This is a genomic window from Acidobacteriota bacterium, from assembly GCA_016184105.1.
Classification (GTDB): domain Bacteria; phylum Acidobacteriota; class Vicinamibacteria; order Vicinamibacterales; family 2-12-FULL-66-21; genus JACPDI01.
Genome location: JACPDI010000010.1, coordinates 56,341 through 114,011, shown reverse-complemented (window position 1 = coordinate 114,011; position 57,671 = coordinate 56,341). Strand labels below are relative to the sequence as shown.

At 68.7% G+C, this 57,671-nt stretch carries 44 protein-coding genes (2 of these 44 only partly in view); 17 read left to right on the top strand and 27 right to left on the bottom strand.

Annotation, left to right across the window (positions count from 1 at the left end; translation table 11 throughout):
• On the top strand, positions 1-295 hold the 3' end of the coding sequence (gene xth / locus HYU53_03410; GenBank protein ID MBI2220236.1) for an exodeoxyribonuclease III. Its footprint begins 467 nt before the window's first position; only the last 295 of its 762 coding nucleotides appear in the window; its start codon lies beyond the left edge, outside the window; it ends in the stop codon at positions 293-295.
• Here the strand turns inward: xth and pbpC are convergent.
• The 5 genes from pbpC to HYU53_03385 form a co-directional block, all read right to left on the bottom strand.
• Complete coding sequence (pbpC, locus tag HYU53_03405) at positions 282-2,591, bottom strand: penicillin-binding protein 1C (protein MBI2220235.1); 2,310 nt, start codon at positions 2,589-2,591, stop codon at positions 282-284. The genes xth and pbpC overlap by 14 nt on opposite strands.
• Positions 2,588-8,410 (bottom strand): Ig-like domain-containing protein, encoded by a 5,823-nt coding sequence (locus HYU53_03400; GenBank protein ID MBI2220234.1) that lies wholly within the window; start codon positions 8,408-8,410, stop codon positions 2,588-2,590. The genes pbpC and HYU53_03400 overlap by 4 nt, the downstream gene beginning before the upstream one ends.
• Positions 8,411-8,542: 132 nt before the next feature.
• Positions 8,543-9,454 carry a hypothetical protein gene (locus HYU53_03395; protein MBI2220233.1) on the bottom strand — a complete coding sequence of 304 codons (912 nt, stop codon included), beginning with the start codon at positions 9,452-9,454 and terminating at the stop codon, positions 8,543-8,545.
• Positions 9,455-9,457: 3 nt separating this feature from the next.
• Positions 9,458-10,606, bottom strand: coding sequence for a M20/M25/M40 family metallo-hydrolase (locus HYU53_03390; protein MBI2220232.1), 1,149 nt, complete (start codon positions 10,604-10,606; stop codon positions 9,458-9,460).
• A gap of 35 nt (positions 10,607-10,641) precedes the next feature.
• Entirely contained in the window at positions 10,642-11,415 is a 774-nt protein-coding gene (locus HYU53_03385) for a YwiC-like family protein (protein ID MBI2220231.1), read from the bottom strand.
• 46 nt (positions 11,416-11,461) lie between these two features.
• On the opposite strand from HYU53_03385, the gene HYU53_03380 reads away from it, so the two are divergent.
• Positions 11,462-13,015: an ATP-dependent DNA ligase gene (locus tag HYU53_03380; protein MBI2220230.1), complete on the top strand. Its 1,554-nt coding sequence runs from the start codon at positions 11,462-11,464 to the stop codon at positions 13,013-13,015.
• 3 nt (positions 13,016-13,018) lie between these two features.
• On the opposite strand, the gene HYU53_03375 is transcribed toward HYU53_03380, so the two are convergent.
• The 10 genes from HYU53_03375 to efp all read right to left on the bottom strand — a co-directional run bounded on the left by HYU53_03375 (position 13,019) and on the right by efp (position 23,239).
• Positions 13,019-13,483 (bottom strand): cytochrome c-type biogenesis protein CcmH, encoded by a 465-nt coding sequence (locus tag HYU53_03375; protein ID MBI2220229.1) that lies wholly within the window; start codon positions 13,481-13,483, stop codon positions 13,019-13,021.
• An 80-nt stretch (positions 13,484-13,563) separates the two neighbouring features.
• Entirely contained in the window at positions 13,564-15,255 is a 1,692-nt protein-coding gene (locus HYU53_03370) for a glutamine--tRNA ligase/YqeY domain fusion protein (protein MBI2220228.1), read from the bottom strand.
• A gap of 34 nt (positions 15,256-15,289) precedes the next feature.
• On the bottom strand, positions 15,290-16,327 hold the full coding sequence (locus tag HYU53_03365; GenBank protein MBI2220227.1) for an electron transfer flavoprotein subunit alpha: 1,038 nt from the start codon (positions 16,325-16,327) through the stop codon (positions 15,290-15,292).
• Entirely contained in the window at positions 16,324-17,124 is an 801-nt protein-coding gene (locus HYU53_03360) for an electron transfer flavoprotein subunit beta (GenBank protein ID MBI2220226.1), read from the bottom strand. Before HYU53_03360 ends, HYU53_03365 begins: the two co-directional genes overlap by 4 nt.
• 2 nt (positions 17,125-17,126) lie before the next feature.
• Complete coding sequence (locus HYU53_03355; GenBank protein ID MBI2220225.1) at positions 17,127-18,848, bottom strand: 4Fe-4S ferredoxin; 1,722 nt, start codon at positions 18,846-18,848, stop codon at positions 17,127-17,129.
• A 17-nt stretch (positions 18,849-18,865) separates the two neighbouring features.
• Complete coding sequence (locus HYU53_03350) at positions 18,866-21,061, bottom strand: acyl-CoA/acyl-ACP dehydrogenase (protein MBI2220224.1); 2,196 nt, start codon at positions 21,059-21,061, stop codon at positions 18,866-18,868.
• Positions 21,062-21,151: 90 nt separating this feature from the next.
• Positions 21,152-21,811 carry a hemerythrin domain-containing protein gene (locus HYU53_03345; protein MBI2220223.1) on the bottom strand — a complete coding sequence of 220 codons (660 nt, stop codon included), beginning with the start codon at positions 21,809-21,811 and terminating at the stop codon, positions 21,152-21,154.
• A complete protein-coding gene (locus HYU53_03340; protein MBI2220222.1) occupies positions 21,808-22,107 on the bottom strand; it encodes an MTH1187 family thiamine-binding protein in 300 nt (99 codons plus the stop codon). Before HYU53_03340 ends, HYU53_03345 begins: the two co-directional genes overlap by 4 nt.
• Before the next feature lie 109 nt (positions 22,108-22,216).
• Positions 22,217-22,471 carry a DUF2934 domain-containing protein gene (locus tag HYU53_03335; GenBank protein ID MBI2220221.1) on the bottom strand — a complete coding sequence of 85 codons (255 nt, stop codon included), beginning with the start codon at positions 22,469-22,471 and terminating at the stop codon, positions 22,217-22,219.
• A 192-nt stretch (positions 22,472-22,663) separates the two neighbouring features.
• Complete coding sequence (gene efp / locus HYU53_03330) at positions 22,664-23,239, bottom strand: elongation factor P (protein ID MBI2220220.1); 576 nt, start codon at positions 23,237-23,239, stop codon at positions 22,664-22,666.
• 71 nt (positions 23,240-23,310) lie between these two features.
• On the opposite strand from efp, the gene HYU53_03325 reads away from it, so the two are divergent.
• Both HYU53_03325 and HYU53_03320 read left to right on the top strand, forming a co-directional pair.
• Positions 23,311-25,560 (top strand): CocE/NonD family hydrolase, encoded by a 2,250-nt coding sequence (locus HYU53_03325; protein ID MBI2220219.1) that lies wholly within the window; start codon positions 23,311-23,313, stop codon positions 25,558-25,560.
• A 740-nt stretch (positions 25,561-26,300) separates the two neighbouring features.
• Entirely contained in the window at positions 26,301-27,047 is a 747-nt protein-coding gene (locus HYU53_03320; GenBank protein ID MBI2220218.1) for an HAD family hydrolase, read from the top strand.
• Between the two features lie 15 nt (positions 27,048-27,062).
• Here HYU53_03320 and HYU53_03315 read toward each other — a convergent pair whose 3' ends face one another.
• From HYU53_03315 to HYU53_03295, 5 genes are all read right to left on the bottom strand, one after another.
• Positions 27,063-30,098 (bottom strand): TonB-dependent receptor, encoded by a 3,036-nt coding sequence (locus HYU53_03315; protein MBI2220217.1) that lies wholly within the window; start codon positions 30,096-30,098, stop codon positions 27,063-27,065.
• A 29-nt stretch (positions 30,099-30,127) separates the two neighbouring features.
• On the bottom strand, positions 30,128-31,645 hold the full coding sequence (locus HYU53_03310; protein MBI2220216.1) for a CoA-acylating methylmalonate-semialdehyde dehydrogenase: 1,518 nt from the start codon (positions 31,643-31,645) through the stop codon (positions 30,128-30,130).
• Between the two features lie 66 nt (positions 31,646-31,711).
• A complete protein-coding gene (locus HYU53_03305; protein ID MBI2220215.1) occupies positions 31,712-33,040 on the bottom strand; it encodes an aminotransferase class III-fold pyridoxal phosphate-dependent enzyme in 1,329 nt (442 codons plus the stop codon).
• A gap of 15 nt (positions 33,041-33,055) precedes the next feature.
• Entirely contained in the window at positions 33,056-34,516 is a 1,461-nt protein-coding gene (locus HYU53_03300) for an NCS1 family nucleobase:cation symporter-1 (GenBank protein ID MBI2220214.1), read from the bottom strand.
• Between the two features lie 32 nt (positions 34,517-34,548).
• Positions 34,549-35,691: an NAD-dependent dihydropyrimidine dehydrogenase subunit PreA gene (locus HYU53_03295; GenBank protein ID MBI2220213.1), complete on the bottom strand. Its 1,143-nt coding sequence runs from the start codon at positions 35,689-35,691 to the stop codon at positions 34,549-34,551.
• Between the two features lie 66 nt (positions 35,692-35,757).
• On the opposite strand from HYU53_03295, the gene HYU53_03290 reads away from it, so the two are divergent.
• The 6 genes from HYU53_03290 to HYU53_03265 all read left to right on the top strand — a co-directional run bounded on the left by HYU53_03290 (position 35,758) and on the right by HYU53_03265 (position 40,285).
• Positions 35,758-36,627, top strand: coding sequence for an acyltransferase (locus HYU53_03290; protein MBI2220212.1), 870 nt, complete (start codon positions 35,758-35,760; stop codon positions 36,625-36,627).
• Positions 36,624-38,000: a dihydropyrimidinase gene (gene hydA / locus HYU53_03285; GenBank protein ID MBI2220211.1), complete on the top strand. Its 1,377-nt coding sequence runs from the start codon at positions 36,624-36,626 to the stop codon at positions 37,998-38,000. The genes HYU53_03290 and hydA overlap by 4 nt, the downstream gene beginning before the upstream one ends.
• Before the next feature lie 118 nt (positions 38,001-38,118).
• Positions 38,119-38,334 (top strand): hypothetical protein, encoded by a 216-nt coding sequence (locus tag HYU53_03280; GenBank protein ID MBI2220210.1) that lies wholly within the window; start codon positions 38,119-38,121, stop codon positions 38,332-38,334.
• Complete coding sequence (locus HYU53_03275) at positions 38,325-38,765, top strand: PIN domain-containing protein (GenBank protein MBI2220209.1); 441 nt, start codon at positions 38,325-38,327, stop codon at positions 38,763-38,765. Before HYU53_03280 ends, HYU53_03275 begins: the two co-directional genes overlap by 10 nt.
• Before the next feature lie 100 nt (positions 38,766-38,865).
• Entirely contained in the window at positions 38,866-39,270 is a 405-nt protein-coding gene (locus tag HYU53_03270) for a DUF1579 family protein (GenBank protein ID MBI2220208.1), read from the top strand.
• 13 nt (positions 39,271-39,283) lie between these two features.
• Positions 39,284-40,285 carry a PHP domain-containing protein gene (locus tag HYU53_03265; protein MBI2220207.1) on the top strand — a complete coding sequence of 334 codons (1,002 nt, stop codon included), beginning with the start codon at positions 39,284-39,286 and terminating at the stop codon, positions 40,283-40,285.
• Here the strand turns inward: HYU53_03265 and HYU53_03260 are convergent.
• Positions 40,275-41,444 carry an MFS transporter gene (locus HYU53_03260; protein MBI2220206.1) on the bottom strand — a complete coding sequence of 390 codons (1,170 nt, stop codon included), beginning with the start codon at positions 41,442-41,444 and terminating at the stop codon, positions 40,275-40,277. The genes HYU53_03265 and HYU53_03260 overlap by 11 nt on opposite strands.
• A 74-nt stretch (positions 41,445-41,518) precedes the next feature.
• Between HYU53_03260 and HYU53_03255 the strand changes: the two genes are divergently transcribed.
• From HYU53_03255 to mscL, 5 genes are all read left to right on the top strand, one after another.
• Positions 41,519-42,595 carry a LacI family DNA-binding transcriptional regulator gene (locus HYU53_03255; protein ID MBI2220205.1) on the top strand — a complete coding sequence of 359 codons (1,077 nt, stop codon included), beginning with the start codon at positions 41,519-41,521 and terminating at the stop codon, positions 42,593-42,595.
• 114 nt (positions 42,596-42,709) lie between these two features.
• The gene (locus HYU53_03250; protein MBI2220204.1) at positions 42,710-45,604 is read left to right on the top strand and encodes a TonB-dependent receptor; all 2,895 of its coding nucleotides are present in this window, start codon (positions 42,710-42,712) and stop codon (positions 45,602-45,604) included.
• Positions 45,605-45,625: 21 nt separating this feature from the next.
• Positions 45,626-47,872, top strand: a complete 2,247-nt coding sequence (gene bglX / locus HYU53_03245; GenBank protein MBI2220203.1) for a beta-glucosidase BglX — start codon at positions 45,626-45,628, stop codon at positions 47,870-47,872.
• A gap of 3 nt (positions 47,873-47,875) precedes the next feature.
• Positions 47,876-49,270 carry a hypothetical protein gene (locus HYU53_03240; protein MBI2220202.1) on the top strand — a complete coding sequence of 465 codons (1,395 nt, stop codon included), beginning with the start codon at positions 47,876-47,878 and terminating at the stop codon, positions 49,268-49,270.
• Between the two features lie 53 nt (positions 49,271-49,323).
• Positions 49,324-49,749, top strand: coding sequence for a large conductance mechanosensitive channel protein MscL (gene mscL, locus HYU53_03235; GenBank protein ID MBI2220201.1), 426 nt, complete (start codon positions 49,324-49,326; stop codon positions 49,747-49,749).
• Positions 49,750-49,752: 3 nt separating this feature from the next.
• Here mscL and HYU53_03230 read toward each other — a convergent pair whose 3' ends face one another.
• The 3 genes from HYU53_03230 to HYU53_03220 are packed head-to-tail and all read right to left on the bottom strand — an operon-like array spanning position 49,753 to position 53,846.
• The gene (locus tag HYU53_03230) at positions 49,753-50,421 is read right to left on the bottom strand and encodes a methyltransferase domain-containing protein (protein MBI2220200.1); all 669 of its coding nucleotides are present in this window, start codon (positions 50,419-50,421) and stop codon (positions 49,753-49,755) included.
• Positions 50,422-50,447: 26 nt separating this feature from the next.
• Positions 50,448-51,065, bottom strand: coding sequence for a hypothetical protein (locus tag HYU53_03225; GenBank protein MBI2220199.1), 618 nt, complete (start codon positions 51,063-51,065; stop codon positions 50,448-50,450).
• Positions 51,066-51,074: 9 nt separating this feature from the next.
• Complete coding sequence (locus HYU53_03220; GenBank protein ID MBI2220198.1) at positions 51,075-53,846, bottom strand: insulinase family protein; 2,772 nt, start codon at positions 53,844-53,846, stop codon at positions 51,075-51,077.
• Between the two features lie 226 nt (positions 53,847-54,072).
• Between HYU53_03220 and HYU53_03215 the strand changes: the two genes are divergently transcribed.
• Positions 54,073-54,531, top strand: coding sequence for an SRPBCC family protein (locus tag HYU53_03215; GenBank protein ID MBI2220197.1), 459 nt, complete (start codon positions 54,073-54,075; stop codon positions 54,529-54,531).
• A complete protein-coding gene (locus HYU53_03210; GenBank protein ID MBI2220196.1) occupies positions 54,515-54,862 on the top strand; it encodes a helix-turn-helix transcriptional regulator in 348 nt (115 codons plus the stop codon). Before HYU53_03215 ends, HYU53_03210 begins: the two co-directional genes overlap by 17 nt.
• A gap of 19 nt (positions 54,863-54,881) precedes the next feature.
• Here HYU53_03210 and HYU53_03205 read toward each other — a convergent pair whose 3' ends face one another.
• From HYU53_03205 to HYU53_03195, 3 genes are all read right to left on the bottom strand, one after another.
• A complete protein-coding gene (locus HYU53_03205; GenBank protein MBI2220195.1) occupies positions 54,882-56,054 on the bottom strand; it encodes an FAD-binding oxidoreductase in 1,173 nt (390 codons plus the stop codon).
• 50 nt (positions 56,055-56,104) lie between these two features.
• Positions 56,105-57,490, bottom strand: a complete 1,386-nt coding sequence (locus HYU53_03200) for an MFS transporter (GenBank protein MBI2220194.1) — start codon at positions 57,488-57,490, stop codon at positions 56,105-56,107.
• A 64-nt stretch (positions 57,491-57,554) separates the two neighbouring features.
• On the bottom strand, positions 57,555-57,671 hold the end of the coding sequence (locus HYU53_03195) for a helix-turn-helix domain-containing protein (GenBank protein ID MBI2220193.1). 924 nt of this gene lie beyond the right edge of the window; 117 of the gene's 1,041 nt are visible here — the last part of the coding sequence; its start codon lies off the right edge, out of view — the gene reads right to left on this strand; the stop codon is at positions 57,555-57,557.

Sequence of the window (57,671 nt, the reverse complement as noted above, 5' to 3'; positions counted from 1 at the left end):
GCGCAAGCCGCGCGCGATCGGGCAGCTTCCCGAGGAGCGCGCGCTCTTCGCGCGCCTGCTCGACCAGGGGCTCGTGGACGTGGCGCGCCATCTCCACCCGGACGATGCGGCGTTGTTCACGTGGTGGGCGCCGTGGCGCAACCTCCGGCAGCGGAATATCGGCTGGCGGATCGATTACATCCTCGCCAGCCAGGCGCTCGGCGAGCGCGCGCGCACGTTCGAGTCGCAGCGCGAGTTCGGCACGAGCGATCACGCCCCGCTCGTCGCGGTCTTTGACGGTGCTACCGCACGATAATCCTGGTCTCGGCACGCCGGCCGCGCGCGTCGGTCACCTCGATCCGATGAGCGCCGGCGGCGAGCGGCCACTGCACGGCCTCCTCCGGCGGCGCACTCCCGACGTGCCGGCCGTCCACCATCCACCTCAGCGCTCCTGGAGTGCCGGACGCGCGGAGCGGCAGCGTCTGGTAGCCGCGCCGCAGCGTGGGATCGATGAGGTAAATGGCCCCTTGCGGCGGGTTCAGGATCTCGAGCGCGGCGGATCGCGGGCGGATCGCGATCGTGCGCAGGCGCGGCGGCGCCGGTTCGATCAACCCCCGGTCGTGCGCCCACCGGCGGTATTCATCCGGCCAGACGGTGGCCACGCCGTCCGCGCTCTTCTGGTGCCACGAGCAGGGGGACAGCACGACCTCGCGCGCCACGGATTCCAGCGCCTGCCGCGGGCACGAGTCGGTTGCCGCCAGCCCTGACACGAGGCAGATCGTCCGGCGCTCCGCGTCGGAAGGCGCCGCGACGATCTCGAAGGTGTCGCCGCCGGCAGCAGCGCCGGACGCGGGCGCGACCCGCTCCATCGCCGCAAGCATCACCGCGTGGAAGATCGGCCCCGCTCCGGTCACGCCCGAGGAGTTTCTCAGCGGCGTCCGATCGAAGTTGCCGACCCACACGCCCACTGTCACCTCGCGCGTGTAGCCGATCGCCCAGTTGTCGTGATACGCCTGCGACGTGCCTGTCTTGGCGGCCACCGGGAACGGAAACTCGAGGCTGCCGCCGCGGCCGAACACGTATTCGCGCGCGTCCGCGTCGGCGAGGATGTCCGTCACCCAGTAGGCCGATCGGTTCGAGACGAGGCGCTCCTCTGTCCTCCCCTCGCGCGGGGCGCCCTTCACCGACACAGGCGATACACCAACGCCGCCGCGCGCCAGCGCGGCGTATGCCGTGACGAGCTCGTCGAGCCGCACCTCCGCATTTCCGAGCGTCAGCCCGAGCCCGTAATACACGCCGGCCTTCTCCAGCGTTGTCACGCCCGCGCGCCGGAGCAGGCGCAGCAGCGACGGGACGCCGAGGCGCGAGAGCAACGCGACGGCCGGCACGTTCTCCGAGCCGGCAAGCGCCGCGCGCGCGAGCAGCGGGCCGCGGTACTCGCCGTCGTAGTTGCGCGGGCTGTAGAACACGCCGGGCTCGGCCGTCGGGAAGTGGGACGGAACGTCGGGCAGGACCGACGCGGGGCTGTATCCTTCTTCGAAGGCGAGCGCGTAGGTGAACGGCTTCAGGGCCGAGCCGGGTTGACGCGGCACGCGCGCGCCGTCAATCGTTCCGCCGTTCGGATCGAAGTAGTCGCCGGACCCTTCCCACGCCAGCCACTCGCCGCTCCGGTTGTCGAGCACGACGACGGCCACGTGATGCGCGCCGTGGGCGCGAAGGTCGTCGCGCCGCGTTTCGATGATTCCTCGAACCGCGCGCTGCAGCTCGATGTCCAGCGTCGTCTGAATGCGCGCCGGGCGCCGGCCGCGTCCGAACGACGCGAGCACGTTCTCGACGAAGTGCGGCGCAGGCGATTCGTCGCCGGGGCGCAGCGGTGTGACGCGCTCGGCGAGCGCGTGCGATGCGTCAGCCGCGGAGAGCAGGCCGAGCGCCTGCATGCGGCGCAGGATCGCGCGCTGGCGCGGCTGCGCTTTGCCCGCGTCTCGCCACGGGTTGAACGAAGACGGGCGCTGCGGCAGCGCGGCCAGGAACGCGGCCTGCGCCGGCGTGAGCTGGGCGGGATCGCGCGCGAAATACGCGCGGCTGGCGCGCTCGGCTCCGCCGATCTGGTTCCCGTACGGCGCCAGCGTCAGGTAAAGCGCGAGAATGTCGCGTTTGGCGAGGCGGTGCTCCAGCCTGAGCGCCACGATGGCTTCCTGCACCTTGGCGCGCCAGCCGTGCCTGGATCCGGCGCGGCGCGCGAGCAGCAGCTTCGCCACCTGCTGCGTGATCGTGGATCCGCCCTCCACGACACGCCCGGCGCGCGCGTTGCGCATGAACGCGCGCGCGATGGCGAGCGGATCGAGGCCCGGATGACGGTAGAAGCGGTGATCCTCGGCCCCCAGCGTCGCCGCGGCGAGCACGGGCGGGATCGCGTCGGCGCGCATGCGGATCGCGCGCGCCCCTTCAGCGGATCGCGCCTCGTACAGCACGGCGCCGGAGCGGTCGATCACGAGCGTGGACGGCTCCGCGCGGTCGTCCACCAGCCCGTCAGGCAACGTGCCGAGCCGCAGCCACGCCACGAGCGCCAGCGCCGCCACGACCGCCGGAAGAACCGCGCGCCGCCTGATCATCTCTTAATCGTTACCGTGGCCGTCGTGGTCCGCCCGAACACCTCCGGCTCGTACATCTCTTCCGCGTGGGTGGGCGCCGTCACGAACGTGCCCGCGGTGGTCGCGCGCGTGATGTACGAGAACTCGTGGTGCCCTTCCGCCAGCCGCGTGGCGAAGAGCTGGACGCGATCGTCGTGGCGCTCGACGTGGTCGAATCCGCCGCGCTCCCACCAGGAGAACCACGAGCCGCGGGTGTCTTCCCGCTGCTGCACCTCGGCGAGCGCCGTCGCCGTGGTCGCGAACCAGGACTCGATCGGCTCGAGACCCGCCGGCAGCGGATCGAGCACGGCGAGATACCGGCGCTCTTTCGTCAGATCCAGCGCAATCGTCACGCGGACCAGATCCCCCGCAGCGAAATCGATGCCCGCCGCCACCGCCTTGCCGTCCACGTACTTCTCGTACGTGCGCCGCACGCGGATGCCGTTGTCCATGTCCTGCAGGGCCGGCGCGGCGCTCGCATACTGAAGGCGCGCGGAATAAAAGAGCGTCCCGGTGCCGTCCCGCGAGAAGTCGAGCTGCCGCGGTTCACCGGGACGTGCCGACGCCAGGAGCTTCGACATCGGCACCGAAGCAGACGCCGCGCCGGTGGATCGCCCCTGGAACGTCGCGTTTGCCAGCTCGTCGCGCCCCAGGCGCACCATCGCGCGGAAGTCCGGCGTCTCGCGCTCGTAGCGCTTGTAGTACGAGACGAGCGACGACAATGCCCACGCGTTCTCCTGCGTGTCGTCCCATCGGCCCTTCCTGCGCGCTCCCAGCAGCCAGCGCACCATCGAGCGCACGACCGGCTCGTCGAAGCCGTGCCGCACCATCGTGTCCAGCACGATGGACGTCGTCCGGACGCTCGAATTCCAGAACCAGAGCAGGTACGGATCCGACAGCTCCTCGACGTGCGACAGGCCTCCTTCCGTGAGGATCGCGTTCGCGATTCGCGTCCGCAGGTCCGCGAGCCGTGCGTCGCTGGCGTTCCGGATCGCGATCGCATCGTAGAGGTGCGCGAGGGCGAAAATCGGCATCCGGTCGCGGTGGCCGAAGAGCCGCGTCACGTTCGAGTCCTGGTTGCGCCCGGCCCGGACGAGCACGTTCACCGCGAACGCCTGCCACGCGGTGTAGGCGGGCCACCAGCCGCCGTTGTCCGGGGGCGGCGCGCCCAGCTCCCCCTCCAGGTACGCCGCGGCGTTCTGGAGCACAGCGGGATCGACTCGATACCTCATCGCCTCGGCGGACTGGAGCACGTGCAGCACGTAAGCCGTGAGATACGCGGATCCGGGGCATCCGCCCTTCCAGAACGAGAACGCGCCGCTGGCGCACTGGAACTCGCGCAGCTCGTCCACCGTGTCCTGGACCGTCGCGCGCAATTCGCCTGGCTTGATGCCGGGCAGCGGGAACGTCTGGCCGAGATCCGCGGCGTAGGTCAGGACCAGCGCGCGCGACGCACGTTGCTCCGCGCAGCCGAACGGATACTCGACGACGTATCGCGCGCCTTCCGCAAGGCCGACCATCGCCGTGGACGAGAGCGACACGTCGAGGCCGCCGATGCCGGACATCACGCCCGCGGGAATCTCGAGCCTTTCCTTCGCGTCCGGCTTCGCCTCGCCATATGCGGCGACGGTTTCCGTCGAGGCGAGGACTTCGATGGGAATCAGGTCCTCGAAGGCATCGGACTCCGATCCCATGCGCACCGTCATGCGCACGCGCGCGCGTCCCACGCCTTGTGCCCGCGCGTCGAACCGCACTTCCTGCGTGCCGCGCGGCCCGAGCTGGATCGTCTGCTTCGAGGCGCCGCTGAATGTCAGCAGAGCGGGATCGAGACTCTGGATCGTGACCGTCGCCTTGCCTCCCTGCGCAAGCTGGCTGGTGACAGCGGCGCCGAAGTGCGCCTGGTCGCCGACGGCGAGGAAGCGGGGAAACGCCGCCCTCAGCAGCAGCGGCTTGTTGATGCGGATCTCGCTCTGCCCCGCGCCGAACCGCGACAACCGATCGCCGCTCACCGCCATGATCCGGTACGTCGTCAGCGACTCCGGCAACCTCACCTGCGTCGTCGCGCGGCCGCTCGCGTCGGTCTGCACCGAGCCGAGCCAGAACGCCAGCACGCGGAAGTCCTTGCGCACGCTCGCCGCGCCAGCGTCGCGGCCACCCCCGCCCCCTTCCGTGTCCCCTTTCGGCGTGAGCACGCGGCGGCTGACGATGCGCTGGCGGTTATCTTCGGTGGAGACTTGCAGGGCCTTGGCGATGTAGACGGACGAGAGGACGTCCGGCGTCTGGAAGCCGGTCAGCGAGAGCACGCCGTAATCCACGGCCCACAGCGTCACTTCGCTCTGCGATGGCTTTCCGGCGTTGTCGCGAACGCTCATGTCCACCGTCGCGGTCCCGGCCGGACGGTACTCGTCTCTGTTCGCCTTGAGATCGACTGTCAAGCGCCGGCTTGCGTCCTCGACCTTGAGTTCGACGTAACCGAGGCGGAACGCCGGCTTGCCCGGATCGCTGCCGTCGGACTCGCCGTCCACCTTCGTCCGGCCTTTGACCAGCAGGACGGAAACGTACACGTTCGGAATATCTGCGTCGGTGATCGGTACGGTGACGGTCTGCTGCGTGGATGCGAGGGCGAACTGCCGGTGGTGTCGCACGCCTTCGCGCTCCGTCGTCACGAGCGCCGTCGCCTGCTCCCACGGCGACTGCACCATGATTCTTGCGGTGTCGCCGGGCTTGTACGTGGTCCGCTCGGGCACCAAATCGATGCGGTTGTGATCGTACCGGACCCAGGCCGTGTAGCCCGAGCCGAGCACGTAGAAAGACATCTGCGTGACGGTCGATCGCCCGTCGCCGTCCTGCGCGCGCGCGGTGAGCGTGAAGGATCCGCCCGCGGGAAGCGGGACCGACAGCGGCACGGGGTCCACGGCGGTGGTCACCGTCCAGGATCCCGCCGGCACCTCCTGCCGCGTCGTCTCCCAGGTGTAAAAGCCGTTGCCTTCGGCGCGCCGCACGCTGTGATACTGCGTCTGCGTGAGCGTCACGTCGATCTTCACGCCGGGCGTGACGATGCCATCGGGAGTCACGGCGACGAGGGTGGTCGAGAGCCCGGCGCGCTGATCGACGAAGTACGGCGGCCGCTTGACGCCGATGTACCACGGCGCCGGGTGTACGACGAAGCTCGATCGCCCCGCGATGTGCTGGCGCGATACGTCTTCGACCTCACCCTCCAGCGTGTAGCGGTACGGCCACTTCAGGTCCAGCGGCGTCGCGTACTCGACGACGATCGTGCCGTCGGGTGCGACCTCGACCTCTTCGGCGGCGACCTCGTCGCGCTGGCCGCCAGTCCAGCCGACGAACAGGAACTGGTCCGTCGAGAACTTCTCTGTAATCGCGGCCGGGACCGAGTACTCGCGGTCGCGAAGCAGCCGGTACTTGGCAGAGGCGCCCGCCATCGGCGCACCGAACAGGTAGCGCGCGTTGACGACGCCGCTCAACGTACCGCCGGCGATTGACGGCGCGCCGGTGAGCGTCACGTCAACGCGGAACTCCGGCCGGCGGTACGCGGCAACCAGGAAGTTGTTCGATACGCGGTGATGCCACCCGTCCTCGTCGAACTCCTGTTCGGACGGAGCGGCGGCCTGCGGCGGCTCGGCCAGCGAGATTTCGACGGAGTACGTGCCAAGCGCGCCGCGGGATGGAAGGCTCAGCGTCCATTCCGCGCTGCTCCAGTCGCTCGCTTTGAGCGCGCGCCGGTCGATCTCCCGCCCTTCGCCGTCCTTCACGAGGGCAAACACCGTCGTTCCCGGGTCCAGCAGCTGGATGCCGCGGGGCGTATCGCGACGGAGGATCGTCTTGAAGTGAATCTCTTCGCCCAGCCGGTACACGCCGCGGTCGCTGAACACCGTTCCCCGCAGCATCGGGTCCGCCTCCGACAGGTCGTAGCGCAGTCCGAACTCCCAGGGCGAGATCCCCTCCGTCCAGTCGCTGCCGACGTAGGCGATGTCGCCGTCCTTCTCGGCGGTGACGATGAAGGCGAACTGCCACCACTCGCGGGGATTGCGCAGCTTCGTGTCGGGCGCGATCGCGACGCCGTCGGCGCCGGTCGTGCCGGTCCACGTGGCGCTCTCGGCACCGGTGATGATCGACACGCGCGCCCCGGCGACCGGCTCGCCGTTGTCGAGCCGCGTGACGAAGATCAGCGTGTTGTCAGGACTGTCCTTGACGGTGATGCCGAGGTTCGTAACCTGAACAATCGTCGAGCGGTCGCGGTTGCGAATCCACGCGCGCGATCGTTCGATGGGCGTGTTCTCGCGAATCGCCGCCCAGACCAACCCGGTCTTCGCACCGAGCGCCGCGGCGAGATCGATCCCGTGCGACTGAATCTTGTCCGGAGTCACGGGGAGCCGGCGCGGCGCTCCGTCGGCGTCGGGTACCGCGCGGAACTGTCCACGCTGCAGGCGGAGCACCATCGCCATCAGATCGCGCGGCTCGATCCTCAGCGTCCACTGCGTGATGTCACGGAAGTTCCGCGCGTAGAACGGCAGCGCCAGGCCGCCCGAGGATTCCCAGACGCCGTGGCCGTCGCCGAAGCTCGTGAACGCCGACTGGTGCCAGCTTTCAACCGTGCCGAGCCACGGGTAGCCGAGCGTCTGGCCGTCGACGGATGCCAGCGACGGATCGACGCGCACGAGCCACGTGCGCGCGGGGGGCTGCGCGAAGCCGGCGTCCTCCAGACTGAACCGGTCCGCGGCGTCCAGCTCGTACGTCCCGCGCGGGCGCGGCGCCGCCGGCTTCACCGGGACGTCACGGCCGCGCGTGGAGACATCGATCGCGCTGACAGCGCTCCGCCACTTGTCGATGTGGACGTCGCCGCGGAGCCGCGCGCCGTTGTACATGTCCGGATCGCACGCCACCGCGCAGCCGAAGCCGTTCACGAACAGCGTGGGCGGGAGCTGTACGGTGTAGCGCTGCTCGATGCCCGGCACCGCGCGCCCCTGCACGGACGGCACGTTCGGCCCGATCGTCATGCGAATCCACGAGTCCGGCGGCGGCACGCCCGTTGTTTCGACGACGACCAGGTCGCGCGCGCGCGGGAAGCGTTTCTCGTCCCAGCTCGTGGACGGCACGAGCGGAACCGGCGCTTCGCTCGACGCCGCCGCTGCCGCGGCGGTCACCTTGGATTGGAACGCCTGCAGGCCGGCCGGATTCGTGGCGCGAAGCCGCTCCACGCCGGCCGGCGGCATCACCGGCGGATCGAAGGGGTGCCTCTCGTGACGTGCCTGAAGGTGCGGGAACACCGAGGAGGCATCGACGGGCTGATTGAACCGCAGAAAGATCTGAACCGGCGAATCGAAGCGCCCGTTGTTGCGCCGCACCCACGTCGTGCTGAGCAGCCGGACGGTCGGCGTCGTGAAGCGGAGGCGGTAAGGCTGCGCGAGCCTCGTCCCGCTGACCGCGGTCGCCTCCGTGCCGACCGTCACTTCATAGGTCGTCGCGAACGGCAGCCGGCGGTCGGCGTCAGGCGTGAAGATGAGGAGCGTCGTCCCCGACCACCGGAACGTCCCGCGGATCGCCGGCCGGAGGCGCAGAAACGGCGCGGTCACCGGCTCGGGAATCCGGCCGAGCGTGACCATGGGTTCCGAGAAGAGCACGCGGATCTCGTTCGCCTGGTCGAGGCTCGCCAGCTCGCCCGTGGGACCGGCGCTGACGACAGTCAGCGGCGCCGTTTGCGCGAACAGCGGCGGCGACACGCACAGAGCAAACAGAAGCAGGGCTGCAGCCTTGCGGGCAGAATGACGTCGGACGCGCATCTGGCGCTCCTCGCTTTGTTGGCTGGGGTCGGGCAAGTCTAACACCGCGCGGCGGAAGTGGGACAGTCACACTTTTCCGGCGAACCGTCAGAAAAGTGTGACTGTCCCACTTCCGCCTCCAGAGGCTGTGGATCACGCCATCATGCGCTCGACGTCGGCACGGGTGGGGACGCCGTTCATCGCGCCCAGCACGAGGCAGCTCGCCGCCGCCGCGGCGTTCGCGAAACGGAGAATCTCTTCGACGGGCCAACCGGCGAGCAGGCCCAGGATGAAGCCGGCGCGAAACACGTCGCCCGCGCCGGTCGTGTCCACGGGATCGATCCGACACGCCGGCACGTGCACCAGGCGATCGCCGTCGAGCGCCATCGCACCGCGCTCGCCGAGCGTGACGCACAGCAGGCCGTCGTGCTCGCGCCGCAGCTTGCGCAGTCCGCGCTCGTGGTCGGTCTCGCCGGTCAGCGCCTCGGTCATGTGCTCCGCAAAAATCGGGACCGACACCGCCCGCACCAGCTCCGGCGTGCGGTCGTTGACGCGATCGAGGTCGCTCGTCACCGGAATGCCGGCGCGTCTGGCGAGCGTCGCCGCCCTCGCCGCCGCCTCGGTATCCACATCGTCCACGTGGACGAGACGGGCGGAGGCGATGGCATCGGGACTGATCTCGGACGGGGACAGGTTGAGCCTCTCGTCGCGCCCCCAGAGCACCATCCGCTCGCCGTTCGCGTCGTTCACGAGGATCACCGCGTAGTGGTTCGGGGCGTCACGGACGACGGCGCGGTCGAGACTCACGCCGTGCGTCGCCAGCGCCTCGCGCATCTTCCGGCCGTGATCGTCCGACCCGAACGCGCCGATGTAGGCCGCGCGAAGGCCGAAGCCCGCGCACGCGACCATCGCCGTCGCCGTCTGCCCGCCGAGGCAGATCAGCTTGTCGCTCACGTGCAGCTTGGAGTCGGCCGTGCCGGGCTGCGGCGTGCGCGGCAGGCGCAGGACGGTGTCGACCGAGTTCGTGCCGACGCCCAGGACGTCGAAAATTGCGCGATGGGCCATCGCTCAGCGGGAACAGAAGCGCCTGGCGCTCTCGATGAGCACCCGGGCGGTCGTGATCACGGAACCGATATCCACCCATTCGACGTCCGCGTGCGCTCCCTCGCCCGCCGGCCCGTAGTTGACGGTGGGGATGCCTGCCTCGGCGAAGATGGCGGCGTCCATCCAGTAGGCGACGCCGATCTCCCGCGGCTCGCGTCCCGTCACGTGCGTCGCCGCGTCGCGAACGCAGCTGACGACGTCGTCGTCGCGATTGCAGACGAGAGGAGGGCGTTCGAACAGGAGGCTGACATCCGCCTGCTCGCCGGCGGCGGCGGCAACGGCGCGCAACTCGTCGAGGACCTGCGCGGGCGTTTCTCCGGGGATGGTGCGCCGCTCGATCTTCAGCCGGCACTCCGGCGCGTAGGTGGACATGCCGGATCCGCCGGCGATCATCGCGCAGTGCATCGACGCCGGCCCGACGAGCGCGTGCGTCCGCCCGCGCAGCTCGCGCCGATCGAAGTCCTCGAGCGCCGTGATGATGCGCCCCATGCGGCCGACCGCGCTCACGCCGAGATCCCACCGGCTGCCGTGCGCCGCCTCGCCGCGCGTAACGATCTCGGCCCAGGCAAACCCTTTGTGCGCGAGAACGAGCTGCCCTTCGCTTGGCTCGGTGACGATGCAGGCGTCGGCCGGGTGGCGTTTGACGAAGTCGCTCGCGCCCGCGCTGGCGTCTTCCTCGTCTGCGACGAGCGCGAGAAGGACGCGCCCGCCGAAGTTGTCGCGCGAGAGCGCGACGGCGGCCGCCATGATCGCGCCCGCGCTCCCCTTCATGTCGTAGCTGCCGCGGCCGTAGAGCCGCCCTCCCTCGATCCGCGGCTCGAAGGGCGGGATCGTCATTCCGCGGGTGCCGACCGTGTCGAGGTGGGCGCAGAAGACGAGCGCCGGCCCGGCCGCTGCGCCGATCTCGGCGACGGCGTTCGGCCGCCCGGGCGCCGCCTCCTCGAGCCACGCGCGCACGCCGTGCGCCGCGAGCCAGTCCCGCGCAGCCGCGGCTACTGCCGCCTCTCCGGTGCCCTCGTCCGGCGCGATCGTCGGATTGACCGACGGCACGCGGACGAGCGTCCGGACGGCATCGATGACGAGATCCCGGTTGACGTCGGCGGCGGGGTTCACTGAGGCCGAGTATATTGCGGCCGCAGTGAATTTGCTCACGCGCGCGCGAGCGCGATCAGGAGCACGGTCGCCGCGCCGCCGGCGGTCACCAGCGACCAGCCCACGGCGCGGAGCTTGCGCGCGGACGGGGGTGTCGCGGCAAAGACGAGCGCCATCGCGGAGAGCGGCAGCGTCGCGAGCCACAAGTGCGGGTGCAGGCCGAGGCGCCGGCTGAGCGCGATGGCGACAAACGGGGATGCGATGGCCAGCACGGCGGCGAAGATCCGGCTCGCCAGCGACGGCTCGCGCCGCTGCAGCGCGATCGTCGCGCGGACCGCGAGAGTAGCGGCCCAGAAGCCGAGGGTCAGCACGAACCAGGTGCCCGCGGCCTGCTGCGGCGAGAGCCCGGCCGCCACGCCGACCGGCAGCGCGCACGAGCAGAGCGCCAGTGCGACGTGCATCTCGCCGAGCGCCGTCTTCTGCTTGCGCTGCAGGATCAGCGGGATGGTCGCCACCGCGAAGGCGATCGGCACCACCACGGTCCACCGCAACGCCGGCGGCATCCGGTAGATCCCGAAGGCAAGGTCGAGCGCCGCCATCCCGCCCATCCACACGAGCGTGTGCACCGCGGCGTCCTGCTGCTCGCGCCTCGCCCTGGGGCCGCGCTGCCCCAAGAGCACGAGCAGCGGCTCGTGCGCGACGAACGCCGCGACGAAGGCCACCGTGAGAGCCAGCGCTGCCGCGCCGGGCGTGCCGCCCGCCAGCGCGGCGACCAGAGGAAACGCGAGCTGTCCGTAGGCGCCGTGCTCGCGCGGAAACAGCCAGGTCATCCATGCAGATGTACCACCCGCGGCGCTTTCGCGGCAAGATCGGAGCATGCAGCTCGCCCGACTCGTCGAGACGTCCGCCGCCGTCACGGCAACGCCGAGCCGCCTGAAGAAGATCGACCACCTTGCCGCGCTGCTGTCGTCCGCGGCGCCCGGAGAAGTCGAGCTGCTGATCGCGTTCCTGTCGGGCGGGCCGCGCCAGGGGCGCATCGGCATCGGCGGCGCCGCGATCCGCGCCGCGGTGCCCGCGCGATCGGCTGACACCCCCTCGCTGACGATCGCGGAGGTGGATGCTGCGTTCGGCGAGATCGCCGCGATCGGCCTCCCGAAGCACCGCGTCGAACGCCTTCGCTCGCTGCTCGAACGCGCCACCGCCGGCGAACAACGCTTTCTGACGAGGCTGCTCTACGGCGAACTGCGGCAGGGCGCCCTCGAGGGGGTGCTGATGGAAGCCGTCGCGCGCGCCGCGCGCGTTTCGTCCGACGCGGTGCGCCGCGCGGCCATGCTCGCCGGCGACCTCGCGCCGGTGGCGCGCGCCGCGCTCTCAGAAGGACTCGCCGGCCTCGGCCGCTACTCCGTCCAGCTCTTTCAGCCGGTCCAGCCGATGCTCGCTGAATCAGCCGCGACGGTGGAAGACGCGATCGCGTCGGCGGGCCGTGCGGCCGTGGAGCTGAAGCTGGACGGCGCCCGGATCCAGGTCCACAAGGACGGAGGCGACGTCCGCGTCTTCACGCGCAACCTGCGCGACGTCACCACGGCAGTCCCGGAGGTGGTCGCAGTCGTGCGCGCGATGCCGGCGCGCTCCCTCATCCTGGACGGCGAGGCGATCGCCCTCAAGCCCGGAGGCGCGCCGCACCCATTCCAGATGACGATGCGCCGCTTCGGCCGCCGAAAAGACGACGACGCGCTGCGGCGGGAGCTGCCGCTGACGGCGCTGTTCTTTGATTGTTTGTACGCGGACGGCGCGCCCGCAATCGACGAGCCGCTCTCCCGTCGCCTCGACCTCCTCCACTCCGCCGCCTCCCCCACGCGCACCGTCGCTCGCCTGCACGCACCGTCGGCCGCCGACGCCGATGCGTTTCTGTTTCAGGCGCTCGCGCAGGGGCATGAAGGGGTGATGGTGAAATCCCTCGACGCGCCGTACGCGGCGGGACGCCGCGGCGCGTCGTGGCTGAAGGTGAAGCAGGCACGGACGCTGGACCTCGTGGTGCTGGCGGTCGAGTGGGGCAGCGGCCGCCGGCACGGCTGGTTGAGCAACATCCACCTGGGCGCGCGCGATCCCGACCACAACGCGTTCGTCATGCTGGGGAAGACCTTCAAGGGGCTGACCGACGAGATGCTGGCGTGGCAGACCGAGCGCTTCCTGCAGCTCGAGATCGGCCGCGACGACTACACGGTGTATCTGAAGCCGGAGGTCGTCGTGGAGATCGCTTTCAACGATCTTCAGGAGAGCCCGCACTACCCCGGCGGGCTGGCTCTGCGCTTCGCGCGCGTGAAGCGGTATCGCGCGGACAAGACCGCCGCTGAGGCGGACACGTTCGCGACGGTGCAGAAGATCTACGAGGAGATGACAGGTCGCGAGCCGCCGCCGGCGCGCTGGTAATCCTCAATCCAACTCGCGCAGCTCATCGTCCAGTTTCTGCTGCGCGGGGTCGTCTGCGGGCGCGGCGCGTTCGACAGAGCCCGCCGCGGCTTCGCCACCGCGCGAGGCCAACCTGCGGACGACAAAGCCAAGGCCCGCGGCGCTCACGAGCAGCGTGACGACGGGAAGGACGTACAGCCACGCGCCGAAGCCGCGGGCGGGCGGCTCGATCAGGATGCGCGTGCCGTACCGCTGGACGTAGCCGTCGATGATTTCCTGGCGGGTGCGTCCGGCGCGCAGACCCGCGCGGACGTCCCGCTTGATTTCGGCGGCCGCCTCGGACTGGTGCACGGACACCTGCTGCGTCCAGCAGCAGGGGGCCACGAGCATCGCCTCGATGGCGCGCGCCTCGTCCTCGATGGGATCGGCGGCCGCAGGAGTCGAGAACACTAACAGCAGCGCCGCCGCGATGGCCAGGTAAGACCGCACGGGAACCTCCAGGCGCCCGCCCCTCCTTGAAAGATACCGCGAAAGCGGGTTTCGTGACGGGCGGCGCGGCGAAACCAGCTTCATTTTTTCTGGATTCGGGCCCAGGTGTCCTTGAGGCCCACCGTGCGGTTGAAGACGAGGCGATCGGCAGACGAGTCGGGATCGACGCAGAAGTAGCCGAGGCGCTCGAACTGATAGCGCGTGTCAGGCGCCGCGCCGGCAACAGACGGCTCGAGCTTCGCCGCCGCAATCACCTCGAGCGAGGCGGGGTTGAGATCGTCCTTGAAGTCGCGGCCGCCCGCGCCCGGGTTCTCGGAGAGAAACAGCCGGTCGTAGAGCCTGACCTCGGCGTCGATGGCGTGCGCCGCCGACACCCAGTGAATCGTCGCTTTCACCTTGCGGCCGTCGGGCGCGTCGCCGCCGCGCGTGGCGGGATCGTGGGTGCAGCGCAGCTCGGTGACCACGCCCGACGCGTCCTTCGTGACGCCGGTGCAGGTCACGAAATATGTCCCGCGCAGGCGGACTTCACGCCCCGGGGAAAGCCGGAAGAACTTCTTCGGCGGCTCCTCCATGAAATCGTCGCGCTCGATGTAGAGCACGCGCGAGAACGGCACCCTCCTGCTTCCGGCTGCGGGGTCTTCAGGATTGACCGGCACGTCGATCTGCTCGACCTGCCCTTCCGGGTAATTCTCGATGACGAGGCGAAGCGGGCGCAGCACCCCCATGACGCGCGGCGACCGCGTGTTGAGGTCGCTGCGGACCGCATGCTCCAGCAGCGCGATGTCCACGACATTCTCGCGCTTGGCGACGCCGATCTCGTCGCAGAAGGCGCGGATAGCCTCCGGCGTGTATCCGCGACGCCGCATGCCGGTGAGCGTCGGCATCCGCGGATCGTCCCACCCCGACACGCGGTTCTCCTGCACGAGCTGCAGGAGCTTGCGCTTGCTCATGACCGTGTAGGTCAGGTTGAGCCGCGCGAACTCGATCTGCCGCGGCTTGGCCGCGAGCGGCGCGTGGTCGACGAGCCAGTCGTAGAGCGGACGGTGGTCTTCGAACTCCAGCGTGCAGAGCGAGTGCGTGATCCCCTCGATGGCATCCGAGAGCGGATGCGCGTAGTCGTACATCGGATAGATGCACCAGGCATCGCCGGTGCGGTGATGATGTGCGCGGCGGATGCGGTAGAGCACGGGGTCGCGCATGTTCACGTTCGGCGACGACATGTCGATCTTCGCCCGCAGCACGTGCGAGCCGTCCGGGAAGTCGCCCGCGCGCATGCGCGTGAAGAGATCGAGATTCTCCTCGATGCTGCGCGTCCGGTACGGGCTCTCGCGCCCAGGCTCGGTGAGCGTGCCGCGGTGCTCGCGAATCTCCCCGGCGGACAGCGAATCGACGTACGCGTGGCCAGCCTCGATCAGCTCGAGGGCAATCTCATAGAGCGTCTGGAAGTAGTTCGATGCGTAGTACTCGCGATCGTCCCAGCTGAAGCCGAGCCAGCGGACGTCTGCGCGGATCGACTCGACGTACTCGACGTCCTCGGTCACCGGGTTGGTGTCGTCGAAGCGGAGGTTGCACGCGCCGCCGAACTCGGCCGCAATGCCGAAATTCAGGCAGATCGACTTCGCGTGGCCGATGTGCAGGTAGCCGTTCGGCTCGGGTGGAAACCGCGTGGCGACACGCCCGCCGTGCTTGCCGGCCGCGCGGTCGTGCTCCACGATTTCGCGGATGAAATCAGCGGGCCGGCTCTCCGCACGGGCGACGTCCGGAGCGTCCATGGATCCTTCAATTATAGCGGGGATCCCGTGCGCGCTACTTCGCGAGGAGGTCGTTCACCTTCGCCATCACCTGGAACGCATCGGCGACGTAGAGCACGTCCGCCTTGCCCAGCGCCCAGCCGCAGTTCGGATTCAGATTGACCGCCCTGCGCTCGGTGATGAACCGCCACCCGACGACGTGCGGCTCCTCGCCGTGGCAGCAGGTCGCGAGCCCCTTGCGGTGCCGCGGGCTCGAGCCGGTCTGGCCGACCTGGTTCAGGTGGGTCATGAATCCGAGCACGTCGTTGCCATCTCCGCTTTGATCGACGAGCGACTTGCTGCCGCCGAGGGAGGCTTGCGCCTGCCTGAGGAAGGTGAGGATCAGGCGCTCGGCGTCGCCGACGTGCGCCTGCCCGTCCGCCTGCTTCTTCGTCCACCCGGCGCCCGCGACGAGCAGCAGCTCCGCTTCGGGACGCACGGTCTGCTGGCCAGACGAGGGAGACCGCACGCCGGTCACGCGCGTCCTGACCGGCGGCGGCGCCGCGTTGATGGCCTCGACCGTCACCTCGGCCGGCGCGCCGCTCCACGGCGCCTGCGTGCCGGGCTCGATCGCGATCACCCAGGGCCGGGCCGTTCTCGAGACCTCCCCTTCGATGCGCTGGCGATAAAACCACCGTGCGACGGAGATCGCACCGTTGGCGGCCGTCGCGCGCGTCACGTGCGTGTCCACGGAGCCGCCAAGCCGCTGGGCGACGCCGCCCAGCACGCGCATCCACCGCGAGGTGCCGGCAGCCAGGATGAGGTCGGCGCCAGACGCGCGGCAGATGGCTTCAGCGGCCGCTGCGTCGGTCACGTAGCGCGGCTGCGCGAACGCCTCGCCGCTCACGCCGAGCACGCGCGCGGCGCCGCAGGATCCAATCTGTCTGGCGGCGGCAGCGACGTGTGCTCCCACGAGGCCAACATCAAGCCCACAGCCGGCAGCCGCAGCGAGCGCCCGCCCGGCGCCGAGCGCCTCGAGCCCCGCGTTCCCGACCGTGCCATCCGCCTCGCTGTGCGCCAGCACCAGTACTTTCACAGGTCCGCTCCCGCTCATTGCCTGATCCACTCCACGATCTCCTTCGCGATCGCATCAGGCGACTGGTCCTTGACGATGCGCGTCTCGCGCCGCTGCGAGGGAACCGCGACGCCGGCAAACGTGCCCGCGGGCGCCGGTGAAGCAGCCTTCGCTCTCTGGAGCGCGGGGATCAACGCGCGCATGTTCGTCATGCCGAGCTGCGGGTTGTTCGCCGGCTCGTGAAGGCTGCCAGTCGCCCAGCCGAACACGGCGGGGGGGCCGCCGCAGTTCGAGACCTGGTGCTGCCCGCCTTCAACGCGCTCGAGGATTTCGAACGAACCGTCGGCGCCGACGGTGATGCCGTCCACGCCGAAGAACTGATCGGTGATGCCGAGCCGTTCGCCGGCCATCGACAGCGTGGCGCCCGCGGCGCGCGAGGCGGATTCCCACCCGCCGAAGAGCAGCAGCTTCGATCGGTCCAGGCCCGCGATGCCGGCGACCGCCTCGGCGATCGTGGCCGCCACCCCGGACGCGTCGGTGAAACCGTGGGCGGCGCCGTCGATGGCGACCAGCTCGAACGCAACCTTCTGCGCGATCGTCATCATGACCTGCTGCAGCTTCGCCTTCGGCGCGAAGCTCACCAGCCACACCTTCGAGTCTGCGTGCTGCCTGGCGAGATGCGCGGCCTCGTACAACGCGTGCGCGCCCCACGGATCGAGCACGGCCGGCAGCATGGCCTCGTTCTTCAGTCCCGGGCCGCCGGGGCCCATCACCGGCTCCAGCGACTGGAGCGGATCGGGCACGATCCCGGCGCAGACAACGATGTGGTAACCCATGGTCAGTTCTCAACCGAATGCAACCCGCCCGCGCCCGCGCGGAACTCGAGGTTGCTGGTGGCGCAGTTCCAGACGCACGCGCCGCAGTGAACGCATTTCTCGCGATCGAACGCAATTCCCTCGGCGCCGGCCGACGTGATCGCCTGCCCCGAGCACATCGAGACGCAGACGCGCGCGCGGCAGTCGCGGCACACGCCGGGCTCCTTGATCCGCACGTGGTCGGCATAGCCCGGCGCCGCCCGCACCTTGCCGCCCATCAACAGCGCGTCCTGGTGGGTCACGAGCAGCCGGCCGTCATGCACGATCGCCGGCCAGCCCTGCTCGTCGAGGCTGGAACAATGCTCGTCTTGTGGTCGCCGCGAATCGCTCATTCGTGGCAGCCGCAAACGCCCGCCCGTCAGGCCGGCCAGTCCCATCCCGAACATCCCCCACAGCATCCCGCGGGCGAAGCCGTTCCGCGCGCTCTCCGCGATCCGCAGCTCGAGGTCCAGCCAGCTCGCACGGCGCCGCCGCACGTAGGTCCGCTCCAGGTTCTCGCGCGTGAACGGGTCACCGCGTTCCGCCAGCTCGATCACCGCTTCAGCAAGCTGCGCGCCGGTCGTCCACGCCTCGTCCACACCGGAGCCGGTCAGCGCATTCGTGCTGCCCGATCCTTCGCCGATACGCGCGTACCCGTCACCAACCAGGTGCGGCTCGCCCCGCCGCCCCGACTCCTGGAGCGACTTCGCGCCCCACGACCGCAGCGATCCTCCCTCGAGCCATCGCCACAAGTACGGATGCTGCATCCAGTGCTGCAGGTAGCGGTACGCGGTGCGCACCGGGCTGTCGAACCACGAGGGCACGAAGATGCCGAGCGACACGGTGCCCGGCTTGAGCACGTACAGGAACCCGAAGATCTCCGGCTCGGGAAACCCGAAGGTATGAATCACCGTGCCCGGCTCGAGATCGACCCCCTCGCGGAGATCGACCACCATCTTCATGCCGAGCGCCCACTGGTCGCGAGCGTGCCCCTCCGGCAGCCCGAAGCGCGCGTCGAGCGCGCGCCCGACGGCGCCCACGGGCCCATCGCCGACGACGGTGAGCGCGGCCCGCACGTCCATCCCCGGCGTGTAGGCGGAGGTCGGCTCGCCTTTCAGATCGGTGCCTTGATCCACGAGCCGCACGCCCGCAACGCGGTCGCTGTCTCCATCGAAGAGCGGACCGTCTACGGGAGACGCGGGCCAGATCTGCGCGCCCCCGCCGGCCATGATCTGTCCCGAGAGCCACTGCCCGAACTGCCCGATTGAGAGCACGAACCCGTCGTGCTTCCTGAGAAAAGACGGCATGAATGGCAGCACGACGGCATGATGACGAACACCTGCGACCCGGCCGGCGCCGCGAAGCAGCACATCGATCGCGCGCAGCGGACGCGATCGGCGGCTCGCGCCAATCGGATCGAGGAGGTAGACAAGCTTCTCGCCCGTGACGCGCGTGCAGAGCGGGATCTGCGCCCGCTCGAAATCAGGGAACGACGCGCGAAGGCCGCGCGCGCGCGTCACGACGCCCGAGACGCCGACGCCGAAGTCGTCCGCGCGCTCGAAGCACATCACCTGCAGCGGCATGCCGGGCGACACGCGGCTCTCGAGCCGCACGCCGCCGTCCTCACGCGTCAGCGCGCGCCCGAGCGTCGTGAGGAAACCGCCCGTCGCCGGCCCGAAGCCGGCGCAGACGACGTCGACGTCCATCTGTCCGCGTGCGACGCTCATGCGGGATAGTCCGGCGCCTCGGGAATCATCACCTTCGTGAGCGCGTCGGCGGCGCGGTCCTTCGCCAGACGCGCGCCGGTCAGGCAGCCGTCGAGCTTCGCGCGAAGGCGCTGGAACGTCTGCAGCGCCGGAAACCGCACGCAGGGACCTGCCTTGTCCGGATGCGCGCCGTCGGCTTCGATGACGTCCATGTACGTCACGGCGCTGGCGCCGAAGCCGGGGATCAGGCCCTCGAGCGCGTCCGCGGCCTCGCTCTGGCAGCACCCCGCCGCGCACGCGTCGTCCCACGAGGGATGGCGCCGGTATCCATAGACGAGTTCAGTGCAGATGCGCCCGGCTTCGCCGGCGGCCCGCGCCGCCTGCACGTGGCACAGATCGCTGAGGAACGCGACGTAGCCGGCCGACACGTCCGCGAGGTCCGGCCGTTCCGCGGCGCGCGCTTCCAGCTCGAGGACGTCGAGAATCTGGCAGCGTGCCGCCAGCAGCCAGCAGAGCGCGTCGGCCAGCGGGAAGGTCACCCCCTGCCTGTTGCCCTGGTACAACTTCGCGCCGTTGGCGTCCGCGGTGCGCTGCAGGTGCGCCAGGGTCCACGACCACAGCTGCATCGCCGAGGCGATCGTGCACGCGCCGGTCCCCGGACGCCGCGCCGCGATTGCGCGCATCTCGCGCGTCCAGAAGTGGAACTGCGCGAGAAACACGTCGTTGGTCATCGTGATCGACAGTTGCCGCCGCTGCACGGCCTCGGGGCCTTCGTACGTGGCTTCGAGCTGCGAATCCATCCACTTGTAGCCGAGGAACCCGGGGCAATCCTCGGTGATGCCGTAGCCCCCCATCAGGCTGACCGCCTCGCGCATCATCGTCGCGCCCTGCCCCGTGTTCCAGAGCTTGACGGCGGGACAGAGCACGTTGGCCACCGAGTCCAGCAGCGCGTAGTTCACCAGCTCGTCGGCGGGCTTCGCCTGCGGATCGCGGAGATGCGCGACGGCTTCGTCGGAAATCTTCGCCATCGCCCTCATCTGCGCACGCGCGCCGGCGATGCCGCGCTCGGCGAAGATCTCCTGCTTGCGCCGTTCGATCGGGTCCAGCTCGTCGAACAGCCGCGCGGTCGCGAAGCCGATCGACGCGCTCGCCTCCCCCGCCGCCCAGATGTCGACAAGGCGATGGATCGCGTCCTCGCGCTGCTGCAGGCCCAGCTCGTAGCGCGGCGATCCGGGCGCGATCGATTCGCCGCCCCGGAATCGTGTGCGCTGGTAGCGGAGTACGGGCTCGACCGCCGAAAGCAGCTTGGCCGCGGTCATCAGGCCGACCGTGACGCGCGTGCGGCGGAACACCGCCTCGATCACCTCGCCGTGGCTGAAGCGCGGCACGATGACGCCGTTCTCCACCGTGTAGCCGCCGACGATGCGGCTGGCGGGGACGGTGAGGCTGAAGATCGGATCGTTGGTGGATGAGAGCTGGTGCACGAGCTTCCGCGTGGGCGTGCCGCGATCGAACACGCCGGGGTCGGTCTCTTCGAGAACGACCATGCAGCTTCCCTTGATGCGCTCGTCGTCTGAATCGACCGCGGCGGTGACGAAGGTGGCAAAGCCCATGTTGGTGATGAAGCGGCCGCGTTTCTCGACGCGCAGCATTGGCTCCGCGCCGTCCCACGAATCGACGCGCAGCTTCCCGTTGAGCAGCCCGGTCTCGACGCCAACGTAGGGGATGGGCTCGGTGAGGCAGAACGCGCCGCGCCACGTCTGGCGATCTTCGCCGGGCTGCGCGGGCAGCGTGCGCGAGAGATAGAACGCGCGCTGCTCCGGCGTGCCGCGCTCGTGGATCGGTGCGAGCGCGAGGTGACCGGCGAGGCTGCAGGTCGCCGCGCCCGCGTCCACCCACGCCAGCTCGAAGGCCACGAGCGCGAGCGCCAGGTTCTTCGGCCCGTCGATGAATCCACCGTGTTCCGGATCGAGGTAGACCGAGGTCAGTCCCGCCGCGTCGAACTCCTGGAGCAGGGCGGCCTTCTCCGGCGTCCAGTCATGGGAGTGCCGCTGCCCCGCGGCGACCAGCCGCGCCACCGGCCCGCGCGCCACGGCGCGCGCGCTCTGGATCAGGAGCTGGTGCGCGTAGCGATCGGACAGCCGCCAGAGAAGCTGGCGGATTTCGTCGGTCGGCAGGGTGCGGAGGGATTCCGGCGTGGCGACGCCTGGCATGGGACAGTCCTTTCGCGGGCCGCGGGTGACGGGATTCCGGCAGATTTCAGGCCGAGTACGCGACGGGCAGCAAAGGGTGTGCCTTGTGGATCAGTCGCCGCCGACGTGATCCTCGAATTCCTCCCACTCCCATTCGTTCCACCACTCGCGCTCGAGGCCGCGACAGGCGTCGGGGAACGCGCGGCAGGAGATACAGCCCTCGCCGCGAACGATGGTGGGGTCGAACGCGGGCGGATATCGCTCGAGGAGATCGGCGGCCGACTGCCGAGCGGCGGCTTCGTCAGCCGTCATCGGGCGCGACGGCAATTCCCGAACCCCCTTCTTCGCGAGTCGTCCCTCGCTTTCGGGCAGCAGCACGGAGTTCTCGGCGTCGATGTGATGCCACAGCCCGTGGGAGTACTCGATGGCCAGCATCTGCAGCCGCTGGCGTTGCTCATCGTTGAGCGACGCGGTTGCGAGCAGCGCGTCCATCTCGCCGAGCACCGCCCCGAGCTGTCGGTGATCCTCGGTGAGGACCGCGATCGGACCCTGCGCGGGGAGATCCGCCATCGTCTGCAGGGCGGGAAACAGCGTGTCCTCCTCTTTGGCGTGGTGGAAGTCGCCGGCGAACAGCCGGAAGAAGGCGACGAACCGGGGGCCGTCGGCCGTGGCCCCCTCGCCGCGGAGGCGAAGGTCGACGAATGTCCTCAGCGATCCGACGACTTGCTCGATGAGATCGTGCTCGGCACGCAGATCGTCGATGAGCTTCACCGGAGCTTCGCCTTCACGCTGTCGACCTTGTCCTGCAGGGTTTGATCGCGATCGGTGCGCGTGCCGGCGCGGAGGTTGGTGCTGACGCGCGGCGCGCCCATCTCGTGGAGCACCTCGTGGCAGCGTCTGACCGCCGCGAAGACCGCGTCCCACTCACCTTCGACGTTCGTCCCGTATGCGTGGAGCTGGGGCCGGAGCCCTGCGTCCTGCAGGACGCGCTCGCACGCCGCGACGTATTTCGAGAGGGAAATGCCGACGCCGAGCGGCACGATGGACACGTCGACGAGCACGTTCATACGTCCCATCTTACCGCCGCCTTGCCGCCGGCTTGCCGCCGAGGCAGACCTGTATCGGCGCGGGGCCGTGCGCGTATGACAACTGAACGGGAGGGGCGAAACCGGCTACCTACTTGTGCCGCGACCTGCCGCCACGTACTTCACGTTCGGCCTCGTACCAATCGTCCTGATCGTGCCCGTGTGCCCCACCGCGCGCCTCGTACCGTTCGTAGGCGCGCCGGGCGATCTCGTCCTCGCGATTGTCCGCTCCCCTGTTCCCCGCGGGATCCTGGGGTTCGATGGTGCCGGCCGCTTCGGTGGGAGACGCCGTGACAGTGTCCGCGGCCGTATCGCCGCGCTCCTTCGTGGACCGTCGTCGTGCCATACAGATTCCTCCAGAAGACTGGAAGGAATGCACGGCCCGTTCCCGGCGGGTTAAGGCTCAGTCGCGGCTCAGCGCCGGCACCGGCGCGCGATCGCCGCGACGCGGCAGGCCTGACTGACGGCCTCCGACATCGCGCGCGCCATGGGCGCCGGCGACGCGCTCGCCCTCCTCGCAGGCTCATCGGCGCGCCGGCTAGGCGCGCCCCGCGAACTCCTTCGTCTCGGTGTGCACTTTCACCTTCTCCCCTTCCTTGATGAAGAGCGGCACACGAATCTGCAGCCCGGTCTCGAGCGTCGCAAGCTTGGTGACCCCGCCGCTGGCCGTGTCGCCGCGCACGCCCGGCTCGGTGGAGGTCACCGTCAACTCGACGTGCGGCGGAAACTGGACGCCGATCGGACGGCCGTTGTACTTCTGGATCTGCACGGCCACGTTGTCCACGAGCAGTTGCTGGTCGTCGCCGAGCGCCTCTGGCGCCAGCGTGAGCGTCTCGTAGCTCTCCTGGTCCATGAAGTGGTAACCGGCCGCGTCGCGGTACAGGAATGTTGCCGCGATGACGTCCAGGTCCGGTTCGCGGAACTTCTCGCCCGCCTTGAAGGTGCGATCGAACACCGCTCGCGTGAGGAGGTTGCGCATCTTGACGCGCACGAGCGTCTGCCCGCCGCGCGCCGTGGGGCGTGAGACCTCCACGTCGATGCAGTGATACGGCGCGTCCTCGAACTCGAAGAACATCTTCCGCTTGATGTCGATCGCTTCAATCAGGCTGGGCATTGCTCCCATTTTACCGGGAGTCCAGCAGGGAACGCGGGAGGCGCAGGGGCTCGCGGTATAGAATCCCCGGCATGCGGACCTTCCTCGCACCGCTGCTCTGCCTGCTCGGCGTCCTCGCGCAGGCGCAAACCCCGGCCCCCCGGTTCCCGAGCGAGACGCCCGAGACCTTCACGCCGAAGACCGACTCGTTCGATTACGTCAAACGGGACGTGCTGATCCCGATGCGGGACGGCGTGAAGCTGCACACGGTCGTCATCGTGCCGCGCGGTGCGAAGGGAGCGCCGATGCTCCTCACGCGCACGCCGTACGACGCGACGCGCCTGACGAGCCACGCCAGCAGCGCGCACCTCGCGTCCATCCTGTACGGCTACGACAACGCGACGGACGTCATCGCCGAAGGAGGCTACATCCGCGTCGTCCAGGACGTGCGGGGCAAGTACGGGTCCGAAGGGGACTACGTGATGAACCGTCCTCTGAGCGGCCCGCAGAACCCGACGACGGTCGATCATGCGACCGATACGTACGACACCATCGAGTGGCTGGTGAAGAACGTGCCGGAGAGCAACGGCCGCGTCGGCATCATCGGGATCTCGTACGACGGATTCCTGCCGCTGATGGCGCTGGTCAACCCGCATCCGGCGCTGAAGGTCGCGGTGCCGATGAACCCGATGGTCGACGGGTGGATGGGTGACGATTGGTTCCACAACGGCGCGTTCCGCCAGCAGATGATGCCCTACATCTACGGCCAGGAGGCCAGGCGAGGATCCGAAGCGACGTGGTGGACGAGCCACTTCGACCAGTACGACACGTACCTGCAGGCAGGTTCGGCCGGCGAGCTGGGACGCCTGCGCGGGCTCGAGCAGGTTGGGTTCTGGCGCAAGATCCTCGAGCACCCGGCCTACGACGCGTTCTGGCGCGAGCAGGCCGTGGACAAGATCCTCGGCGCGCGGCCGCTGACGGTGCCCGTGATGCTCGTGCACGGGCTGTGGGACCAGGAGGACATCTACGGCGCGCCGGCCGTGTACAAGGCGCTCGAGCCGAAGGACACGGCGAACGACAAGGTCTTCCTCGTCATGGGGCCGTGGCATCACGGCCAGCAGATCGGCGACGGCAGCAGCCTCGGCGCCGTGAAGTTCAACAGCGACACGGCGCTCCACTTCCGGCAGGCCATCCTTCGGCCCTTCCTCGATCAGTACTTGAAGGACGGTGCCCCGAAAGCCGACGTTCCGCCGGTCGCGGCGTTCGAGACGGGCAGCAACGCGTGGCGCCGGCTTCCTGCCTGGCCGGCCGGCTGCGCCAGCGGTTGTCGGATCGACCGGACGCCGCTCTATCTTGCAGCCGATCTGAAATTGAGTTTCGCGGCGCCGGCTGAGGGCGCTGCCGCGTTCGCCGAATACGTGTCCGACCCCTCGAAACCGGTGCCGTTCCGCGCGCGCCCGATCCAGCCGGTCGGCGGCGGCAACGGCCTCACGTGGGCGCAGTGGCTCGTGGACGATCAGCGGGAGGCGTCGGGCCGCCCGGACGTGCTCGCGTTCGTCTCCGGCGTCCTCACTTCACCGGTGAAGATCAGCGGGGAACCGGTTGCCAACCTGGTCGCCTCCACCAGCGGAACGGATGCCGACTGGGTGGTGAAACTGATCGACGTGTATCCCGACGAGGTGGCGGCGCAGCCGGCGATGGGCGGGTACCAGCTGATGGTGTCGGCCGACATCTTCCGGGGCCGCTATCGCGAGAGCTTCGAAACCGCGAAGCCGATCCCGGCGGGCGCGCCGCTTCGCTACCGGTTCGCGCTGCCCAACGCGAATCACGTGTTCCTGCCCGGCCATCGCATCATGGTGCAGGTGCAATCGAGCTGGTTCCCGCTGTACGACCGCAATCCGCAGACGTTCGTGCCGAGCATCTTCTGGGCGAAGCCGGCCGATTACCGGAAGGCGACGCAGCGCATCTACCATGCGCCGGGACAGGCCAGCTTCGTGGACCTGCCTGTGGTCACCTCACCCACCGCTGAACGCGCTGAACGCGCAGAAGTCTTTCGCCAGGCCTTTCTGCGCGTTCTGCGCCACCGCGGTGGAACTCCGCTGTTATTTCTGCGGGGGCTCGTGTCCACCCGACCCGTGGGCGCCCGCCTCGTGCAGCGCCTCCACGACTCCTTATTTGATGCCGCGCTGTCTCAGCGCGGAGCGGGAAAGCGCGAGGGAGGAATGCCGAGGTACCCGGCAACGTCGCGCATCTTCTGCTGGATCGCGCGGACGTTCTGCGGCCCCATGCGCAGGAGCTGCTTCTGCGGCGGCGAGAGCGCTTCGAGCCGCGGATCCTCGTAGGCGTACGTCATGGGCTTCGGCGTGAGCCGCACCGGATCCTGGACGACAGGCACGCGAAGCAGCTCGCTCATCGCCCGCTCGAGCACCGCGTCGAATTCGCCGGACCCCTCTCCCAGTTCGCGGTACGCCTCATCGATTCTCGGCTTCAGCGTGGCGTAGAGCCGCGCCGCGCCGCGAGCGTCCATCGCCGCGATCGCGCCGGCGTAGCCGTCATAACGCCGGTAGCTGCGGGGATCGATGGTCAGGTCTCCCTCGACGCCGCGCGTGAGAAATGCCGCCTGCGGCGCCAGGCGCCGCAGGTGGCGCTCCGGCCGCCCGCCGGAGGCAATGTTGGCCGTCACGACGACGAAATTACGAATCAACCCGTCGGTCGTCAGCCACGCGGCCACGGAAGGATGCGAGGAGAGCCGGCGCACCAGCTCGCGCACGACCGGATCGCTCTCGTCGAGCGGCGGCACCTCGATGTCCTCTGCCGGCTCCGCGACCCCGCGGGGTTCCTGGCCTGCGCGCGCCGGGGACTGCGTCGCGACCGCCGCAGCGGGCCGATCGTCCGCCGGCCGCCGCTGCCAGAGGTAGTAGCCCGCCGCGGCCGCCAGCACGACGAACGCAGCGGCGAGAACCATCCACAGCCCGCTGCCCGACTCGTCGTCCTGCCTGTCGAGCGGCGGCGTCTTCTGAAGCTCGAAGTCGTCCAGCTGCCCCATGGGAAGAGTCTACTCCCGCATGTTATAAAAGCGATCATGCGGCGGCGCGCGTTCGACCTCATCGCCTTCGACGGCGACGACACCCTGTGGCACAACGAGCGGAGCTATCGCGACGCGCGGGAGCGCTTCCAGCGGATGCTCGCCGCGGCGGGCGTCGATCTGACCGAGGAGGAAGTGGAAGCGCGTGTGAACCGTACCGAGCTGGCCAACATCGAGTACTACGGCTACGGCGTGTCCAGTTTTGTCCTCTCGCTGATCGAGACCTCCATCGAGCTGACGGGCGGCCGCGTCAGCGGTCGCGACCTGCACGGCTTGATCGCGCTCGCGAAGGAGATGCTGTCGGAGGACATCGAGCTCTTTCCGAGCGCCCGCGCCGCCGTTGACGTGGCGGCGGCCACCTACCCGCTGATGCTCGTCACGAAGGGGGACCTGCTGCACCAGACATCGAAACTCGAGCGGTCCGGCCTTCGTCCCTCGTTCACGTACGTCGAGGTCGTGAGCCACAAGACGCCGCCGGTGTACGCCGACATTCTCGAGCGACGGGGCGTCAGCCCCGACCGGTTCCTGATGATCGGCAACTCCCTGCGATCGGATGTCCTGCCCGTCATCGAGGCCGGTGGATGGGCGGTGTACGTGCCCGCCGCGCTCAGCTGGGCCCACGAACACGCCGAACTGCCGGAGGCCGCACGCGCCCGCTGTTTCGAGCTGGCCTCGCTCGAAGAGCTCGCGGGGCTGCTCGAATCACTCGAGAGCCCCGCGAGCCGGTCGCGCTTCAGAAGGTAAGGCGCGGGCCGCGCCTCAGAAGGTGACTTTCACGGCAACCTGCACCTGGCGCGGGTCGCCGACGCCCTGCCGCAGGAACCCGTCGAAGTTGAACAGCGCCGGCGTCGAGAGCGGGTTGATGTTGTTCGCGTTGTTGAACGTGTTGAACATCTCCACGCTCGGGATGATCCGGGCGCCCTTGCCCACCGCGAACGGCCGCTGCAGGCGCCAGTCGAGCGAGAAGTAGCCGTTGTCCTTCCGGTCCCAGTTGCGGCCCCGGTCGTTGCCGTTCAGCACGCGCGGTGACGTCGTGATGGGCTGCGCCGTCCTCGCCTGCACGCGCACGTTGACCAGCACGCGCGCGGGCAGCTCGGCGTAGGTGAAGAAGTTGAACTTGTGGCGGATGTCGCGATCCGACGGCCCGTAGTCGAGGCTCAGGTCGTAGAAATTGAACGACCGGTCCGTGAACGGGTCGCGCTCGTTCGAGTCGTCGTCCTCGTCTTTCGAGAGCACGTAGTTCGCCTCGAACTGGTAGTTCCGCGAGTACCGCTTCCGCACGCCGAACGTCGCCCCGCGGTAGCGCGACCGGCCGCGGCTGTTGGTGACGAACACGTCGCCCAGCTGCAGCGAGAACGGGTTGTTCCCGATATAGGTCGTCGTGTCGCGCGTCGGCGGCTGTTCGGGCGCGGCGGCGGTCCCGTGACCGTTGTAGTTGAGGAACCGCGTCAGGTGGTCGCCCCGCGCGTACGTGAAGTCCGCGTAGAGGGCGACGCTGGGCACGATCTCGCGGTCGAACCCGGCGTTCACGCTGAAGATCCTCGGGTTGCGGTAGTCCTTGTCGAACACGCGAACGCCGGTGAACAGCGGGAACGTGCCGGCGGGCACCGCGCTCGGCGCGAGCAGGTTGGGCCACACCGGCATGTCGGCAAAGGCGGACGCACGGAAATCGCTCTTCTGCTGGATGCCGTTGGTCGTGACCGAGCCCACCTGGCTCAGCATGTTCTGCCGCGCATAGAAGAGACCCGCGCTGCCGCGCACGACCGTCTTCCCGCGCTGCCCGATGTCCCACGCGAAACCGAATCGCGGCTGGAACTGCTTCCACTGGTCGGGGATCGTGCCGTCGGACGGGAACCGCGGGTCGTTCAGGAACGCGGCGTACGCCGTCGTCGCCGGATCGACCGTCTCGGGCATCAACTGGGCGTCCCACCGGAAGCCGTAGTCGAGGGTGAGGCCGCCCCCCGCCTGCCAGCGGTCCTGGATGAACAGCGAAAACTCCTCGTTCGAGATGTCCGACGCGCCCGCATCGTCGCGGGCAATGCCGTCAGGGCTGCTGCTCTGCAGATAGAAGAGCAACGGGCCGCCGGTCGGCGCCGAGCCCGCGGGGCACGGCGTTGGAGACGTCACGTACGAGCCGTTGGAGCAGGCAATGGTGTACGGGCCGAACCCGCCGGGAGCCGCCGGCGACGCGTAACGCAGGAATCCGGGGACGCTGTCGAAGAGATACCGTCCCTCGAAGAAGCCGCGGAACACCTGGAAGTTGTTCGTGTGCAGCCACTCGCCGCCGGTCTTGAGGGTGTGCCGGCCGAGGACGAGCGAGAAGTTGTTCTTGATCTGGAAGCGCTCCACCAGCTCGTCGATGTTCGGCGCCACGAAGAACGGGTTGCCGAAGCGGAACGACGGGGCGAACCCGATGCCCGTGTCGGCGGGAATATTCGACGGGGTCGCCGATCGCGGCCGGTCCTCGCGCGAGTACGTGATGTGGAACTCGTTCAGCCTGTTCGACGTGAGGGTGCTGAACAGGTTCAGGTTGAGGATGTTGATCTTCGACGGCCCTTCCGTTCCGTTCGCCGAAGTTCCATACGTGGGGACATCGAAGGTCTGGTTGCGGTTCTTCGAGAAGTCGAAGTTATACGACGCGGCGATGTTGTGGTTCGTCCCGAGGTTCCAGTCCACCTTTGCGAGGACGGCGTTGTTGTTGATCGCGTGCTCGACGGGCTGCCCCTCGTCCGATCCGCGCGTGGTCTTGAAGAAGTTCAGCAGCGCGAGCCTCTGGCAGTCGGCGCTGCCCGCGATCAGCGCTTCGTTGGCGGCAAGCGTCGGCGAGCCGACGGGGCACGGCGAGCCAATCGCCTCCGACAGGTTCGGCCGGATGAAATGCTCGCGGATGCCCTCGAACGCGAGAAAGTAGAACGCCTTGTCTCGCACGATCGGCCCGCCGGCGGTGCCGCCGAACTGCTCGCGGTGAAAATCGGTCAGCGTCTTGCCGTCCGACGTCTTCGACGTGAGGTCCTCCAGCCGCTGGTAGTGGAACAGGCTGCCGTGGAGGTCGTTGGTGCCCGATTTCGTGATCACGTTGACGACGCCGCCGGCCGTGCGGCCGAACTCGGCGTTCGCGCCGGTGGCGACGACCTGGAATTCCTTGACCGCTTCGAGCGTGATGTCGATCGCGGCGCGCTGACCACCCATCTGCTCGCCGAAGAACCCGTTGTTGTAGTCGCCGCCATCCAGGCTGATGTTGTTGAACACGCCGCGCTGCCCGGAGAAGGTGATCTCGTCACCGTCGGGCCCCTGCACGACGGAGACGCCGGGCGTGAGCGTCAGCAGGTCTTCGAACTTGCGCCCGAGGATCGGGGTGGCCTCGATGGTCCTCTGATCGAGCGTGCTGGCCGCGGCCGTCCGCGTCGGCTCCACGGGAGACGCCTGCGTTGACACCGTCACCGTTTCTGCCACGCCGGAGACCTTCATCACCGGGTTCAGCCGTACGGCCACGCCAACCGTCACGAGCACGTCCTCCTGGACGAGCGTCGCGAAGCCGGCCAGCCTGAACGTGACGCGGTAGCGGCCCGGCGGCACCTGGAGGACGACGAACCGCCCGTCGAGATCGGTGGCGAGCGCTCGCGTGAAGTTGGTCTCCACGTTGCGAACCTCCACATCCACCCCCGGCAGAACCGCTCCGCTCGAATCGACCACCACGCCTTCGATGACGGCGGTCGTGATCTGGGTCTGCGCCGCGGCCGGAAGCGCCAGCGCCAGCCAGGCGCAGGCGGCCGCGAGGAAATGCCTCGTCCGCATTCTATGCTCCTTGTTTACGTGTGTTCGGGTCACCCGAGCGTCGGCATGTGGAACCCGCTGCCGGCGCTCTCGCGCGGCCAGCGCGTCGTCACAGCCTTCGTGCGCGTGTAGAACTTCACCCCTTCGGGCCCATAGATGTGCAGATCGCCGAACAGCGACTGCTTCCATCCACCGAACGGGAACATCGCGACCGGCACGGGAATGGCGACGTTGATGCCGACCATGCCGACCTGGATCTCGTTCTCGAACTTGCGGGCGGCGGCGCCGGATTCGGTGAAGATCGCGGTGCCGTTGCCGTACGGATTGCGGTTCACGAGCGCAATCGCGTCGTCCAGCGTGCCGGCGCGCAGCACGACCAGCACGGGGCCGAAGATCTCGTTCTGATAGATCGACATGGACGGCGTGACGCGGTCGAACAGCGTCGGCCCGAGAAAGAAACCCTGCTCGTGCCCCGCAACCGACAGGCCGCGCCCGTCCACCACGAGGTCCGCGCCCTCGGCGGCGCCCGCGTCGATGTAGCTCTTCACGCGCGCGCGATGCTCGCGCGTCACCAGCGGCCCCATGTCCATCCCGTCCGCGCCGCTCGGCCCCACCTTGAGCCGCTGCGTCCGATCGGCGATCGCGCGCACCAGCGGATCGGCGATCTCGCCAACGGCGACGACGGCGGAGATCGCCATGCAGCGCTCGCCCGCGGACCCGTAGGCCGCTCCGGCGAGCGCATCGGCGGTCATGTCAAGATTGGCGTCGGGCAGCACCACGGCATGGTTCTTTGCGCCGCCAAGCGCCTGCACGCGCTTCCCGGCGGCGGCGGCCGTCGTGTACACGTGCCGCGCGACCGCGGTCGAGCCCACGAACGACACGGCGTGAATGCCCGGGTGCGCCAGGATGGCGTCCACCACCTCCCGGTCGCCGTGAATGACGTTCAGCACGCCGTCGGGGAGGCCCGCCTCCTTCATCAACTGCGCGAGTCGAATGCTGGGCGAGGGATCTTTTTCGGACGGCTTCAGGACGAACGTATTGCCGCACGCAAGCGCGACGGGAAACATCCAGAGCGGGACCATCACGGGAAAGTTGAACGGCGTGATCCCGGCACAGACGCCGATGGGCTCGAGCCGCGAATAGGTGTCCACGTCGCGCCCGACCGACGGCGCGAACTCTCCCTTGAGCAGGTGTGGCGCGCCGCAGATGAACTCCACGACCTCGATGCCGCGCTGCACCGATCCCGCCGCGTCCAGCAACACCTTGCCGTGTTCTTCGCTGACGAGCGCGGCCAGCTCGCTCTTGCGGGCGTTGAGCAGCTCCAGGAACCGCGCGAGGATCCGCGCGCGCCGCACCGGCGGAAGCGCGCTCCACGCGGGAAAGGCGGCCGCCGCGGCGGCGACGGCGCGATCCACGTCCTGCGCGTCACCGTACGGCACGGTCCGGATGACCGCTCCTGTCGACGGATTGGTCACCTCGCCCCGCCGGGTGCCGCGTGAACCGGCGGGCGCGCCGTTGATCCAGAACGGCACGGTGCTGACGGGAGTCGATACGGTCCCTGGAGCCATCTCTGTTCCCCTCATACGTGTGGACGGACCTTTCGGGTCCGTCCGCGCGAGCCTGACAGGCTCGCGCTACGCAACCGCTCTATCCGTCGTCGCCAGCGCGCGGTCGATGATCGCAAAACCCTCTCGCAGCTCCGCCTCGGTGATCGACAGAGGCGGGTTGGTGAAGAACGTGTTCCAGCGCACGAACGTGTACAGGCCGTTCTCGCGCAACTCGTGCCCGAGCGCCTTCATCTCGGGCGAGGTCCCGTTGAAGGGTGCCATCGGTTCGCGGGTCTTGCGGCTGCGCACCAGCTCGACGATCCCGAAGAGGCCGATCGAGCGCACGGCGCCCACCGACGGGTGGCGGGCCTCCAGATCCGCGAGCAGGCCGCTCATCACGCGCCCCATCCGTCGCGCGTTCTCGATGAGGCGATCTTCCTCGTAGACGTCGAGCGTGGCGATCGCCGCCGCGCACCCGAGCGGGTGGCTGTTGTAGGTGAGCCCGCCGTAGTACACGCGGTCGCGGAAGTGCTGCGCGATGTGCTGCCGCATGCCCACCGCGCCGAGCGGCACGTAGGCGCTCGTCAGCCCTTTGGCCATCGTCATCAGATCGGGCACGACCTTCCAGTGATCGACGGCAAACCACTCGCCGGTCCGCCCGAAGCCGGACATCACCTCGTCGGCAATCATGAGGATGCCGTGACGATCGCACAGCGCGCGGATGCCCTGCAGGTACCCCTCCGGGGGCACGAGGATGCCGTTGGTGCCGGTGACCGGCTCGAGGATGAAGGCCGCGATCGTCTGCGGGCCTTCGAGCTGGATGATCTCCTCGAGCATCGCGAGCGACGAGGCGGCGTCCTCCCACCCGCGCTGGATGCCGTGGTACGGATCGAGGACGTGCACGACCCCCGGGATCCCGGGCTCGGCGGGCCACCGCCGCGGGTCGCCCGTCAGCGAGATGCTGCCGGCCGTCGCGCCGTGGTACGAGCGGTAGCGCGCGAGGATCTTGTGGCGGCCCGTGAAGAACCGCGCGAGCTTGATCGCGTTCTCGTTGGCCTCGGCGCCGCCGTTGGTGAAGAAGAACGTGTCGATGTCCCCGGGCGTGATCGTCGCGAGCTTCGCACCGAGCCGCGCGCGCACCTCGGTCGCCATGAACGGGTTCGCGTACGCGAGCGTCTCCGCCTGCCGCTGGATGGCGCGGACCACGCGCTCGTCGCCGTAGCCGATGTTCACGCACATCAGCTGGCTGTTGAAGTCGAGGAAGCGCTTGCCTTCAGGCGTCCAGAAATACACGCCCTTGGCGCCGGCGACCGGGATCGGATCCACCTGGCTTTGCGCGGACCACTCGAACAGCGTGTGGCGCCGTGAGAGATCGACAATTTCACGGCTGCTCATGCCGGCTGTGACGGTAGACATAGGGATCCTCGAACACTACCCCCCGGACGCGGGAGTGTCAACGCGCGGCACGGGAGTCTGTCGTTCTGCCAACACCAGGTAGACGGCGAAGCTCAGTCCGAAGGTGACGAACCACGCGTGCGTGTAGAGCGCGTCGAACAGCGTCGGGTTGGTCACCTGGCCGCCGGGCGTCATCGCCGCGCGGAGAAACCCCGGGATGACAGGAGGGAGCGCCGCCGCCAGCGCGACGATCGCGCGGTAGTTCACGCCGCCGCTGTAGGTGTACCGCCCCTGCACCTTGAACAGGTCCGCCGGCGACAGCGTTCGATCCCTGACCACCCAGTAATCCGCGATCAGGATCCCGCCGATCGCCCCCATCAGGCTGGAGTAGCCGATCAGCCACGTGAAGATGTACGCCGCCGCGTGCGCGTAGAGCTTCCACGGAAACATCGCGATGCCGATGACCGCGGTGATGAGACCGCCGGACACGTAGCTGATGCGCCGGGGGGCGAGGCTGGAGAAGTCGTTCGCCGGCGACACGACGTTGGCCGCCATGTTCGTCGTCAACTGCGCAACCACCACGATCAGCGCCCCGAGGATGACGACGGGCGCGCTGCCGATCCGCGCGATGAGCGCGACCGGATCCCAGATGGCCTCGCCGAACACCACGATTGTCGCGCTCGTCACCGCCACCCCGATGAACGCGAAGGCCGTCATCGTCGTCGGCAGCCCCAGCGCCTGCCCGAGCGCCTGCGCGCGCTGGCTGCGCGCATACCGCGTGAAATCGGGGATGTTCAGGCTCAGCGTCGCCCAGTAGCCGACGTTCGCGGTGAGCGCCGCTGGAAACAGGGCCCAGAACGATCCGCGGCCGGATTGCAGGCGCGACGACTCGGCGAGCACGTGGCCGAGGCCGCCGCCCCGCGCGGCCGCCCAGCCGAGAAGGAGCAACCCGCCGCCGAGCAGCACCGGCGCCGACCAGCTCTCGAGCCGCCTGATGCCCTCGAGGCCGCGTACGATGATCGCGACCTGCACGAGCCAGAAGATCGCAAACGCGATCCCGGCGTTCCCGGGCACGCCGCGCCAGGCGGGCCATGCGGCCGTCAGCAGCGTGTGCAGCGCGAGGGCGCCGATCCAGGTCGGGATGCCGAACCAGCCGCACGCGACGAGCGCGCGCAGGATCGCGGGAAGGTTCGCGCCCCTCACCCCAAAGCTCGCGCGGCAGAGGACGGGGAACGAGATGCCGTACTTCGTGCCCGCGTGCGCGTTGAGGATCATCGGCACGAGCACGATCGCGTTGCCCAGCAGGATGGTGAGCATGGCCTGCCACCAGGTCATGCCCTGCTGCATGAGGCCGGAGGCCAGCGTGTAGGTCGTGATGACCACGCTCATGCCGATCCAGAGCGCCGCGAAATGATAAGTGGTCCACGTGCGGCGCGAGAGCGGCGTCGGCGCGAGGTCCGGGTTCCAGAGCGGGCTGGCCGACACGTCTTCGGTCAGCTCGACGAACTCGCCCGCGGCCGCACCGGTCCTCACGCCTGCGGTTCCACGCGCGCCGCCACGTCCTCCGCCGACGCATAGCCCTCTTCGTAGCCGCCGTGGTACGGCTTGGCGCCGGGGCGCCGGATCTTCGAGTGAACGACGACGCGGTCGCGCCGGGTGCCGCGGAAGTCCTCCAGCGACGACCAGCCGTGCCGCTCCATCGCCGCGCGCATGCCGGAGGTCAGCTCCTTGATCACGTTGGGCCCCACCGCATGGTCCAGCATCGCCGCCGTGCACACCTGCACCGTGCCGCACCCAAGCAGGAAGTAGTTCAGCGCGTGCGCGAACTCGCCGATCCCGCCGATGCCGGAAAACGCCCGGTCGGGAAATGCCTGCACGAGCTGCGACATCTTCGCCAGCGACAGCGGCAGGATCGCGGGACCGCCCAGGCCGCCGCTCGACACCAGGCCGTCCACGTTGACCTCGAACTCGAGCGTCTCGGGATCCACCAACGGCAACGATGGAAACGTGTTCGACGACGAGATCGCGTCGGCGCCCCCCAGGAACGCGGCGCGGGCCTCCTCGACAATGTCGGTGGTCGAGGGGGTGAGCTTGGCCCACACCGGCACGCGCGCGACTTCCTTCACCACCTGCGTGACGACGGAAATCAGGCCCTGGTCCTTGCCGATGTTCGAGCCCATGTCCTTGCGGTCCATGTGCGGGCACGAGAGGTTCAGCTCGAGGGCATCGACCCCTTCGTCCTGGCAGATGTTCGCGAGCGTCTGCCAGTGCGCCAGCTCCTGATCCGAACCGGAGCCCGCCATGATCGACGCGACGAGCACGCGCGTGGGGTGCGCCGCCTTGATCCGCGACAGGCGCGGCGCCCACCAGTCGATCGTCTTGTCGGAGATCAGCTCCCAGTTCCACGACGAGTGCAGCGCCGTGCCGGGACGCTTCTGCATGGAGAGGCGAGGTGAGTCAGGAGTGGCGCGCAGGAATCTCGTCTTCGGTCCGTCCACGTTGACCACCGGGTGCAGCCCGATCGTCTTCGTGACGACGCCACCCCACCCGGCTTCGAACGCGCGCATGATGTTCGTGTCGGATTCGGTGGGCGGAGCCGAGGCCAGCAGGAACGGGTTCTCGAACCGCAGCCCCGTGAACGTGACGGCCAGTTCTGCGCGCTGGGTAGACATGGTATGGTCCTCGCGGCAGGGGCCACTATAGCTCACTATAATGGCCGCCAATCAGGAGATCTGCCGATGCCCAGACGCGTTGTGGGCGGCCTCATCCAGGCCGCCGCCCCCATCACCGACCCGGCGGCGCCCATCGAAGAAGTGCGCCAGGCGGCGATCGATGCGCACATCCCGCTCATCGAAGAGGCCGGCAGGCGAGGCGTGCAGATCCTCGGCCTCCAGGAGGTGTTCAACGGGCCGTATTTCTGCCCGTCGCAGGACCCGCACTGGTACGACATTGCCGAGCCAGTGCCTGGCCCCACCACCGAGCTGATGGCGCAGTACGCGAAGAAGTACCGGATGGCGATGGTCGTCCCCGTGTACGAGCGCGAACAGGCCGGCGTCTACTACAACACCGCCGCCGTGTACGATTCGGACGGGGCATACCTCGGCAAGTACCGCAAGAACCACATCCCCCACACTTCCGGCTTCTGGGAGAAGTACTTTTTCAAACCGGGCAACCTGGGCTACCCCGTGTTCAAGACGCGCTTCGCGACGATTGGCGTGTACATCTGCTACGACCGGCACTTCCCGGAAGGCGCGCGGCTGCTGGGCCTGAACGGCGCCGAAATCGTCTTCAATCCGTCGGCGACCGTCGCCGGCCTCTCGCAGTACCTGTGGAAGCTCGAGCAGCCGGCGCACGCGGTGGCGAACGGCTACTTCATGGCGTGCAGCAACCGCGTGGGCACCGAGGCCCCCTGGAACATCGGCAGGTTCTACGGCACGTCCTACTTCGTCGATCCGCGCGGCAATTTCCTCGCGCAGGGATCGGAGGACAGGGACGAGCTGGTCACCGCCGAGATGGACCTGGACATGATTGAAGACGTGCGCCGCGTCTGGCAGTTCTATCGCGATCGGCGGCCAGAGAGCTACGGCGCGATGGTGGAGCCGCGATGACCCTCCTGATCAAGAACGGCACGATCGTCACCGCGACCGATCTCTATCGGGGCGACGTCTTCATCGACGGCGAGACGATCACGACGATCGGCTCGTCGCTCTCCATGCAGGCGGACCGCGTCATCGACGCAGCCGGCAAGTACGTGCTCCCCGGCGGCATCGACGCGCACACGCATCTCGACATGCCCTTCGGCGGCACGACGTCGGCCGACGACTTCGAGTCCGGCACGATCGCCGCCGCCCACGGCGGCACGACGACGGTCGTCGACTTCGCCATCCAGTACCACGGCCAGACGCTGCATCACGCGTGGGAGGCGTGGATGAAGAAGGCGGAGGGCAGGGCCGCGATCGACTACGGCTTCCACATGATCATCACCGAGCTGACCGGCCAGGTGGAGCAGGAGATGGACGCGCTCGTGCGGCAGGGGGTCAGCTCGTTCAAGCTGTTCATGGCCTACCCGGGCGTCTTCATGCTGGACGACGCGAGCATCTTCCGGGCGCTGCTGCGGACCGGGCGAAACGGCGGCACGATCTGCATGCACGCCGAGAACGGCGGCGTCATCGACGTCCTGGTCAAGAAGGCGCTCGCCGAAGGGAAGACCGCGCCGAAGTACCACGCCCTCACGCGCCCCGCGCGCGCCGAGGCGGAAGCGACGCACCGCGCGATCGCGCTCGCGGAAATCGCCGACGTGCCGGTCTACATCGTCCATCTGTCGGCGGCCGAGGCGCTCGAGATGGTCACCGAGGCGCGCGACCGCGGCCTGCCGGCATTTGCCGAGACCTGCCCGCAGTACCTGTTCCTGTCGTACGACAACTACGAGGAGCCGGGGTTCGAGGGAGCGAAGTACGTGATGAGCCCGCCCCTGCGATCGAAAGAGACGCAGGAGCGGCTGTGGCGCGGGCTGGCGTTCAACGACCTGCAGGCCATCTCCACCGACCACTGCCCCTTCTGCATGAAGGAGCAGAAGACGCTCGGCGAGGGAGACTTCTCGAAGATCCCGAACGGCGCGCCGGGCATCGAAACGCGCATGAGCCTCGTGTACGACGGCGGCGTGCGCACCGGCCGCATCTCGCTGAACCGCTTCGTGGAGCTGACGTCCACCGCGCCGGCGAAGATCTTCGGCCTGTTCCCGCGCAAGGGCACCATCGCCCCCGGCTCCGACGCGGACCTCGTCGTCTTCGACCCGCGGAAGAAGGTCCGCCTCTCGGTGAAGACGCTGCACATGAAGGTGGACTACAACCCGTACGAAGGACGCGAGGTCACCGGCGCGACCGACACCGTCATCTCGCGCGGCCGCGTCATCGTCGATGGCGGGAAGTTCACCGGGAAAGCGGGGGCGGGGGCCTTCGTGAAGAGGCTCTCGAGGATGTAGCGCTTCTTGGCGTCTCCGGCGGTGGACTGGGGGAGTTCGCCGGCCGTTTGACAACCGCCGTCTTCTTCCTCCAAAATGGAGGAAAAATGGAGGATACGCTCTGGTGGCGACGCTGAACATCAAGAACCTGCCCGACGGCCTCTACAGGAAACTCCAGGCGCGGGCGCGGCGCGAGCGCCGGTCCGTCGCGCAGGAGGTCACGCGCCTGCTGACCGAGGCGCTCGACAAGCCGAAGCCGTTGTCGATCCTCGATCTGCAGGGCCTTGGCAAGGAGCACTGGCAGGGCATCGATGCGGCAACCCATGTCCGTCAAGAACGCGGATCATGGGACTGATCGACGAGGTCGGGAAGGACGTCGCGATCGATACGGCGGTCTTCATCTACTTCATAGAAGAGCACCCGGCCTTTCTCCCAATCGTCGCGCCCCTCTTTCACGATGCCGACCAGGGCAGCCGGACCCTTGTCACGTCTGCGCTCACGCTGCTGGAGGTCCTCGTCGTACCCTACCGTGGCGGCGACAGGCTGCTTGCGGAGCGATACGAGGCGCTGCTGGTGGGCAGCCGGGGAATTCGGATTGTCGATCTCACCCGCGACCAGCTGCGGGCTGCCGCCCAGCTCCGGGCGGCAACCGGCGTCAAGGCGCCGGACGCGCTGCAGCTCGTCGCAGCGCTGTCCATGAACTGCACCACGTTCGTGACCAACGACCGCCGGCTGCCACCCGTTCCGGGCCTTCGCGTCATTCAGCTCGCCAGTTACGCCGCCTGAAGCGTGGCGCGGCGCTCGCCACGTGTGCTGGTGCCGTCAACGAGCGCAGAATGCCGGCCTTACGTCGTTGTTTCAGGGGGCTTCGGGGGGAGGAGGACGTATGACGTTGTGGAAATCAGCGCTCGTGTTCGCCATGGGTTGCGTGCTGCTCGTCGCGGCGCCGGCGCGCGCGCAATCGTCACAGACCGGCACGCCGCAGGGCATGCCGCCGATGCCCAAGCCCGGCGCCGAGCACGAGCTGCTCAAGGAGGACGCCGGCACCTGGGACGCCGTCGTCGAGACCTACATGCAGCCCGGTGCGCCTCCGGCCACGTCCAAGGGTGTCGAAGTCAACACGATCGGGTGCGGCGGGCTGTGCCTGATCACGGACTTCAAGGGCGAGGTGATGCCCGGCGCGGCGTTCCACGGCCACGGCATGTCCGCGTGGGATCCGGCGAAGAAGAAGTACGTGGGGAGCTGGACCGATTCGATGTCGACCGGCATCTCGAACGGCCGTCCCCAATAGTTTGGAGCGCTCGATGCCCTCACGCGTTCTGTTGTGCGCCGCGGCGCTTGCCGCGGTCGTCGTGCTGCAGGAATCAGCCTGGCTCGTTGCCCAGGGGCCGCCGGCCCTCCGCTGGTTCAAGGGAAACACCCACACGCACACGCTGAACAGCGACGGCGACAGCACGCCCGAGGAGGTCGTGCGGTGGTATCGCGAGCACGGATATCAATTCCTCGTGCTGACCGACCACAACTACCTGACCCGGGTCGATGCCCTCAACGCGCTGGTGGGCGCTCCCGGCCAGTTCATCGTCGTCGGCGGAGAAGAGGTCACGGATCGGGCCGGCGATAAACCGATCCACGTCAACGGCCTGAACGTCGAGCGGTTCGTCGAGCCTCAAGGGGGCAAGACTGTTGTGGAAACGGTGCAGCGCAATGTGAACGCGGTCCGGGACGCGCGAGGGGTGCCGCACATCAACCATCCAAATTTTGGCTGGGCGATCGGCCCCGACGAGCTGGTGCAGGTCCGGAACTACCGCCTGTTCGAGATCTTCAACGGACACCCGCTGGTCAACAACGAGGGTGGCGGGGGACTTCCCGGCCTCGAAGAGGTCTGGGACCGCATCCTGTCGAGCGGGCAGCTCGTCTACGGCATCGCGGTGGACGATGCGCACAACTTCAAGCGGCCGTGGGACCGCATGGCGGCGCTCCCCGGCCGGGGCTGGGTCATGGTGCGCGCGCGCGAGCTGACCGCCGGCAACGTGCTGAACGCGCTGGAACGCGGCGAGTTCTACGCGTCCACCGGCGTCGTGCTGCGCGATTACACGGTCGACGAGCGGCGGATGACCATCGTGATCGACGGGCAGGCCATGGCGAAGTACCGCGTGCTGTTCGTCGGGCGCGGAGGCCGCGTGCTGAAGGAGGCGATTGCGAGCCCGGCGACCTACGACTTCGCGGGAGGCGAAGGCTACGTCCGCGCGAAGATCATGGACTCGAACGGCAACGTGGCGTGGACGCAGCCTGTCGTCAGGCCCTGACCTTCGGGCGCCAGGCGTGCAGCGCCAGCATCACGAGACATCCCGCGAGCGGAACCAGCAGTCCGGTTCTGAGGCTGCCGGTGGCGGTCGACCATGCGCCCACCAGCCAGGGCACGACCGCGCCGCCGAGGCCGGCGAACACGAACGCGATTGCGGCGGCGCGGGCGCTCGCCCCACCGAACTCCCGCGAAAGCTGTGCGATCGTCGTTGGGAACACGGCGGCCAGGCCGAAACCGCACAGCGCCGTGCTGAAGGCGATGGCGGCAAGATCCGCGGCGCGGAGCAGGAGCACGGTGCCGATCGCCGCCAGCAACAGCCAGCACAGGATCAACGCCGTCTCGCTTGCGTGCCGGAGCGAGTAGGGTGCGACGGCACGGCCGAGCATCAACGCCCCCCAGAACAGCGTGGACATCGACAGTGACGCCGCGGAGGACTCCACCCGGTGCGCGTAGACCGCCACCCACCCGGCCAGTGCGTTCTCGGTACCGACGTAGACGAAGAAGAGCACCGCGAACGCGATGAACGCGGTCGACCGCCAGTACACCGGCTGCGTGGCGGCGCCGCGCGCGCCCCGGGGCGGCGGCTGGAGACTCGCCGCGCCTTCAACTCGGGCCCGCATTGACGCCGCGCAGGCGATTGCCGCCGCGACGAGCGCGGCCGAAAGGCCGAAGAAGAACAGGTCCGTGCGCCCTCGCGCCGCCATCCACGCGAAAACAGGAGGAGACACGACCGCGCCGGCGGCCCACGCCAGGTTCAGGATGTTGAGGGCCGCGCTCCTCGGTCCGGGAGCCGATTCAGCGACGTACAGGTTCGTGGCCGGAATCGTGATCCCCAGCCCCACGCCGTAGCTGCCGACAAGCAGCAGCGCCCCTGGCCACGCGGCGAGGGGAAGCCCTCCGGTTCCTGCCGACATCAGCGCGAGGCCGAGCGTGACGGCGGCGCTGAATCCGGCTCGCTGGACGAGCGCGCCTGAGACCGCGGTGCCCGCGATCGAACCGGCAAACTGCGCCGCAAAGAGGGCGCCCGCCGCGGTGTCGTCGAGCGACCACGAGGCGCTCACCACCGGCAGGATCGGTCCAAGCAGCGTCGTCAGCGTGCCCGTCAGAACAAACGCGGCGTGCGCGGCGGCAAGCGGCATGGCCGCGCTCCTGCTGATCATCGCGCGCCGATTGTAGATCCGCCGCGCGGTGGACCGCTGGCCTCTGGCCCTGCCGCTGTGGGACACTTGACATCGTGGCCCGACGCACTGCGAATGGATCGAGGCGCCGGCTCGAGACGTCACGGGCACAGCCCGTGACCCTCAGGACGCTCGCCGACTATCTTGGACTGTCTCCCGCCACGATATCGATCGTCATCAATCGGGCGCCTGCGGCGAAGTCCATTCCGCACCGCACGCACGAACGGATTCTCGCCGCGGCGCGCCGCCTCAACTACCGCCCGAACACCCTCGCGCGGTCGCTCCAGCGGCGGCGAAGCTTCACCGTGGGCGTCCTGGTCCCCGAGATCAGCGAGGGTTACTCCGCGACGGTGATGGGAGGCATCGAGGACTACCTGCTCCAGGAGGGTTACCTGTACTTCGTGGCCAGCCACCGTCACCGCGCCGATCTCATCGCCGAGTATCCGCGGCTGCTCCTCGACCGCGCGGTCGAGGGACTGATCGCAGTGGACACCCCGGGCGTGCACAATCTGCCGGTGCCGGTCGTGGCGGTCTCCGGTCACGATCGCGCGAAGGGCGTCACGAACATCGAGTTGAACCACGCGAGGGCCGCGCGGCTGGCGCTCGAGCATCTCGCGTCGCTCGGACACCGGCGGCTCGCCGTGATCAAAGGGCAGGAATTCAGCTCGGACACCGAGACGCGCTGGCGTTCGATTCACGCGGCATCAAAGGCGCTCTGCCTCCCGATCCACCCGCGCCTCGTCGTCCAGCTCCAGGGGGATCTCCCCTCGCCCGAACTGGGATATCGCGTCACCGTCGACTTGCTCGCCCGGCGCGAGCCTTTCACGGCCCTCTTCGCGTTCAACGACATCGCGGCCATCGGCGCCATACGGGCGCTTCGCGAGGCGGGCCTGAACGTTCCCGAAGACGTGTCGGTCGTCGGGTTCGACGATGTGCAGAGCGCGGCGTATCAGCAGCCGGCGCTCACGACCGTGCGGCAGCCGCTGCGCGAGATGGGGGAGCTCGCCGCGCAGACGCTGCTGGCGCGCCTCGCCCGTCCGTCTGCCGGCAGCTCGGACACATCCATCCGGGTGGAACCCGTTCTCGTCGTACGCGGATCGAGCGGGCCCGCGCCCATCCAGCCCAGCTTGTAGCCCGGCACTGCCGCCTGCCTCACCTTGACAACTTCCGCCGGACGGGTGTAAACGGTTCGGCTAGTGAAACGTTTTAGTAGGGGCACACCCCCGCCAGGCGCCAAGGAGGCTCCCATGTGTCGTTCGACGGAAGCGAGACGTCCGGCGGTGTGGATGCTTGCACTGGCTCTCGCGTGGCTCGCGCTTCCAACCGCCGCGGGCGCCCAGGTGTCCACGGCCACGATTCAGGGCACCGTGTCGGATGACGCCGGAGTGCTCCCCGGCGCGAGCGTCGTGGCGCGGCACGTGCAGAGCGGATTCACGCACGAGACCGCGACCGCCGAGGACGGCACGTTCACGCTGGCCGGCCTTCGGCCGGGCCAATACCGGCTCACCGTTGCGTTCGCCCAGTACAAGCCCGAGGCGAAGACGGTGGAAGTGCTCGTCGGCCAGACGGTCACGGTGTACTTCCGCGTCACGCCTGATGTCATCTACACCGAAGACGTCACCGTCGTCGGCGAGACCCGTCTGGTGGATACGCGAAAGTCGGAGGTGACGACCAACGTCACCCGCGAGCAGATCCAGCACCTCCCCCAGAACAGCCGCAACTTCCTGAACTTCGCGGCGCTCGCGCCGGGCGTCCGCGTGTCGGACAACGAAACCCGGAAAGAGTTCTCGGCCGGCGCGCTGCCGTCGCAGAACGTCAACGTGTTCATCGACGGCGTGAGCTTCAAGAACGACGTGATCGACGGCGGCGTGGTCGGCCAGGACGCGAGCCGCGGCAACCCGTTCCCGCAGAACGCCGTGCAGGAGTTCCAGGTGCTCACGCAGAATTTCAAGGCCGAGTACGAGAAGGCGGCGAGCGCCATCATCACGGCGGTGACCAAGAGCGGCGGCAATCGCTACTCGGGCGAAGTGTTCGGCTTCTACCAGGACAAGGGCCTGGTGGAGAATGAAACGGTCGTGCGGGACGCCGCGGGGCTGCTCGTGAAAGGCAAGACCACGCCGAAGCCCACGTTCGAGCGGTGGCAGTGGGGCGCGTCGGTCGGCGGCCCCATCGTGCAGGACAAGGTGCAGTTCTTCGGGTCCTACGAGGAGAACCGGCAGGATCGCGACAGCACGGTGATCGCGGGGACGGTGTCGAACGCGCCGCCGGCGCTCGTCGAGCGCCTGCGCACGTTCGAGGGCACGTTCACCAGCCCGTTTCGCGAAAAGCTTCTGTTCGGCAAGGTCTCGATGCAGCCGGCGTCCGCCCAGCAGCTCGAAGTGACGTACAACTGGCGCGACGAGACCGATATCCGCGGCTTCGGCGGCCGCACCAGCTTCGAGTCGGCGGAGAACGTGCGGAACCGCGTGGACTCGGTGCAGGGCAAGTGGCAGCTCGCGGCCACCTCGTTCCTCAACGAGACGTACGTGTCGTACCAGCGCTATCGCTGGAACCCCACGGCGGAAAACCCCGGCATCATCGGCCAGAACTACGACGGGCTGCTCAGGATCGGCGGCCGTGACACCGACCAGCACATCGTGCAGCAGCGCATCTCGCTCAGGAACGACTACTCCCGGTTCTCGAAGTGGCGGGGCAATCACACGGTGAAGGGCGGCGGCGTGCTGAGCTACGTCGATTACGACGTGAGCAAGCTGTTCGCCGGCAATCCGATCTTCACCTACGCCGGCAGCATCAGCTGGGACTTCCCGGCGCGCGCGCAGTTTGGCGTGGGCGACCCGGACCTGAGCGCCACCAACTCGCAGCTCGGGTTTTTCGCGCAGGACGACTGGGCCGCGACCAGCCGACTCACGCTCAACCTGGGCCTGCGGTGGGACTACGAGTCCGACATGCTGAACAACGACTACGTGACGCCCGACAACGTGCGCGAGGCAACCGCGTCGTTCGTGGACGGCGGCGCGTACTTCACCGACGGCGACGATCGCCCGCCGTACTACGGCATGTGGCAGCCGCGCCTCGGATTTTCGTACGACATGTCCGGCGACGGCCAGACGATCGCCTTTGGCGGGTGGGGACGCTACTTCGATCGCGTGCTCTACAACTCCACGCTCGACGAGCGGTTCCGGCTGCAGTACGCCGTCCGCACGTTCCAGTTCTCCGCCGCGGGCGGGATTCGCGACGGGGTCGACACGATCCCGTGGGATCCCTCGTTCCTGAGCGTTCAGGGACTGCAGACGCTCATCGCCAGGGGGCGCGCGCCGAACCCCGAAGTGTTTCTCATCGCGAACGACACGAAGCCGCCGGTGTCGGACCAGTGGTCGCTCGGCGTGCGCCACAGCTTCGGCGGGATCGTCACGTCGGTCACCTACTCGGGCATGCGCAGCCGGAACCTGTTCACGTTCCTGTTTGGAAACCGGCGGCCGGACGGCACGTGCTGCCAGCCGGTGCCCGGGTTCTCGAACATCCTCAGGTCGGATCTCGAGGGCCGGAAGTCGTGGTACGACGGTCTCTACGTGCAGGCCGATCGACCCTACGGGATCGGCGGCACGCGCTACGGGTTCAGCGTGACCTACACGCTCGGGAAAGCCGAGAAGACCGGCGGAGACCTGTTCAGCCTCGACTTCCCGACGGCGGCGGACTACCCGCGGCATCCGATCGACAACGACGAGCGGCATCGCCTCGTCGTGACGGGGATCGTCGGGCTGCCATGGGATTTCATCGCGAGCACGTTCATCACGCTGGGCTCGGGGACGCCGTATACGATCGTGGACGAGTCGCTTGGCAACGCGGTGGATCTCAGGCGCGTGCGCCGCAACGAGGGACGCCCGGAACAGTTCGACTTCATCGTTCCCAACGCCTGGGCGTTTCGAAGCGTCGACCTGCAGGTGGAAAGAGCCTTCCGGTTCGCGGAGAGGCACGCCGTTTCCGTCATCTTCCAGGGCTTCAACATCTTCAGCTTCGACAACTTCACCGGGTACGAGGGGTTCATCCCGACGCTGCCGGCCACGAACCCGAACTTCGGGCGTCCCAGCAGCCTGATCGATCCCGGTCGCCGGCTCCAGCTCGGCGTTCGTTACGGCTTCTAACGCCACGAAACGGCGCGGCGTATGAAACCTCATCCGCTCCCGCTCGCGGCGGGCGCGATCGCGGTCGCCCTCGCCGCCTCCCCGCTGCTCGATGCGCAGCCCGCGGGCCTCGAGCGCCGCATCGACGATCTCCTCGCGCAGATGACGATCGAGGAGAAGCTCGGCCAGCTTCAGCAGCTCGATGGCCATGCGGACGGGCGGTACCGGGAGGAACACCTCGAGCTCGCACGGAAAGGTCTGCTCGGATCGACCTTGAACGTCCGCGGCGCCGAGCAGGTAAACGCCCTGCAGCGCGCCGCGGTGGAAGGCTCGCGGCTGAGGATTCCCCTCATCTTCGCCTTCGACGTGATCCACGGGTATCGAACGGTCTTTCCCATTCCCCTGGGCGAGGCTGCCACGTGGGATCCCGCGGCAGCGGAGCGATCGGCGGCGATCGCGGCGGCGGAAAGCCGCGCCGTCGGGCTCCACTGGACGTTCGCGCCGATGGTGGACGTCGCACGGGACGCACGATGGGGGCGCGTCGCGGAAGGCGCGGGCGAAGATCCGTTCCTGGGCGCCGCCTTCGCGCGCGCACGCGTGCGCGGTTTCCAGGGAGACGACTACAGCCGGCCCGATCGCGTGGTCGCCTGCGCGAAACACTGGGTGGCCTACGGGGCGGCGGAGGCCGGCCGCGACTACAACACCGTCGACATGTCCGAGAGGACGCTCCGCACGGTGTACTTTCCGCCGTTCCAGGCGGCGGTGGACGCCGGGGTCGGTACGTTCATGAGCGCGTTCAACGATCTGAACGGCGTGCCGACATCCGCCAACCCGTTCACGCTCACGCAGGTGCTCAGGAAGGAGTGGGGATTCGACGGCCTCGTGGTGTCCGATTACCGCTCCGTCGTGGAGTTGATCAACCACGGGCTGGCCGCAGACGAGGCGGACGCGGCGCGCCAGGCGCTGGCAGCCGGCGTGGACGTGGAAATGGTCAGCCGCTCGTACGTGAGCCACGGCGTGCGGCTGGTGAGGGAGGGGCGGCTCCCCGTGGCCGCGCTGGACGAAGCCGTGCGCCGCGTTCTGCGCATCAAGTTGCGCGCGGGCGTGTTCGATCGGCCGTACGCCGACCCGGCCCGCGAAAAGGTCACGATCGGCAAACCGGAATTCCGCGCCGCGGCCCGCGAGATAGCCGCCCGCTCGATGGTCCTCCTCAAGAACGACCGTGCCGTCCTGCCGCTCTCGCCCTCACTCGGCACGATCGCGGTGATCGGGCCGCTTGCCGATAACCGCCACGACATGATGGGCAATTGGACGGGCGACGGCAGGGAGGAGGATGTCGTGACGGTCCTCGAGGGCATCAAGGCCGCGGCGAGCGCCGCCACGAAGGTCGTGTACGAGCAGGGCGTGGCGCTTGACGTCAAGAACTTGATGGCGGCGGCGCAGGAGAGCGATGGATCCGATCGCGCTGGAATCGAACGCGCCGTGCAGGCCGCGCGAAGCGCCGACGCGGTGGTACTTGTGATAGGGGAAACTGGCGCGATGAGCGGCGAGGCCTCCTCCCGCACGTCGCTCGATCTCCCCGGCCGGCAGCTCGAGCTTGCGCAGGCCCTCACCGCGACGGGCAGGCCGACGGCCGTCGTGCTCATGAACGGCCGGCCGCTGACGATTCCCTGGCTGGCCGACCACGCGCCGGCGGTCCTCGAGGCGTGGTTTCCGGGCACTGAGGCGGGACACGCCGTCGCAGACGTGCTGTTCGGCAAGGTCAATCCCGGCGGCAAGCTGCCGATCACGTTTCCGCGTGCAGTCGGGCAGGTGCCGATCTACTACAACCACAAGAGCACGGGGCGCCCGCCGGATGACAAAGACAGGTACACCTCGAAGTATCTCGACGTCCCGTGGACGCCGCTCTTCCCGTTCGGCCACGGCCTCAGCTACACGGAGTTCAAGCTCGGGAGCCTGCGTCTCGGGGCCGCGCGCATTCCGCCGAACGGTGGCATCGACGTGTCGGTCGACGTCACCAACGGCGGATCGCGCGAAGGCGACGAGGTCGTACAGCTGTACGTTCAGGATGTGGTCGCAAGCCTCACGCGTCCCGTGCAGGAGCTGAGGGGCTTTCAGCGTGTCACGTTGGAGCCCGGCGAGACGCGACAGGTGAGGTTCAGTCTTGGTCCCAGGGAACTCGGCTTCTACGACCGCGACATGAAGTGGATCGTCGAGCCGGGCGCGTTCCGCGTGCGCGTCAGCAACAGCTCGGTGGGCGGGCTGACGGGTACCTTCGAGGTGAGATAGCCCGTGAGCCGCGCAAGATCGCTCGTCACCCTGCTCGTCACCCTGTGCTTCGGCTCGGCGGCGGTCGCGGGATGCGCGGGCGGGCGTCCCTCGGCGCCCGCGCCGGCTGCCCAACGCGGCACCGCGCCAATGCCGCTGTCGGCCGCAGACGAGGCGCTCCTCGAGGATCTCTCGAAGCGCTCGTTCATGTTCTTCTGGGAGCAGGCCGATCCCTCCACGGGAATCGTGCGAGACCGCTCGCGCACCGACGGCTCTCCGGTGGACGGACGCGCGAGGGACGTGGGCAGCATTGCCTCCGTGGGGTTCGGGCTGTCCGGCCTCTGCATTGCCGCCGAGCGCGGCTGGCTTCCCCGCCGGCAGGCGATCGATCGCGTCCGGACGACGCTCCGGTTCTTTGCCGAGCGCATGGAGCATCACCGGGGCTGGTTCTACCACTTCGTGAACCTGCGAACGGGGGCGCGCGAATGGAAGAGCGAGCTGTCCTCGATCGACACGGCGCTGCTCGTCGCCGGCGCGCTCACCGTGCGGCAGTGCTTCGCTGATGACGCGGAGATCCCGCGGCTTGCCGAGACGATCTATCGCCGCATCGACTTTCCGTGGATGCTGGCGGGAGACCCGCTGCTCCTCTCCATGGGCTGGAAGCCGGAGAGCGGGTTCGTCAAGGCACGATGGGATCACTACTGCGAGCTGATGGTTCTGTACCTGCTGGGCATCGGCTCGCCGACCCACCCCCTTCCCGCCGAGTCCTGGCTCGCCTGGCGACGCCCGGCGATCACGTTCGGCGAATACTCGTACATCGGCGGGCCGCCCCCGCTGTTCGTCCACCAGTTCGCGCACGCGTGGGTGGACTTCCGCGGCTGGCGCGAGCGGCAGGCGCCGCACATCGACTGGTTCGAGAACTCCGTGACGGCCACGCGCGCGCACAAGGCGTTCTGCCTGCGGGTGTCGGACGAGTTTCCCGGCTACACGGAGCACGTGTGGGGCCTCACGGCGTCCGACAGCCGGAAGGGCTATGTGGCGTGGGGTGGACCGCCGCGCCACAAGGCGATCGACGGCAGCGTCGTCCCGTGCGCGGCGGCGGGTTCCCTGATGTTCACGCCCGACATCACGCTGCCCGTCATGCGCGAGCTGCGCGAGCGCTTTGGCGACCGCATCTACGGGCGCTACGGCTTCGCCGATGCGTTCCACCCGACGGACGGATGGGTGAACCCGGACGTCATCGGCATCGACGTCGGGATCACCCTCCTGAGCGCGGAAAACCTGCGCACCGGGAATGTCTGGCGCTGGTTCATGCAGAATGGCGAGATTCCAGCGGCCATGCGGCGCGCGGGCCTGGAGCGGACGGCCGGCGCCCCGCCGCTGATCTCTCCCGTTGGCTCACGACCGCCAACGCAGTAGCGTATGCGTTGGAGACCCGGGCCCTGGCCCGGTGCGACGCGCAGGGAGGAGTCATGCTGAGAGAATTCCGGGAGTTCGTGTCGCGCGGCAACGTGCTCGATCTTGCCGTGGCGGTCATCATCGGCGCGGCGTTCGGCAGGATTGTGACGGCGCTCGTCGAGGGCGTGTTGATGCCGCCGATCGGGCTGGTCCTCGGCAACGTGGACTTCTCGAGCCTCTTCGTCGTCCTCGATCACAGCAAGGGTACGCCGGAATCGCTGGCGGCCGCGAAGACCGCGGGCGTGCCGGTCATCGCGTACGGCGCGTTCATCAACGAGATCGTGAACTTTCTGATCGTCGCCTTCGCGATTTTTCTTGTCGTGAAACAGGCGAACCGGCTCAAGCAGCCGGTGGCCCCGACCATGAAGGAATGCCCGAAGTGCCTGTCGGCCATTCCGCTCGCGGCGCGGCGCTGCTCCGCGTGCTGCGCCGACCTGTAGGCGCTACGGCTTTCGGAAGAGCGACAGGAACAGCGAAGCCGGCTGGCTCTCAGGCGACCACATCAGGACTGTCCTGACGTGCGTCAAGGCGGCTCCGGCCTCGCGTTCCACCACCTCCGGCGGCACGCCGTGGCCGTTCCGGTTCGCGGGAACGCCGCGGGGGACCTCCGAGTTCGGCCTCGGCGGGAAGTCGACGATCGCGAGCCTGCCCCCCGGTTTCAGCGACGCGGCGACGCTGCGAATGATGTCCTCGGGGCGCGTGAGGTGGTGATACACGTCGCGGATCAGGATGGCGTCGCAGCAGGCGGCCGGCAGATTCGCGGCGTCTTCCGACGCCTCCACGACAGTCACGTTCGTCAGCCGCTCACGTTGCACCATCTCGCGCAGCGCCGCGAGCTGGGCGGCACCCACTTCGGTGGCGTACACGCGCCCGCCCGGGCCGGCGACCGTCGACAGCCGCGCCGTCCATGCGCCGAAGCCCGCGCCCACGTCCGCGACGGTCACGCCCGGCTTCAATTCCAGCAGCTCCACGAGCCGCGGAACCTCGATCTCTGCGGACTTCAGCTGCGCGTCGGTCAGCGCGGTCTGCTGCGCTCGGGCGGGAAGCGCGAGGCAGGCGACTGCCGCGGCGGTGGCCATGGCGGGGATGACGCGGGTGGCGAAGGGCTTCATGGCGCGCAAGTATACCTGCTCCGCGATCAGCCCCGGTAGCGATCAATCTGCTCGTAGGGAATCTCGCGAAACGGCGGCAGCCCCGCCGCCTTGATAATGGTCATGAGGCCTTGTCGATCGTGGAACTCCATGCCGTCGCGGTTGATGATGACGGTGTCGGGGTATAACGGCGCGAGCCGGCGGAACTCGCCGTCGATCAAGCGGAACCGCCGGACCATGTTGTCGGCGGCTTCATGTGGACGGTTCCGCTGGCGGATGTGCTTGTCGATCGTGTCCGTGCTCGACGTGAGCACGATGGTCCGGTCGGGGCGCCACGCCTCGCCGATGGCGAGCACCTTGCGCAGCTCCGCGTGGTGCTCCGGCGGGTACTCCGCGATGTGCGCCTCGAGCGTGATGCGCGCCCCTTCGAAGAAGATCACCCTGTCCGGCGCGTCGTGCGTCGCCGCGTCGCGGTAGTTCGCGTCGTACAACCTCGCGAAGTAGGCGGTGACGCCCACCGCATTCAGGCCCGCCCCGATGTCGGCGAGCACGCGCGGCTCCCAGACCCCTTTTTCTCCCTCGCCGTACGACCCGTTGTGATACAGGTCGCCGAGCTGCCGCACGAGGGTGCTCTTGCCGATTCCCGGTCCGCCGACGATCGCCACGCGCATCGATTACTTCGACACCGGATTGCCGTCGACATCCAGCAGCACGATGTCCCCGAGCTTCAGCTCGCGAAGCGGCCCGTCGACCTTCGCCCGGTCGCCGACCAGCAGCATCGCGGACGCGTCCGGCCGGACGTATTGCTTCGTGGCCGCCTCGATCTGCGCGGGCGTCACGGCGTTGGTGGCGTCGTACTCGCGCTGCAGTTCGGTCATCGGCAGCCCCAGCGTCCACAGCGTGGCGATCTGGCCGGCGACGCGCGACAGCGATTCGAACTGCTGCGCGTAGCCACGCACGCGACGCGTCTTCGCATGCGCGAGTTCCTCGGCCGTGATCGGGCGGTTGCCGGCGAGGTCCTTCAGCTCTTTCTGGAACTCCACCACCGAGGGGGCGGTCTTGTCCGTCTGCACCCCGCCGCTCGCCGTCCAGCTGCCACCGCTCGAGAGCGGGCTGAAGTTCGAGAACACGCCGTACGAGTACCCCTTGTCCTCGCGCAGGTTCAGGTTGAGGCGCGTCCCGAAACCGCCGCCGCCCCAGACCGCGTCCACCAGCGACAGCGCGTCGTAGTCGGGCGACCTGCGCGGGATGCCCGGCAGCCACTGCGCGACGACGGTCTGGGCAGATTCGGGGCGGTCGACGAAATACATCCGGCCGCTCTGCGCCGGCGCGGGTGCGGGAATGCGAATGGCGGGCGCGGCGCCGCCGGCCCAGCTCCCGAAATGCTGCCTGGCCAGCTCGGTCGCCTGCGCAAGCGTCACATCGCCGGCAAAAATCAGCGCGGTCGAGCCCGGCTTCCAGCGCGCCGCGTGGAAGGCGGCGAGGTCGGCGCGCGTCAACGGCTCGATCGTGCGCTTCAGCCCCTGGACCGGTCGGCCGTACGGATGATCGGCACCGAACGCCAGCATCGGCGCGAGGCGTCCCGCAACCGCGTTGGGGTTGCGGTCCTGCTGGGCAAGGGCGTCGAGCAGCCGCTTCTTCTCGCGCGCGACCTCCGCTTCGGGAAATGTCGGGTTCTGCACCGCGTCGGCGACGATCGCGAGGGCAGGCGCGAGGTTGCGCGACAGCACGTCGATGCCGAGCCGCGCGCTCTCGCGTCCCACCGATCCGGTCAGCGTCGTGCCGAGCGCGCCGAGCGCGTCCTCAATCTCCAGCGCCTTGCGCGTCTTCGTCCCCATGTCGATGTTCGTGAGCGTGAGCTGCGCGGTGCCCGCCTTGCCGGCGGGGTCGGCCACGGCCCCCGCGCGCGTGACCAGCGAGAAGGTGACCTTTGGCAAATCGCGGCGCTCGACGACGAGGATCTCGAGGCCGTTGGGCAGCGTCGTGGTCTGCACGACAGGTGCCGTGAAGGGCCGGTCGGTCCCGAGCGGCGGCATCTTGGACCGATCCACCGCGGAGGTCGCCGGCCGCTGCGACTGCTCGGGATGGAACCGCACGACCGCGCGGTTCGGCGTGTCGATCCAGCGCGCGACCGCCAGCCGCAGCGAATCCGCCGTGACGTTCCGATACCGGGTGATGTCCGCCTCGATCTTGCCCGGATCGCCGAGGAACGTCTGATATTGGTTGAGCACGTCGGCCTTGCCGCCGAAGCCGCCGATGCGCTCGAGGCCGGAGATGAACTCAGACTCCTGCTTCGTCCTGGCGCGATCGAGCTCCGCCGCGGCCGGCCCTTCCTTCGCGAGCCGCGCGACCTCCTGCTCGATGATCTGCTCGATTTCAGCGAGCGATGCGCCGGGCCGCGCGGTGGCAAACACGACAAAGAGCCCGGCGATCTCGCCGCTGATGTTGAAGGCGCTGACGCCGGACGCGAGCTGCCGATCGTACACGAGCGACTTGTTCAGGCGCGACGAGAGACCGTCGGCGAGCACGCGGGCCGCCAGATCCATCTCCGCTTCGTCTTTTCCGAAGTACTCCGGCGTCGGCCACCCGACATACACGCGCTCGAGCGAGACGCGGTCCTTCACCTCGAAGACCCTGGGGCTCTCGAGCCGGGGGACCCAGCGCGCGGGACGATCGAGCGCCGGACCCGGAGGCAGATCGCCGAAATACTTCTGCACGAGCGCCTTCGCTTCGGCCGGATCGAAATCCCCCGCGATGGCGAGCGACAGGTTGTTCGGGGCGTAGTACCGCCGGAAAAAGTCCTTCACGTCGTCCAGCGCCGCGGCGGAGAGGTCCTCCTGGCTTCCGATGACGGGCCATGAATAAGGATGGCCCTCCGGGAATACCGCCTCCGTCAGCATCGGATACCACCGTCCGTACGGCTGGTTCTCGTAGCTCTGCCTGCGCTCGTTCTTCACGACGTCGCGCTGGTTGTCCAGTTTCTTCTGGTCCGTCACGTCGAGGAGCGTCGCCAGGCGATCGGACTCCAGCCACAGAAGCGCCTCGAGGTTCGCGGACGGCACGGTGGCGAAGTAGTTCGTGCGGTCCTGGCTGGTGGTGCCGTTGACGCCCCCTTCCCTGACGTTCGCGCCGGCCCGTTCCACGTGCGTGAAGTACTCGCCGGGAACGTTCTTGGACCCCTGGAACATCATGTGCTCGAACAGGTGCGCGAAGCCGGTGCGCCCCGCCCGCTCGTTTTTCGAACCCACGTGGAACCACTGGTTCACGTGGACAATCGGCAGCTTGCGATCGACGTGCAGGATGACCTGCAGGCCGTTCGGCAGCGTGAACGCCTCGAATTCGAGCTTCGGCATCGGCGCCCGCTCCGGCGCCTGGCTCATCAGCCCCACGGGGCCTGCCAGGAGCACCAGCGCGAGCGCGGCCGGCACAGAACGCAGTCGTGCCATGAATCACTCCCTCCAGCGATTGGACAAGACGAGATTCTATACGGCCGCCGGTCCGTCGTCGCGATCCGCGAGAGGCCGAGGGTTTCGGCCAGCGCGACGACGGCAGCGTCGACGAGACCAAGGCCTTGCTCACTTCCGAGCGGTCCGTCAGGCCGATTCATTCAGCAACTACACGGTTGCATTTGGAGCGACGCCTCGTCCACAATATGCAACCTGGAGGTTGTATATGGAAACGGTCACGGATCGCATCGAGAAACGCGTCGTGCTGCGAGCGGCGCGCTCGCGTGTCTGGCGCGCGCTCACCGACGCCAAGGAGTTCGGCGAGTGGTTCCGGGTCACGCTCGAAGCGCCGTTCGTGGAAGGGGCGACGGTCCGCGGGAACGTCACGCATCCGGGCTACGAGCACCTGACCATGGAAGTGCTGGTCGAACGAATCGAACCTCAGCGGTACTTGGCCTATCGCTGGCATCCCGCCGCCGTGGATCCGAGCGCCGACTACTCACACGAGCCCACGACGCTCGTCGAGTTCACGCTCGACGAGACCGCCGAGGGCACCGTGCTCACGATTGTCGAGTCCGGCTTCGACCGCATCCCGCTCGCCCGCCGCGCCGACGCGTTCCGGATGAACGAGGGAGGCTGGACGGAGCAGGCCCGGAACATCGAACGCCATGTCACGAGGCCGTAACGCCGCCACGGCGCTGAAGGATGCCGCACCGGTCTTTGCGGCGCTTGGTGAGACGACGCGGTTGAGACTCGTCGCCCGGTTGTGCCACGAGGGCCCGCTCTCGATCGCGCGGTTGAGCGAGGGAGCCGGCGTCACCCGCCAGGCGGTCACGAAGCACCTGCACACCCTGGCGGAAGCCGGCCTCGTGCACGGCACGCGCTCGGGACGCGAACGGATCTGGCAGCTCGAGCCGAAGCGCCTCGAGAACGCGCGACGCTGCCTCGATCAAATCTCCACCCAGTGGGACGCCGCGATCGACCGGCTGCGCGCCTTCGTGGAGGGGAAACCGTGAACCCAAAGCGACGGCCGGATCAGCCGAGGATGCCGTACGTGTACGCGCTCGGGTGCAGATCTCCGGCGTGAAACCGATCGTGGCGGAAGATGCCGATGTCGTAGCTGCGGCACTGTCCGTCCAGCACCAGCTCGGACACGATTCGGCCGACGGCCGGCGAGATCTTGAACCCGTGGCCGCTGAAGCCGACGGCGCAGAAAAACCCCGGCACGCTCGGGATCCGATCGATGACCGGCTGTGAATCGGGCGTGACGTCGTACAGCCCCGCCCATCCGCTTCGTGCCGTGCCCTCTTCCATAATCGGAAAGCGGCGGAGGAGGGCGGCGGCGGCGGCGACGACTTCGTCGTGCGTGGCAACGTCGACGTAGTTGTCCGCGTCCACGGCGCGGTGGTCGTCCTGAACGGAGCCCACCATCATGCCGGCCCGGCCGTCGGGCTTGAAGTACCAGCCGCCGATGAGATCCCCCCAGACCGGCGTCGGGTTGCGCCACGACGCCGGCCGTTCGGTCACGACCACCGCGTGCCGCGTGACGGTGATCGGAATCTCGACGCCCGCCAGTGCCGCAATCCTGGCGCCCCACGCTCCCGCCGCATTGATGACCGTTCCGGTGGCGATGTCCCCCTTGTCGGTCGCGACACCCGCCACCTTTCCGCCGTCAAGGCGGAGGCCGGTGACCGTCGTGCGCTTCAGGATCTCCACGCCCAGGCGCTTCGCCGCGTCGGCGAAGCTGTTGGCCGCCAGCGTCGGATCCGCGTAGCCGCCGTCGGGATCGTAGGCGCCGCAGGCGACGTCCTCGTCGAAGAGCTGCGGGTCGAGCGCCTTGAGTTCGCCAACCGAGAGCAGCGACTCCTGGATCCCGATGCGACGGTGCATCTCGACGGTGGAGGCCAGGACGGTTGCGTTCTCAGGTCCCGACAGGAAGACCACGCCGCACTGGACGAAGCCGGCGTCCCCGCCGGTCTCCTCGCGAAAGTGCTCGAACACGCGGACGCTGTCGCGCGCCATCGCCGCAAGGGTCTCGTGCGTGTAGTGCTGCCTGACCACGCCGCTCGACACGCCGGTCGGCCCCGACGCGACGTGTCCTTTCTCGACCAGGACGACGTTCCGGGTGCCGCGGCGCGCCAGGTGAAAGGCGATGCTGCACCCGTTGACCCCGCCACCCACGACGACAACTTCGGCTGTCTTGGCCATGCGCGCCTCCACCTTCCTCGAGCGACCGTACCGCCGGATGTCAGCAGATCCTACATCACGGGAGGACGCGGTTCGAGCGTCCGGGCGTGCGGGGCGGCCGCGCGCGCCGCGGCGGCATCCCGCGAGCCGCGGTCGGCTTCATCCACACGGATCAGCAGCCACAACAACGCGCTGGCGAGCCCCAGGATCGAGCCGGTCGCCAATGCGACCATCCATCCGAATCGCTCCACGAGAACCGGTACGATGAAGGTCGAGACCACACCCCCGAGGTTGCCCGCGGTATTCATGATGCCGCCCGCCGTACCCGCGTGAGCCCCGGAGATGTCGATGGCGCCCGACCAGAACGGGCCCTCGGTGGACATCAGAAACGCGACGCTGAGGGAGAGCGACGCGATGGCGAGCCCCGCATTCTGCGTGCGGGCTCCCCACGCCAGGAGGAGCGACGAGACGACGAGCCCGTTGATCGCCACGACGCGACGCCCGACGCGCGGCCCACGCCTCGAGGACAACACGTCACACACGCGGCCGGCGACAGGCACAACGACGAGCGCGGTGATCCAGGGAAGGCTCGAATAGACGCCGCTCCTCAGGATGCTGAGCTGCCGTTCGTCGACAAGATACAGATAGAACCAGAAGACGAAGATGAACAGCACGTAGCTGTCGAGGAAATAGCTCGCCGAGATGAGCAGCATGTTCCGGTTGCGGAACAGCGGCCAGTGGATCACGTGGCGCCGGGGGCCGCCACGCGCGACGCTGCCGCCGGCCGGCAGCTCCCGGCCCGCCGAGATGGCGCGCCGTTCCCGCTCGTTCACCGACGAATGATGCGCCGGGTCATCTCTCGCGTACCACCACCAGAGCGTCGCGATCAGGAATCCGAACACCGACGTGACGTAGAAGGACGCCCTCCAGCCGCTCGCGACCATCAACCGCGAGATGAGCGGAGGAATGAATGCCGATCCCAGCGCCATACCCGCAATGACGAGCGCGTTCGAGAACGCGCGCTCCGACGGGGGCACCCAAACCCCGATGGCGGAGGCGGCCACCGGGTAGGTCGCCGCCTCGGCGACACCGAGGAGAAACCGAACGCCGAGAAGCACGGCCAGCGTGGCCGCCGCCCCTCCAACGACACCAGGCAACGCCCCCGTCATGAGCGTCGTCAGCCCCCACAGGGCGGCCGCCGCGGTGAGGACGAGGCGCGGGCCGAACCGATCGCCCAGCGCGCCAGCCGGTACCTGGAAGATCGCGTAGCCGATCATGAAGGCGCTGAAGATGTGGCCCAGCTCGATCTGGCTCAGGTGCAGGTCGGCCCGCATGAACGCGGCGGCGATCGAGATGTTCGTGCGCAGCGCATAGCTGACGAGGCTGAACGCGGCCAGCAGCGCGACGATGCGCCATCGAACCGTCGTCGCGGGGCCGGGGTCTGGCGAGTCCGCCACAGGTCCTCCGAGCGATACCGTACACCACTTGCGGGATTGGCGTGAGCGACCGGCTCACTCGCAGCTAGGCAAGCCTGGCGTCCGGCGCGGCGCGTTCGTCGAGCGCCTCCGGCATGGCCGCCACGCCGCCGACGAGCTGCGCCAGGAGGGCGGCGACGATTGTCGCGACCGCGCGCACGGA

What these genes read in the sequence shown, in the direction of transcription:
- pbpC (MBI2220235.1), bottom strand. Translation starts at nt 2,591, where the DNA reads ATGATCAGGCGGCGCGCGGTTCTTCCGGCGGTCGTGGCGGCGCTGGCG.
- HYU53_03400 (MBI2220234.1), bottom strand. Translation starts at nt 8,410, where the DNA reads ATGCGCGTCCGACGTCATTCTGCCCGCAAGGCTGCAGCCCTGCTTCTG.
- HYU53_03395 (MBI2220233.1), bottom strand. Translation starts at nt 9,454, where the DNA reads ATGGCCCATCGCGCAATTTTCGACGTCCTGGGCGTCGGCACGAACTCG.
- HYU53_03385 (MBI2220231.1), bottom strand. Translation starts at nt 11,415, where the DNA reads ATGACCTGGCTGTTTCCGCGCGAGCACGGCGCCTACGGACAGCTCGCG.
- HYU53_03380 (MBI2220230.1), top strand. Translation starts at nt 11,462, where the DNA reads ATGCAGCTCGCCCGACTCGTCGAGACGTCCGCCGCCGTCACGGCAACG.
- HYU53_03370 (MBI2220228.1), bottom strand. Translation starts at nt 15,255, where the DNA reads ATGGACGCTCCGGACGTCGCCCGTGCGGAGAGCCGGCCCGCTGATTTC.
- HYU53_03365 (MBI2220227.1), bottom strand. Translation starts at nt 16,327, where the DNA reads ATGAGCGGGAGCGGACCTGTGAAAGTACTGGTGCTGGCGCACAGCGAG.
- HYU53_03360 (MBI2220226.1), bottom strand. Translation starts at nt 17,124, where the DNA reads ATGGGTTACCACATCGTTGTCTGCGCCGGGATCGTGCCCGATCCGCTC.
- HYU53_03355 (MBI2220225.1), bottom strand. Translation starts at nt 18,848, where the DNA reads ATGGACGTCGACGTCGTCTGCGCCGGCTTCGGGCCGGCGACGGGCGGT.
- HYU53_03350 (MBI2220224.1), bottom strand. Translation starts at nt 21,061, where the DNA reads ATGCCAGGCGTCGCCACGCCGGAATCCCTCCGCACCCTGCCGACCGAC.
- HYU53_03340 (MBI2220222.1), bottom strand. Translation starts at nt 22,107, where the DNA reads ATGAACGTGCTCGTCGACGTGTCCATCGTGCCGCTCGGCGTCGGCATT.
- HYU53_03335 (MBI2220221.1), bottom strand. Translation starts at nt 22,471, where the DNA reads ATGGCACGACGACGGTCCACGAAGGAGCGCGGCGATACGGCCGCGGAC.
- efp (MBI2220220.1), bottom strand. Translation starts at nt 23,239, where the DNA reads ATGCCCAGCCTGATTGAAGCGATCGACATCAAGCGGAAGATGTTCTTC.
- HYU53_03325 (MBI2220219.1), top strand. Translation starts at nt 23,311, where the DNA reads ATGCGGACCTTCCTCGCACCGCTGCTCTGCCTGCTCGGCGTCCTCGCG.
- HYU53_03320 (MBI2220218.1), top strand. Translation starts at nt 26,301, where the DNA reads ATGCGGCGGCGCGCGTTCGACCTCATCGCCTTCGACGGCGACGACACC.
- HYU53_03315 (MBI2220217.1), bottom strand. Translation starts at nt 30,098, where the DNA reads ATGCGGACGAGGCATTTCCTCGCGGCCGCCTGCGCCTGGCTGGCGCTG.
- HYU53_03310 (MBI2220216.1), bottom strand. Translation starts at nt 31,645, where the DNA reads ATGGCTCCAGGGACCGTATCGACTCCCGTCAGCACCGTGCCGTTCTGG.
- HYU53_03305 (MBI2220215.1), bottom strand. Translation starts at nt 33,040, where the DNA reads ATGTCTACCGTCACAGCCGGCATGAGCAGCCGTGAAATTGTCGATCTC.
- HYU53_03295 (MBI2220213.1), bottom strand. Translation starts at nt 35,691, where the DNA reads ATGTCTACCCAGCGCGCAGAACTGGCCGTCACGTTCACGGGGCTGCGG.
- HYU53_03290 (MBI2220212.1), top strand. Translation starts at nt 35,758, where the DNA reads ATGCCCAGACGCGTTGTGGGCGGCCTCATCCAGGCCGCCGCCCCCATC.
- hydA (MBI2220211.1), top strand. Translation starts at nt 36,624, where the DNA reads ATGACCCTCCTGATCAAGAACGGCACGATCGTCACCGCGACCGATCTC.
- HYU53_03275 (MBI2220209.1), top strand. Translation starts at nt 38,325, where the DNA reads ATGGGACTGATCGACGAGGTCGGGAAGGACGTCGCGATCGATACGGCG.
- HYU53_03270 (MBI2220208.1), top strand. Translation starts at nt 38,866, where the DNA reads ATGACGTTGTGGAAATCAGCGCTCGTGTTCGCCATGGGTTGCGTGCTG.
- HYU53_03265 (MBI2220207.1), top strand. Translation starts at nt 39,284, where the DNA reads ATGCCCTCACGCGTTCTGTTGTGCGCCGCGGCGCTTGCCGCGGTCGTC.
- HYU53_03260 (MBI2220206.1), bottom strand. Translation starts at nt 41,444, where the DNA reads ATGATCAGCAGGAGCGCGGCCATGCCGCTTGCCGCCGCGCACGCCGCG.
- HYU53_03250 (MBI2220204.1), top strand. Translation starts at nt 42,710, where the DNA reads ATGTGTCGTTCGACGGAAGCGAGACGTCCGGCGGTGTGGATGCTTGCA.
- bglX (MBI2220203.1), top strand. Translation starts at nt 45,626, where the DNA reads ATGAAACCTCATCCGCTCCCGCTCGCGGCGGGCGCGATCGCGGTCGCC.
- mscL (MBI2220201.1), top strand. Translation starts at nt 49,324, where the DNA reads ATGCTGAGAGAATTCCGGGAGTTCGTGTCGCGCGGCAACGTGCTCGAT.
- HYU53_03230 (MBI2220200.1), bottom strand. Translation starts at nt 50,421, where the DNA reads ATGAAGCCCTTCGCCACCCGCGTCATCCCCGCCATGGCCACCGCCGCG.
- HYU53_03220 (MBI2220198.1), bottom strand. Translation starts at nt 53,846, where the DNA reads ATGGCACGACTGCGTTCTGTGCCGGCCGCGCTCGCGCTGGTGCTCCTG.
- HYU53_03215 (MBI2220197.1), top strand. Translation starts at nt 54,073, where the DNA reads ATGGAAACGGTCACGGATCGCATCGAGAAACGCGTCGTGCTGCGAGCG.
- HYU53_03210 (MBI2220196.1), top strand. Translation starts at nt 54,515, where the DNA reads ATGTCACGAGGCCGTAACGCCGCCACGGCGCTGAAGGATGCCGCACCG.
- HYU53_03205 (MBI2220195.1), bottom strand. Translation starts at nt 56,054, where the DNA reads ATGGCCAAGACAGCCGAAGTTGTCGTCGTGGGTGGCGGGGTCAACGGG.